The 57,671-nt window shown below is 42.1% G+C and carries 46 protein-coding genes and 1 pseudogene (1 of these 47 only partly in view); 30 read left to right on the forward strand and 17 right to left on the reverse strand.

The window, feature by feature from the left end; translation table 11 throughout:
* Positions 1 to 239 precede the first annotated feature (239 nt).
* On the reverse strand, positions 240 to 1,499 hold the full coding sequence (locus tag RMY64_RS02315; RefSeq protein WP_322699193.1) for a hypothetical protein: 1,260 nt from the start codon (positions 1,497 to 1,499) through the stop codon (positions 240 to 242).
* A gap of 194 nt (positions 1,500 to 1,693) precedes the next feature.
* Between RMY64_RS02315 and RMY64_RS02320 the strand changes: the two genes are divergently transcribed.
* The 12 genes from RMY64_RS02320 (at position 1,694) to RMY64_RS02375 (ending at position 14,735) form a co-directional block, all read left to right on the forward strand.
* Positions 1,694 to 1,933 carry a hypothetical protein gene (locus RMY64_RS02320; RefSeq protein ID WP_322699194.1) on the forward strand — a complete coding sequence of 80 codons (240 nt, stop codon included), beginning with the start codon at positions 1,694 to 1,696 and terminating at the stop codon, positions 1,931 to 1,933.
* Complete coding sequence (locus tag RMY64_RS02325; RefSeq protein ID WP_292725611.1) at positions 1,933 to 2,457, forward strand: phage tail protein; 525 nt, start codon at positions 1,933 to 1,935, stop codon at positions 2,455 to 2,457. Before RMY64_RS02320 ends, RMY64_RS02325 begins: the two co-directional genes overlap by 1 nt.
* A gap of 23 nt (positions 2,458 to 2,480) precedes the next feature.
* Positions 2,481 to 5,603, forward strand: coding sequence for a hypothetical protein (locus RMY64_RS02330; protein WP_322699195.1), 3,123 nt, complete (start codon positions 2,481 to 2,483; stop codon positions 5,601 to 5,603).
* Positions 5,604 to 5,640: 37 nt separating this feature from the next.
* Entirely contained in the window at positions 5,641 to 6,219 is a 579-nt protein-coding gene (locus RMY64_RS02335; RefSeq protein ID WP_322699196.1) for a hypothetical protein, read from the forward strand.
* 101 nt (positions 6,220 to 6,320) lie between these two features.
* The gene (locus RMY64_RS02340; RefSeq protein ID WP_322699197.1) at positions 6,321 to 8,054 is read left to right on the forward strand and encodes a VgrG-related protein; all 1,734 of its coding nucleotides are present in this window, start codon (positions 6,321 to 6,323) and stop codon (positions 8,052 to 8,054) included.
* A gap of 48 nt (positions 8,055 to 8,102) precedes the next feature.
* A complete protein-coding gene (locus RMY64_RS02345; protein ID WP_322694060.1) occupies positions 8,103 to 8,600 on the forward strand; it encodes a PAAR domain-containing protein in 498 nt (165 codons plus the stop codon).
* Between the two features lie 265 nt (positions 8,601 to 8,865).
* On the forward strand, positions 8,866 to 9,114 hold the full coding sequence (locus tag RMY64_RS02350) for a UPF0175 family protein (RefSeq protein WP_322686899.1): 249 nt from the start codon (positions 8,866 to 8,868) through the stop codon (positions 9,112 to 9,114).
* The gene (locus RMY64_RS02355; RefSeq protein ID WP_322699198.1) at positions 9,111 to 9,605 is read left to right on the forward strand and encodes a DUF3368 domain-containing protein; all 495 of its coding nucleotides are present in this window, start codon (positions 9,111 to 9,113) and stop codon (positions 9,603 to 9,605) included. The genes RMY64_RS02350 and RMY64_RS02355 overlap by 4 nt, the downstream gene beginning before the upstream one ends.
* A 135-nt stretch (positions 9,606 to 9,740) precedes the next feature.
* The gene (locus RMY64_RS02360) at positions 9,741 to 10,154 is read left to right on the forward strand and encodes a GPW/gp25 family protein (protein ID WP_322671276.1); all 414 of its coding nucleotides are present in this window, start codon (positions 9,741 to 9,743) and stop codon (positions 10,152 to 10,154) included.
* Positions 10,151 to 12,349 (forward strand): putative baseplate assembly protein, encoded by a 2,199-nt coding sequence (locus RMY64_RS02365; protein ID WP_322671275.1) that lies wholly within the window; start codon positions 10,151 to 10,153, stop codon positions 12,347 to 12,349. The genes RMY64_RS02360 and RMY64_RS02365 overlap by 4 nt, the downstream gene beginning before the upstream one ends.
* A gap of 102 nt (positions 12,350 to 12,451) precedes the next feature.
* Entirely contained in the window at positions 12,452 to 13,483 is a 1,032-nt protein-coding gene (locus RMY64_RS02370; protein WP_322699199.1) for a phage tail protein, read from the forward strand.
* Between the two features lie 52 nt (positions 13,484 to 13,535).
* The gene (locus RMY64_RS02375; RefSeq protein WP_322671273.1) at positions 13,536 to 14,735 is read left to right on the forward strand and encodes a DUF4159 domain-containing protein; all 1,200 of its coding nucleotides are present in this window, start codon (positions 13,536 to 13,538) and stop codon (positions 14,733 to 14,735) included.
* A gap of 17 nt (positions 14,736 to 14,752) precedes the next feature.
* Here RMY64_RS02375 and RMY64_RS02380 read toward each other — a convergent pair whose 3' ends face one another.
* The 3 genes from RMY64_RS02380 to serA form a co-directional block, all read right to left on the reverse strand.
* On the reverse strand, positions 14,753 to 16,030 hold the full coding sequence (locus RMY64_RS02380) for a hypothetical protein (RefSeq protein ID WP_322699200.1): 1,278 nt from the start codon (positions 16,028 to 16,030) through the stop codon (positions 14,753 to 14,755).
* A gap of 130 nt (positions 16,031 to 16,160) precedes the next feature.
* On the reverse strand, positions 16,161 to 17,081 hold the full coding sequence (gene prmA / locus RMY64_RS02385) for a 50S ribosomal protein L11 methyltransferase (RefSeq protein WP_322671270.1): 921 nt from the start codon (positions 17,079 to 17,081) through the stop codon (positions 16,161 to 16,163).
* Positions 17,082 to 17,205: 124 nt separating this feature from the next.
* On the reverse strand, positions 17,206 to 18,786 hold the full coding sequence (gene serA, locus RMY64_RS02390; protein ID WP_322699201.1) for a phosphoglycerate dehydrogenase: 1,581 nt from the start codon (positions 18,784 to 18,786) through the stop codon (positions 17,206 to 17,208).
* An 888-nt stretch (positions 18,787 to 19,674) separates the two neighbouring features.
* On the opposite strand from serA, the gene RMY64_RS02395 reads away from it, so the two are divergent.
* Entirely contained in the window at positions 19,675 to 20,415 is a 741-nt protein-coding gene (locus tag RMY64_RS02395) for a Uma2 family endonuclease (protein WP_322699202.1), read from the forward strand.
* Positions 20,416 to 20,453: 38 nt separating this feature from the next.
* Here RMY64_RS02395 and RMY64_RS02400 read toward each other — a convergent pair whose 3' ends face one another.
* From RMY64_RS02400 to RMY64_RS02410, 3 genes are all read right to left on the reverse strand, one after another.
* Positions 20,454 to 20,582, reverse strand: a complete 129-nt coding sequence (locus RMY64_RS02400) for a hypothetical protein (RefSeq protein ID WP_322699203.1) — start codon at positions 20,580 to 20,582, stop codon at positions 20,454 to 20,456.
* 201 nt (positions 20,583 to 20,783) lie between these two features.
* Positions 20,784 to 21,638, reverse strand: a complete 855-nt coding sequence (locus RMY64_RS02405) for a bifunctional class I SAM-dependent methyltransferase/HIT family protein (protein WP_322699204.1) — start codon at positions 21,636 to 21,638, stop codon at positions 20,784 to 20,786.
* A 98-nt stretch (positions 21,639 to 21,736) separates the two neighbouring features.
* The gene (locus RMY64_RS02410; RefSeq protein WP_322671265.1) at positions 21,737 to 22,510 is read right to left on the reverse strand and encodes a Uma2 family endonuclease; all 774 of its coding nucleotides are present in this window, start codon (positions 22,508 to 22,510) and stop codon (positions 21,737 to 21,739) included.
* Positions 22,511 to 22,716: 206 nt separating this feature from the next.
* On the opposite strand from RMY64_RS02410, the gene RMY64_RS02415 reads away from it, so the two are divergent.
* Genes RMY64_RS02415 through RMY64_RS02425 form a run of 3 tightly spaced genes read left to right on the forward strand, consistent with a single transcriptional unit; the run spans position 22,717 to position 24,587 of the window.
* Positions 22,717 to 24,129: a HEAT repeat domain-containing protein gene (locus tag RMY64_RS02415; protein ID WP_322699205.1), complete on the forward strand. Its 1,413-nt coding sequence runs from the start codon at positions 22,717 to 22,719 to the stop codon at positions 24,127 to 24,129.
* Between the two features lie 15 nt (positions 24,130 to 24,144).
* Positions 24,145 to 24,372, forward strand: coding sequence for a type II toxin-antitoxin system HicA family toxin (locus tag RMY64_RS02420; protein ID WP_322699206.1), 228 nt, complete (start codon positions 24,145 to 24,147; stop codon positions 24,370 to 24,372).
* A complete protein-coding gene (locus tag RMY64_RS02425; RefSeq protein ID WP_322699207.1) occupies positions 24,369 to 24,587 on the forward strand; it encodes a type II toxin-antitoxin system HicB family antitoxin in 219 nt (72 codons plus the stop codon). The genes RMY64_RS02420 and RMY64_RS02425 overlap by 4 nt, the downstream gene beginning before the upstream one ends.
* 95 nt (positions 24,588 to 24,682) lie before the next feature.
* Here the strand turns inward: RMY64_RS02425 and RMY64_RS02430 are convergent, their stop codons facing one another.
* Both RMY64_RS02430 and RMY64_RS02435 read right to left on the reverse strand, forming a co-directional pair.
* Entirely contained in the window at positions 24,683 to 26,839 is a 2,157-nt protein-coding gene (locus RMY64_RS02430; protein ID WP_322699208.1) for a polyribonucleotide nucleotidyltransferase, read from the reverse strand.
* A gap of 101 nt (positions 26,840 to 26,940) precedes the next feature.
* Positions 26,941 to 27,481: pseudogene (locus RMY64_RS02435) on the reverse strand (GNAT family N-acetyltransferase).
* Between the two features lie 143 nt (positions 27,482 to 27,624).
* Here RMY64_RS02435 and RMY64_RS02440 point away from each other — a divergent pair.
* The 3 genes from RMY64_RS02440 (at position 27,625) to RMY64_RS02450 (ending at position 34,062) form a co-directional block, all read left to right on the forward strand.
* Complete coding sequence (locus RMY64_RS02440; protein ID WP_322699209.1) at positions 27,625 to 32,286, forward strand: SNF2-related protein; 4,662 nt, start codon at positions 27,625 to 27,627, stop codon at positions 32,284 to 32,286.
* The gene (locus tag RMY64_RS02445) at positions 32,283 to 33,122 is read left to right on the forward strand and encodes a nucleotidyltransferase domain-containing protein (RefSeq protein ID WP_322699210.1); all 840 of its coding nucleotides are present in this window, start codon (positions 32,283 to 32,285) and stop codon (positions 33,120 to 33,122) included. The genes RMY64_RS02440 and RMY64_RS02445 overlap by 4 nt, the downstream gene beginning before the upstream one ends.
* A gap of 103 nt (positions 33,123 to 33,225) precedes the next feature.
* The gene (locus tag RMY64_RS02450; protein WP_322671258.1) at positions 33,226 to 34,062 is read left to right on the forward strand and encodes an SWIM zinc finger family protein; all 837 of its coding nucleotides are present in this window, start codon (positions 33,226 to 33,228) and stop codon (positions 34,060 to 34,062) included.
* A gap of 125 nt (positions 34,063 to 34,187) precedes the next feature.
* Here RMY64_RS02450 and RMY64_RS02455 read toward each other — a convergent pair whose 3' ends face one another.
* The 3 genes from RMY64_RS02455 to psbD form a co-directional block, all read right to left on the reverse strand.
* Positions 34,188 to 34,373 carry a PCP reductase family protein gene (locus RMY64_RS02455; protein WP_322671257.1) on the reverse strand — a complete coding sequence of 62 codons (186 nt, stop codon included), beginning with the start codon at positions 34,371 to 34,373 and terminating at the stop codon, positions 34,188 to 34,190.
* Between the two features lie 126 nt (positions 34,374 to 34,499).
* Entirely contained in the window at positions 34,500 to 35,891 is a 1,392-nt protein-coding gene (gene psbC, locus RMY64_RS02460; RefSeq protein ID WP_322671256.1) for a photosystem II reaction center protein CP43, read from the reverse strand.
* A complete protein-coding gene (gene psbD, locus RMY64_RS02465) occupies positions 35,875 to 36,930 on the reverse strand; it encodes a photosystem II D2 protein (photosystem q(a) protein) (RefSeq protein WP_322694081.1) in 1,056 nt (351 codons plus the stop codon). Before psbD ends, psbC begins: the two co-directional genes overlap by 17 nt.
* A gap of 918 nt (positions 36,931 to 37,848) precedes the next feature.
* Here psbD and RMY64_RS02470 point away from each other — a divergent pair.
* The 4 genes from RMY64_RS02470 (at position 37,849) to RMY64_RS02485 (ending at position 42,088) form a co-directional block, all read left to right on the forward strand.
* The gene (locus RMY64_RS02470; protein WP_322667183.1) at positions 37,849 to 38,418 is read left to right on the forward strand and encodes a photosystem I assembly protein Ycf4; all 570 of its coding nucleotides are present in this window, start codon (positions 37,849 to 37,851) and stop codon (positions 38,416 to 38,418) included.
* A gap of 121 nt (positions 38,419 to 38,539) precedes the next feature.
* A complete protein-coding gene (locus RMY64_RS02475) occupies positions 38,540 to 39,340 on the forward strand; it encodes a peptidylprolyl isomerase (RefSeq protein ID WP_322691721.1) in 801 nt (266 codons plus the stop codon).
* A gap of 88 nt (positions 39,341 to 39,428) precedes the next feature.
* A complete protein-coding gene (locus RMY64_RS02480; RefSeq protein WP_322699211.1) occupies positions 39,429 to 40,571 on the forward strand; it encodes a beta-ketoacyl-ACP synthase in 1,143 nt (380 codons plus the stop codon).
* A gap of 227 nt (positions 40,572 to 40,798) precedes the next feature.
* Complete coding sequence (locus RMY64_RS02485; RefSeq protein ID WP_322699212.1) at positions 40,799 to 42,088, forward strand: Glu/Leu/Phe/Val dehydrogenase; 1,290 nt, start codon at positions 40,799 to 40,801, stop codon at positions 42,086 to 42,088.
* Positions 42,089 to 42,225: 137 nt separating this feature from the next.
* Here RMY64_RS02485 and RMY64_RS02490 read toward each other — a convergent pair whose 3' ends face one another.
* A complete protein-coding gene (locus tag RMY64_RS02490; protein ID WP_322699213.1) occupies positions 42,226 to 43,347 on the reverse strand; it encodes a Gfo/Idh/MocA family oxidoreductase in 1,122 nt (373 codons plus the stop codon).
* Between the two features lie 102 nt (positions 43,348 to 43,449).
* Complete coding sequence (locus RMY64_RS02495) at positions 43,450 to 43,929, reverse strand: hemerythrin domain-containing protein (RefSeq protein WP_322699214.1); 480 nt, start codon at positions 43,927 to 43,929, stop codon at positions 43,450 to 43,452.
* A 774-nt stretch (positions 43,930 to 44,703) separates the two neighbouring features.
* Between RMY64_RS02495 and RMY64_RS02500 the strand changes: the two genes are divergently transcribed.
* The 6 genes from RMY64_RS02500 (at position 44,704) to minE (ending at position 49,905) form a co-directional block, all read left to right on the forward strand.
* Positions 44,704 to 45,201, forward strand: coding sequence for a DUF29 domain-containing protein (locus tag RMY64_RS02500; protein ID WP_322699215.1), 498 nt, complete (start codon positions 44,704 to 44,706; stop codon positions 45,199 to 45,201).
* A gap of 40 nt (positions 45,202 to 45,241) precedes the next feature.
* Entirely contained in the window at positions 45,242 to 45,904 is a 663-nt protein-coding gene (locus RMY64_RS02505; RefSeq protein WP_322674877.1) for a hypothetical protein, read from the forward strand.
* A gap of 160 nt (positions 45,905 to 46,064) precedes the next feature.
* Positions 46,065 to 47,387, forward strand: a complete 1,323-nt coding sequence (locus RMY64_RS02510) for a four-carbon acid sugar kinase family protein (RefSeq protein ID WP_322699216.1) — start codon at positions 46,065 to 46,067, stop codon at positions 47,385 to 47,387.
* A gap of 165 nt (positions 47,388 to 47,552) precedes the next feature.
* Entirely contained in the window at positions 47,553 to 48,584 is a 1,032-nt protein-coding gene (gene minC, locus RMY64_RS02515; RefSeq protein WP_322691725.1) for a septum site-determining protein MinC, read from the forward strand.
* Between the two features lie 181 nt (positions 48,585 to 48,765).
* Positions 48,766 to 49,572: a septum site-determining protein MinD gene (minD, locus tag RMY64_RS02520; protein ID WP_109012001.1), complete on the forward strand. Its 807-nt coding sequence runs from the start codon at positions 48,766 to 48,768 to the stop codon at positions 49,570 to 49,572.
* A 36-nt stretch (positions 49,573 to 49,608) separates the two neighbouring features.
* Positions 49,609 to 49,905, forward strand: coding sequence for a cell division topological specificity factor MinE (gene minE / locus RMY64_RS02525; RefSeq protein ID WP_322674880.1), 297 nt, complete (start codon positions 49,609 to 49,611; stop codon positions 49,903 to 49,905).
* Positions 49,906 to 50,050: 145 nt separating this feature from the next.
* Here minE and RMY64_RS02530 read toward each other — a convergent pair whose 3' ends face one another.
* A complete protein-coding gene (locus RMY64_RS02530; RefSeq protein ID WP_322699217.1) occupies positions 50,051 to 53,314 on the reverse strand; it encodes a DUF4347 domain-containing protein in 3,264 nt (1,087 codons plus the stop codon).
* 777 nt (positions 53,315 to 54,091) lie between these two features.
* Complete coding sequence (locus RMY64_RS02535; protein ID WP_322699218.1) at positions 54,092 to 55,426, reverse strand: hypothetical protein; 1,335 nt, start codon at positions 55,424 to 55,426, stop codon at positions 54,092 to 54,094.
* A 1,085-nt stretch (positions 55,427 to 56,511) separates the two neighbouring features.
* On the opposite strand from RMY64_RS02535, the gene fmt reads away from it, so the two are divergent.
* Positions 56,512 to 57,543, forward strand: a complete 1,032-nt coding sequence (fmt, locus tag RMY64_RS02540) for a methionyl-tRNA formyltransferase (RefSeq protein ID WP_322699219.1) — start codon at positions 56,512 to 56,514, stop codon at positions 57,541 to 57,543.
* A gap of 59 nt (positions 57,544 to 57,602) precedes the next feature.
* Here the strand turns inward: fmt and RMY64_RS02545 are convergent, their stop codons facing one another.
* Positions 57,603 to 57,671, reverse strand: the end of a protein-coding gene (locus RMY64_RS02545; RefSeq protein WP_322674884.1) for a DUF6464 family protein. Its footprint extends 300 nt past the window's final position; only the last 69 of its 369 coding nucleotides appear in the window; its start codon lies off the right edge, out of view; it ends in the stop codon at positions 57,603 to 57,605.

Below are 57,671 nucleotides of genomic sequence, written 5' to 3' on the forward strand. Positions count from 1 at the left end.
GAATTAACTTCTGCCAAGGCGTTTCGGTGTTTCGCGCAGTCTGTCGCAACTTCTGCTTTCCCTGCGTTAAATTGTGAATTTCAATCATGCCGAATTAATATCTCTTGTAGGCTGCGTTAGGCGTTCGTGTTTGGATATTTTGACAGGCGATTTGGTTGTTTACGCCGTAACGCACCAAATTATTGGTTCGGTGCGTTACTTCGTTAACGCACCCTACAAGATCGGGCGATCGCACATATTCAAGTTGAAGCTTCAGCAGGCGCATTATCTATCAGCCATGCTTCACCTGCTTTTTCACTGCTGCTATATCCCGTTGTATAGCCCCAAGGTGCTGCCGATACGCCCATAGCAATTAAGATACTTGGCACCAGCTTTTCATCTAATTCAGCAATCTGGAATTCCTTCTTTATTTTCTCCAAGATAAATTGTCGTGGATATTCTGGCATCATACTTAAGGTCTCCCGACTCTTCTTCATTTCTTTCCAAATCTGATTGAAAGCAAACTTTTGACCAAGCTGCTTCCATTGCCCTTTACGTTTTCCATACTCTGCCTGAGCAACAGCCAATCTTGTTTTGAGATCCGCTTCGCTTATTCCGCCTTTATTGTCTTTATTTTGTTGCATGAAGGCTAAAGTGCCAAGATCGAGAGAAGGATAGGTAACTTCTGCAAAATTGCTAACTTTTAAAGACCAATTATCCTTCGTGTAAATATGGTCAACACTATCTGAGGCTGTTAGGTCTAGCCATGCAATATAGTTGCTTCCTTTTTTTAACCGCAAAACTAAATCAGGACGGGTTCCACCCACCGTTACCTGTGTATCCACTGAATACTCTCCAGAGATTTTGGGGTGAAACTCCGAGTTTGAGTCACTCACTAACGATTCGATCGCATATCCAAAGGCTGCTGCCATCAACTTCGGGCGCTTTTGCGATAAATGTTCATTCCACTTTTGAACCCAAAGTTTGGTGTAACCGTTCAATTCCCCATAAGCTCCTAAACTAGGTACGGTGATTGCATAGTTATATGCCTTTTGAACAGTTTCATTATAGGCTGTGAAGAAAGCCCTAGATGCCTCGGCGCTTGTTGGATCGTATCTGTCATAGGTAGCATTTTCGATATCTCGCTGGATTACAGGTTCTCTTGTTTCGCTACCTATCATTAACATCGGCGATCGCTTCAGCATCGGCTTCATCTGTAATTCTTCCTCATTCTCTGGCGCTTGTTGTCGTTGTATGTCCAGAGATTTCATCTGCTGTGCGACGCTATCGGCTTCCTGTTCGTATTTGTCTCCAGGCTGGCTAATTGAGAGTTTTGCTTGGGTATGAAGTGGTATGCGACTGATATCGTGAGTCAGTGGTTTATGGAGTGGTTGTATTTTTGGAACCGCTTGGCGTGAAATTGCCGACGACTCCAAACCAAAGCCACGTGTTGGGTGTTTCAGGGATGGAATTGAGAAGTCTGTAGTAGTTTTTTTCTGCCGACTGACGTGTTCTCTCATTTTCTTTTCCTGGTTGCCCAAGCAGTAGCTAGAGAAATTATTTTACTATTAATCACAATTTAGAGTACTGCGATCGCGCTTGTAACACAATTGCTCAAAAATCTGAATCCAGGCAAAGGGCAAGTTCGACTTTTGGCTACTTTTGATTCTGATGCACTACCTTTAGCCTGGATTTAGGGAGAGTTTTTTTATTTATGGACTCAAAACAGCAACAAAATTTTTTCACCTTCGATGGAGATGTTGGCGGGACTGCTGGCTACGCTGGGGTTTCGGCGGCATCTGATGCAAGCAACGCGGCTAAAACGGCAAGTAAATATCTCAACGACTCACGGCTGATGAACCAGCTGACAGAACACGTGTATAAACTTTTGCTAGAAGATTTGCGATCGCAGCGCGAAAGGGTAGGTAGTTATGATTCTCAAAGGTGGTTGTGATGGCTACAGGCGCTAATAATGGCAACATTACTCATGAATTAAATTATGTCACTACTAATCGTTTCTATGTAGAAATAGACAGTTCTATTGCTGCATCTTTTGCGGAATGTTCAGGATTAAGTATTCAAATTAAGAAAAATGTTTTTCAGGAAGGTGGTGTTAACGACCAGCAAAGAATTTATTTAGGTCATACAGAATTTGCAGACATCACTCTTAAACGTGGAGTTACCGATCATCCAGGTTTTTGGAACTGGATGAATGCAGTTTTTGATGAACAGAAGAAAACATCTCGACGCAATGTCAATATTTTGATTTTTAATCAAGCCGGTGAAACGATGATGAGTTGGACTTTGATTGGTGCTATTCCTATAACCTGGAAAACACCTGCACTCCAAGCAGATGGTAAGGCAGTTGCCATTGAAGAATTAACTTTAGCGTATGAGGGTTTACAAGTTGCAAGGTCTACAGGAGGAGGCACTTCTGTACAACGGAATCAAAAAAGTGGATATTTCGTTTCTAGCTAATTGGCTATTTTTCAATCATAACTATGCAAATTATTCAATCTCCACTAGGAAACAATATTCATCCCCTTGGGGTAATATCATCTTTATCTAGTCCTGAAAGAATGGGATTGAGCAAACAGTCTCATTCTTTGCATTCACGAAGTAATTTTATTAGTCCTATACAAACTAAGCTACCATTAGTTACATCCTCTAAATTTTTATTATCTCGTGAAAATGAACCACCGATACAACCATTGATAGGTTGGGATAGTTGGGATAATCAAGATATAAATAGTGATTTACCATTATTTGAATCTGATTTTTTTGATTCAATACCTCTACCCGAAAATAGTCATATTAATACTGATGAAATAGTAAAAAACAGTATTCCAGATATACTGCCAAATCAAATTGATAAAAAAACAAGTGATGATACCTCGCAACAATTAAATATTAAAGGTAAATCTCAATCAAAAAAAGCGAATAAATCTCAAAAACCACTTGAGAAAAAATCCAAATCCAGGAAAGCAGCCAAACCATCTGTGGCTAAGAAGAGTGTTCACAACAATGTTAATATTAATGGTAATGAAAAGAGCTTATTAACATCAGATGAGCCTCTGTCTATTGAGACTAATTTGGAAATACCTACATTGCAACTGGATAATGCTGTCGTTGATAACTCTCTAGGTTTGCCGTCAGCACTAACCTCACCTAAACTTGATGATGCACCTACTTTGCTTCATCCTTTGGCGAATGATGAAAATACTGTAGTAGAGCATATTGTTGTACCTAATTCTGAGTCTTCAGTTGCAAAAAAAACTATTGCAATACAACAAGAAATTGATTCCAGTGTTTCAAGTGAGTCTCTAGCGAGTATACCTGTTCAACTAACATCTACCTCAGCCGAGATTGAAGACACACCTAATTTATTCAGAAACTCTGATAATCATGAACCGTTAGTAATTTCAGAGTCACAGTCTGCTATGGAGGTTAATGTCTCAGATGATTCAGCAAATCTGACTTCACTGCAACGTGACAGCTATCTTGAGAGTACTAATAACGAGTTTACAGAAAGTCAGCCCATTTTAGTACCACCTGAGATTGTTGAAATACCAATAATTAGCGCCACATCATCTGAAATTGGTGAAACTGCGATCGCACCACTTCTTACCACATCACCTGATATTGCTGAAACACCAACAATTAATCCTACATCGCCTAAGATAGGTGAAACTGCGATCGCACCACTTTCCGCGACATCGCCTGAAATTGGTGAAACACCAATAATTAGCGCCATATCACCTGAAATTGGTGAAACTGCGATCGCACCACTAATCGCGACATCGCCTGAAATTGGTGAAACTGCGATCGCGCCACTTACCGCCACATCACCTGAGATTTCTGGAACACCAATAATTACTCCTACATCACCTGAGATTGGTGAAACACCAACAATTACCGCCACATCATCTGAGATTGGTGAAATTGCGATCGCGCCACTTACCGCCACATCACCTGAGATTTCTGGAACACCAATAATTACTCCTACATCACCTGAGATTGGTGAAACACCAACAATTACCGCCACATCATCTGAGATTGGTGGAATTGCGATCGCACCACTTACCGCCACATCGCCTGAGATTTCTGAAACACCAACAATTACCGCTATATCGCCTGAAATTGGTGAAACTGCGATCGCACCAATTACCACCACATCAACTGAGATTTCTGAAACGCCAGTAGTTAGCGCCATATCGCCTGAGATTGGTGAAACTGCGATCGCACCAATTACCACCACATCAACTGAGATTTCTGAAACGCCAGTAGTTAGCGCCATATCGCCTGAGATTGGTGAAACTGCGATCGCACCACTTTCCGTCACATCGCCAGAGATTTCTGAAATACCAATAATTACTCCTACATCATCAGAAATTGGTGAAACTGCGATCGCACCACTTTTCGCCACATTACCTGAGATTTCTGAAACACCAATAATTACTCCTACATCATCAGAAATTGGTGAAACTGCGATCGCACCAATTACCGCCACATCGCCTGAGATTGGTGAAACTGCGAGTATTTTCAGGGAAATTATTGACAATGAACAAATAGTAGAATCAGAATTTACCTCTGCGGTAACAAATGAAGAAAATCCTGAAATATTAACCTTTGTTGATACCTCAGATAATCCCATCTCCCCACAAAATGAGGTAAACACACTACCTCAAGTTGAGCAAAATGCGATCGCAGAAAATTTGCCAGCACCTAAAGGTTATGCTACTGGTGGCCACGTAACAGATTCCCGCGTTGAAAATCGCCAGCAAATAGCAGCCTCGGATACAGTACCTGCAATGCTTACGCCTGGGGAGTTTGTGATTAATACTAGAGATGCACAGAAGCATTTACCTTTACTACATCACATCAACACGGGTGGAACACCGCAGGATATTATTCTTCCAAGTTTACAGACACCCAATTCCACAGAACCAGAAGAAACAATTTCTCCAGAGACTCCGACTAAAGTCGATTCTTTTTCAGACACTTCATTACAGCTAAAAAGTACTGAGACTGATTCATCTGAGATATCCAATTCTTTAATTCCTTCTTCCTTGGGGTTAAATATTAGTAAACAGAGACTTTCGATCCTCAATTCTCCAGAGATTCATACCCTTCATAATGAAACAATTGATGTAGGTGAATCCTCACCTCAATACTCGTCGCCTCCCCTGATTTTCCGAAAAGCAAATTCTCCCACTAAGACATCTTCTCAATGGTCAAATACACCTTCTCAATGGTCGAGTGTGGAAGATTTACTAAATGGAAATGATGATGAATTCACTAGTTTTAATTTTAATGATGGAGAATTTAATAGCCAAAATTATGAACTTTCTCATGTTTCAGAATCACCACAAGTTTTTGCTAAACATCTTCCTTCAGCTAGAGGCTTTGCTGATGGTGGAGAAGTTACTCCACCCGACATATCTAGAGAAATAGCACCAGTAACTGAGACGATAGAGAGCGCATCCTCCATTTTTCAAGAAGATGATAAAGATGATACCACCGATATTGAAGCTCTAGCTCGTGAAGTTTATAGCAGATTACGACAACGAATAGAAATTGAGCGAGAACGTCATGGTGGTTCCTCTGGTAGATTACCTTGGTAAATTCGTATTCAATAATTAATTTTAGGAGAATACTCAAATGGCAAGTCCAGCAATTATTGTTATTCAAAAACGTCAACCGCAACTTGAGAAAGCTAAACTTGTAGCTTATAACGGTGAAGCGCCAGATATTGAATTAATGTTTAATCCTACAGATATTAGTTTCTCTCGGACTGTTAAGTGGGAAAGTAAGGATGGTAATAGAGGAACTACTCTACTTCCGAAAGTAAACTTTTCTGGCGTTGAACCTTACAAATTCACGCTCAAGCAGTTACTTTATGATACTTATGAAACAAAAGAGTCGGTGATGACAAAATATATAGATAAAATTAAGAAAGGAGTAGAAACTATCAGTAAAGCAACTGATAAACGACCACCTGTTTATATATTTACATGGGGAAACGAGTATTTTTATTGTGTAATCACGAGTTTAACCTACACTTTAAATATGTTTTTGAGTGATGGTACACCAGTAAGGGCACTAGTAGATATAGCCTTGCAAGAAGTAGATAAGAATAACCTTCCTGGAGGCCGTCAATCTGCTTCTACAGGCAATGCTCGTGCGGGAGATCCAAAAGGACAAACACTGAGTAAAACAAAACAAGTAATACCAATTTGAAAAAAGAATGCGACAAATAGACCATTTGTAGAGACGCGATTCATCGCGTCTTTAGCCAAAGAGGTGTTACTGAACATTCCATAAGTTATAAATTAATAATTATGCCTGCAAAAAAAAGCCTTTATTTAAGCGAACCTAAAATACAAATAGACGGAAAACAGGCTTCTCCTGAATTAATGAAGGATTTGTTGCAAATCACAATCGAAGAAAGCCTTCATTTACCAGCAATGTTTACGCTAGTAATCCATAACAGCTATATTCCCGCATCTGACCGACCAGAAAACAAGGCTTGGCGACATGAGCCTTTATTTAAAATTGGAAAAAAAGTGAAATTGGGTTTTACTTCTAGTACGACTCTAGATAATAACTTCCAAGAGGAGGTAGGAGAATTCCTCATTGAAGGCGAAATTACAGCGATGGAAGTTAACTTCAATGAAAAATCTGAAGCTGATATCATTGTTCGCGGTTATGATATTTCTCATCGTCTGCACAGAGGTCGTTATAATCGTTCTTTTTTAAATAAAACTGATAGCGATATAGTCAAGCAAATAGTTAAAGAAGTAGGCATAAAGCTTGGCAATATAGAAGCAACTGGTGAAGTTCATAAGTATGTATTTCAAGAAAATCAAACCAATATGGAGTTTTTGCGAGAAAGGGCTGCCCGCATTGGTTTTGAATTATTTATTACAGAAGAAAAGCTCAATTTTTGCAAACCAAAAACTCAGGGATCTTTATCATTAAAATGGCTAGTTGATATTAATAAATTTAGTACCCGCGTTACCAGTGCTGAACAGATAAGTTCTGTAGAAGTACGCGCCTGGGACTATACCCAGAAAAAATTGATTAGTGGAACAGCCAAGAAAGAAAAGCAAATAACCGAGACAGGTAATCGGCTAGGAAGTAGTACTAGTAATGCATTTTCTAATCTTAAGTCTCCCAAAATGATTGTTGTAGATAAACCTGTTGCCAGCAAAAAACAAGCAGACACGATGGCTCAGGCTTTGTGTGATGAACTAGGGGGAGAATTTGTTTATGCAGATGCCAAAGCAGAAGGGAATCCTGAGATTCGACCGGGACGGGTTATTAATCTTCAGGGTATGGGCGATCGCTATAGTGGTAAGTATTATGTTACAGAAACCCGCCATTTCTTCAGTCAACGCGTTTATGAAACTTATTTCAGCGTGCGGGGACTACGTTCTGGTAGCTTATTCACAACTCTATCCCCAGAAAAACGCTTACAGCCATCTGAGACTTTATTAGTGGGAATTGTCACTGATAATAAAGACCCAGAGGCATGGGGTAGGGTGAAGGTTAAGTTTCCCACGCTCACAGAAGAACATACAAGTGACTGGGCGAGAGTTGTAGCTGTGGGAGCAGGTCAAAATAGAGGTTTTGACTGTTTACCAGAGGTAAACGATGAAGTTTTAGTAGGTTTTGAACATGGCGATATCCATCGTCCCTACGTTATTGGCGGGGTATGGAATGGCAAAGATGCACCACCGGAAAAGGTAAGGGATTCAGTTACAAGTGGTGTAAGATTACGCACCATTAAAACTCGTGTAGGTCATACTTTACAGTTTGTTGAAGAAGATAAAGGAACTAGTAAAAAAGGTATTCGCGTAGAAACTGAATACGGTCACAAAATATATCTTAATGACAGTCAAAAGTGTATAGAGATTGAAACCAAAGGTGGTCATAGAATCAAAATGGACGATATGGCTAAATCTGTTTCAGTGAAATCAACAGGTAATATGTCATTAGATGCTGCCGGAAATATCGATATTTCAGCCAACGGTACGATTACAGTTAAAGGTGCGTTGATTCGACTTAATTAATTCGTAATTCGTAATTCGTAATTCTAATTAACACAATAGGAGGTTGTCGTGGGTAGACCAGCAGCAAGAATTACTGACAATGTGGCGCATCCTTTACCCCCAGTGTTAACAGGAGGGCCGGGTAGTCCCAATGTGTTGATTGGGTCTTTACCTGCGTGGCGAGGTGTGCTTGCTGCCGCAGTACCAGGTTTGCAGTCTGCCAAAACCGCTTCTGATACAGCTATTCAAGCCGCTGAGGCTGCTACTTTAGCGGCAGCTGGTACACCAGGGGCACCTGCTGCCTTAGCTGCGGAACAAACTACAAAGGCAACATCAGCAGCTACTATGGGTAGTGCGATCGCTGCTGCTGCTGCTGGTGCTGATATTCATAATTGCGCCACACCCTTGCCCGTCCCTCCCCACGGCCCTGGAGTTGTGATTGACGGTAGTCAGACAGTGCTGATTAACAATTTGCCTGCTTCTCGCATGGGCGACACCGTTTTAGAAGCATTGGGGCCACCAAATAAAATTATCAAAGGTAATCCCACTGTTTTGATTGGCGGCTGAGTGAAGATGTTAGAGTCGTAATGCCTAAAATCTCCGTCATTAGACCTCTTGCATAAATAAAAAATAAAGAACCCCACCCTGCATCTGCTAACGCAAACGCTCCCCTCCCCGCTAGCGGGGAGGGGTTGGGGGTGGGGTGTTAGGGACTTTTGCAAGAGGTCTATTCATGCGTTGTGCTGCGAAATTTTTGGTGGGAGTAATACACAGACATTGTTTAAAGGTTTTTGGGTTACTCTGAAAGTATAGTCAGTAAGGTAGTCCTGCTATGAGTATTGTCATTTCAGACGAAATCTTGCAAGCATCTAAGCTTACACCAAGCGAGTTTCGGCAAGAAATCGCATTGTACCTGTTCCAAACAGGCCATCTAACGTTGGGCTATGCCAGCAAATTAGCAGATATGCCCCTTAATGCTTTTCGTCATCTTCTCAAGCAACAAAATATTCCGCTTTACTCTTATGATGTTGAGGATTTTGAACTGGATTTGAAGAATTTACGAGATTTAGGGCGGTTGTGATCGTCATTAGCGATACATCGGCAATCACAAGTCTGGCAGCAATCAACCACTTAAAACTGCTACCTCAACTCTACAATCAAGTCACGATTCCTGAAGCGGTATATCGTGAACTCGCAGATATCGATCTCCCTGTTCCGGGAACCATCGAAGTTCAAACGGCTTCCTGGTTAGAGGTTAGACAAGTCATTAACCGCGAGGTTGTTGAGCGTCTTCAAAATGAAGTGACGCTAGATCCTGGAGAGTCTGAGGCGATCGCTCTTGCCCTAGAACTTGATGCAGATTTGCTATTGATTGATGAGCGTCGTGGCAGAGCGGAAGCTAATCGTTTAGGAGTCAAGATTACTGGATTGCTAGATATATTGGTTGAGGCAAAGCGAAAAAAATTGATTGTTGCTGTAAAACCCTTGATCGATGCACTAATTGCCACATCAGAGTTTAGAGTATCTTCAGCCTTGTACAATCAGATTTTGGATATAGCGGACGAAACTTAATTCAAAGGGGAAGGCAATCAGTCTTGAATTACGAATTACGAATCGGTAATTATCTCGACCTTTGGCGAATAGGCTTAAACCTTCTGTGCCGATATCTTTGAAGATATCCATGTAACAGCTGTCTAAGTGCCAGATATGGTTTATGGTCGCGATCGAGCCTATTTGGGAACAGGTTGGGCTTATCCATTGCATTTAAACGTGCAAGGTGGGATACAACTTAGCCGTGAAGATCAAAAAGTTAAAGAATCTATTTGGATTATCCTCCGCACAGGTGTAGGTGAGCGAGTTTATCGACCTACCTTTGGTTCGCGCTTATCGGAACTGGCGTTTGCACCTTTAAATAGCGATACCCTACTGCGAATCCGCCTTTATGTCTTGGAAGCTTTAGAAGTTTGGGAACCACGCATTACTATCGATGAAGTTATCACCGATCCCGATCCAGTGCGTGGCAGAGTGGACATCATCATCAATTATCGGCTCAAAGACAGTCCCGATATTTATAGTTTTGTTTATCCTTATTATTTGGTGTCAGCTGGGGAGGAATCGTGAACTTTGATTTTTTACCGAAATTACCTTCTTCCAACTTAGACGATCGCGCCTTTGATGATTTGGTGCAAGAATGTATCATGCGTATTCCTCGCTATTGTCCAGAATGGACTGACCACAACCTCAGCGACCCAGGAATTACGCTTATTGAGTTATTTGCTTGGTTAACTGACCAAATGTTGCTCAGATTCAACCAAGTACCTCGAAAAAATTATGTTGCTTTTTTAGAATTACTAGGTATTCGTCTCCAGCCTCCCGCCCCAGCCCGCACAGAATTAACTTTTTATTTAAGCGCTGCATTACCTGAAGCCTACACGATTCCGGCAGGATTAGAAGCTTCAACTATCCGCACTGAAACTACAGAAGCAATTACCTTCAGCACAGATTCTCCTCTAATTATCGGCAAACCCCGCATCCAACATTTCTTAACTGCCCAAACTACCGAAGATATTCCCCAATCTCTGCGCGAAAGAGTCACAACTTCCTGGACTCGTCAATCTAACGGTTACTGGACAGGTAACGAACAACCGATATTTGAAGAAGAACCCCAGCCTGGTAATTGCTTTTATTTAGCAATAAATTCTGACGATCCTTTAGACGCTAATGTTTTAGAAATTATTTTCCAAGGGGCTGCGGCTACCCCTGCGGGAATTAACCCCAATCAACCACCCCGGAGATGGGAAGCTTGGGATGGGGAAAATTGGCAATCAGTTTTATTGCAAGAATCAGATGATAAAACTCGCGGTTTCAGTTTTTATGAAATCGCCCAAGAAGGTGAAAACCCGTCTCAAGGTGCAGAGGTACGTCTGCATTTACCGCAAATTTGGCCTGTGGCTAATTTTACCTCTTATCGAGGTCGCTGGTTGCGCTGTAGCTTTGTAAGCACAGAAGCGAATGAAACTGGTTACAATCGTCCGCCACGAATTATTGGTTTAGCAGTGCGTTCAATTGGCGGTACTGTTAGGGCTAGCCATAGTACGCTGATTCAAGATGAGCGATTGGGAATTAGTGATGGTACACCCGGTCAAAGTTTCCAGTTACAAACAGCACCAATTTTAGAACGCCGAGAAGATGAGTATATTTTAGTTACTCCGGCTGGTGGTTTGCCGCAAAAGTGGACTGAAGTGAGAGATTTTGCTGATTCTGGACCGCATAACTTTCATTACACCATCGATTCCATCACTGGTACAATCCAGTTTGGGCCGCTGATTCGGGAACCTAGTCAACTTAAACAGCATACTCAGGTAAGATCAAGAATTCAGCAACCATCACTAGATGACACATCTGTACAAGTTCTCGAAAATAACCAGTCGGAACACCAATATGGGGCGATTCCTCCCCGTGGTGCAGAGATTAGGATGGTTACTTATCGTACAGGCGGCGGTAGAGAAGGCAATGTTCAAACTGGGGCAATTCAGTTTTTGAAGTCTGCATATCCATACATTGCTAGTGTGGTCAATCGCGTACCAGCAATCAATGGGGCGGATGCCGAATCGCTGGAACAAGCTGTAATGAAGGCTCCCCGCATCCTCCGCACGCGCGATCGCGCCGTCACTGCTGAAGATTTTGAAGTTTTAACTCAACAGGCGGGTGCTGGTGCGATCGCTCGCGTCCGGTGTTTGCCAGCAAATTCTCGCAGACAAGCTGGTATAGTTAGTTTACTGGTAGTTCCTTATGCAAATACAGATGCGATCGCCCAAGGCAATGGGATGACACCAGAAGATTTTGCTCTCAGTAATGCCCTCCAAGAGCAAATTTTGAGTTATTTAGATGAAAGACGCTTATTAGGGGTACAAGTAGAGTTACAAGAGCCGAATTACGTAGGCGTTTCGGTACAGACAGAAATTGCTCTAGAGCCAGCATACAATAATCCTTTTGCCAGCGAAGAAATTCGCCGGAATTTAAGGCGATCGTTGTATAAATATTTAAATCCCTTAACTGGAGGAATCGACGGCAAAGGTTGGCTATTTGGGCGACCAGTTTATACATCAGATATTGTCGCATTACTGCAACAAACCCCAGGCGTGCGTCATTTAGGCCCCGTCTTGCTATTTCCCATCCGCAAGCAAGGAGAAAATTGGCGACGACAACCATCACCAGAACAATTGATCGATCCGGGATCGGAAGGTTTGATATGTTCTTGGGCTGATACAAATCTGCGTTCCAATCACGACATCCAAATAATTCGTAATTCGTAATTCGTAATTCGTAATTTGTCATTTGTCATTTGTCATTAGTTATTTTATTATTCTCCCTTGCTCCCCTGCTCCCCTGCTCCCCTGCCCCCAATCCCCAATCTTATGGTTCAAAGTCGCTCTAGTCCAGCTGTAAGCATTCAATTAACGCCAATGCAAATTCCTGAAGCTTTACCTGTAGCAGGTTTAGCATTTGCAAATGCAGAAAACATCGATGTAGCTGGACGTAGTTTACTCTTGCATCCTGGACATCCCAGCGAGATGATTGTGCAAGTACAAAACTTGGAACAACGTCCTTTGCGGGTAAGCTTAAGCGTTGAGGGAAACTTTCCAACTGAGTGGTGTCAGATTGGTACAGAAGGCAGTGAGATACCGCCTCGTGGACAAATGGATGCTGTTCTCTACTTCTCAATTCCCGACACATTTTTTGAAGACCAAGAAGCGATTTCTCGTGGAAAAAAAGACAAACTAACACTCAATTTTCGTAGCCTAATTACTCTACACATAGACTCAGGCACAGACAACGAACAAATCGAGAGAAGCGAGTATTTCGATTTATACATCCGTCCCTACACTGCCTACATGGAATTCTTGCCAATTTTGTATCGGGAAGTAGACTTCATTGGTCGCTTCATGAAAATATTTGAGCAAGCTTTTCAACCAATAGTTGATAGTTACAACGTCATGTGGGCAAACCTCGATCCCTTGACAGCACCGCAAGCACTACTACCTTTTATGGCTCATTGGGTTGCTTGGCAAGTAGATTCTGTTTGGGATCTCCAGCAACAACGGCGTTTAATTCGCCGAGCCGTAGAACTCTATCGCTGGCGAGGAACTCGTAAAGGATTGCGTCTTTACTTGCATCTTTATACTGGTTTACCGCTAGACGAACATTTATCCAATGAAGCTGATAAACATATTAGTATTACAGAACCTTTTGGGCCAAGTTTTATTATCGGAGATGCACAACTAGGAAATGCAGTTTTAGCCGGTGGACAACCATATCATTTTATAGTGCGTTTGCGTTCAAATATTTCTAGTGGCATCATCAACGAGCAACTTATTGAAAGAATCATAGAACAAGAAAAACCTGCTTTTTGCACATACGAATTATCTATCGAAAATCCATCTAATTAAATAATTCGTAATTAAGTAAAATTTAATCCAAAATCTAAAATCCAAAATTGCTATGTCCCATCCTTTCCCACCTCCACCAATTAAATCCTTAGAACGCCTGCAAGCCGCAGATGGCTTACTAATCAATGCGGAACGTTGGCGCACAGCCCATGAATATCACCGTAATCGGCAAAATGCTCAATATCAAAGTTTAAATCAACCAGGAATTGTCTGCGGTTTAGGCGTGCGAGATGTGACCGCCCCAAGCCAAGTAGAAGCTAGATATCGAGATGGACGTTGGGTACAAATTCAACCTGGGATTGCAATTGATTTAGCAGGTAATCTAATTGTTGTACCAACTTCTTATGATTTTCCCATCGATCTAGAAGTAGTAAGTTCTGAAACGCTCATGATTTACTTAGTAGTTAGCTATGTAGACCCTGATGAATTGCGGCGCGGACAGCAAAGAGATATTGTTCAAGAAACTTATCGAATTGACCAAATAAACTCTACACCAGCTAGTTCAGAAATAGAAATATGTCGAATACTCCTACAACCAGGACATACTGACATTACCCAACCTGCGGATGCTTTCTTTCCTGGATATAACAATATTGATTTGCGTTATCGTCGTCAGGCACAAATGCGTCCTCAAGCACTTGTATGTATGGCGCAGGCGACTCATAGCGATCCTGAATGTGCGCGTAATTTTTTCAGCCTTTCATATTTATTACAAGCAGTAGAACCCCTGTATCCAAGTTTGCGAGGGGCTGATGAACCAGGTCAGGTTTCTTTAGCAGAAAACATCCAAGACTATGACATCCTTTATCTCACAGGTGGACAAGCTATATCTTTAAATAGTCTCGAATTTGAATCTCTAAAAAATTACTTAAATTTAGGTGGTGTGCTTCTAGTTGATGCACCAACAAATGGTAATGCTTTGATTGAAAGTACTCAAGCATTGGCACAACAGTTAGAGAGTCCTTTAAGACCTTTAGAAGAATTGCAACGGAGTCATCCTTTAAGGACAAAACCTTTCTTATTTGCCGCCTTGCCAATGGTTAATCAACAGCAGATTAAACTGTTAATCGGTGGAGGAATTATTTTAGTAATTGGTGATTTAGCAACGGCTTGGGGACTGGATAGAGATTTGAGTTTACCCAGATTGACCATTCGTACAGCTCAGGAATTAGGGATTAATATTCTTCACTATGCTTGGAAACGGCGACAGTTAATTGGGTTGCAACAGGAAGATAATTCCGGGCAGTGGTGAAAGCCAAGTTAGTAAGATTATTGAGTTTGGTTGTTTGCGATCGCACTATTATTTTTGTCGTGTTCCAGTTCTCTCATTAGAGAATCCAAACCACTGGTATTGTTTCCACTTTGGGCAAATAAAGACCGAATTTTATTAATTATCGTACTCATACTATTGGAGAAAAACCGACCGAGATTATTAACAAAGTTTTTCAGTTTCTCAAAAACCGTAACCTCTACAGTGGAATACTTATTAACAATTGGATATACAATTTTTCCTTTTTCTGTTTGATAGTATTCTTGTTCAGGCATCAACATTGATGTGAGTGGTTGCACCTGTTTTGCCATATCAGCTTCGGTTCGTTTATTGCTGAGGAATAAAACATCATAAATTTTTCCATTCCAGCTAGCCCAATAATGGTTTTGAAAAAACCATCGTTTCCCGTCATCACAATTGGGCTTTTTACCTTGATATGGCGTAGCTCCAGCTTCACTCAAAAAAGGTTTGGCGATACTTTCAATTGTAATTTTTTCAATGCCAAAATACTCTTCTGCAACTTTTTTAAAAGCACGGGCTAATGTCTGACAATCTCCTTCTGGAGAGCCTTTTAATAGAGTTTCTGGACTCTTACTCACCATTGTGTATTGAAATTGGATATTTACAAAGTTTTTGAAAAGTTGTTCCAGTATTTTATCTTGTGGTAATGTGTCATCTATACCATTTACTAGAGTTTTGGCTAGCGAATATTCTTGTAAAAATTTTTGTTTTTTATCTGCTGAGTTATTTACTGCTAATATTTCTTCAGACTTTGCTTGTTCGTTCTTATTAGCTGGTATCGTCTGCTGTGCGTCCTGGTTTTGCAGAGGAGAACGATTAATTTGGTTGACTACAGAAGTAGCAACACTATCTGCCTCTTGCTCATATCGATCTCCTGATTGACCAATAGTCAGTTTTGGCTGTATTTCTCCTATTGACAGACTATCAGCACGTTTTATGGCCATTTTGCTCAGGTTATGACCAAACTGCGAAGAGTGTTCCTTGCCTTGCTGCAAAGACTCATTCATCTTTGTTTGCAAGACAGTGAGTCGCTCTTGTCCCTCTGGCGTGATAGTGCCATGCTTGGCTTGTATTTGGAGTTTCGTTGCCTCAAACTGATATTGTTGAAATTTCTGATTTTCTACCTTTGCCTGTACTATAGGCTTGTTGGAGCCAAGTTGAGAGCGAGTAGTGAATAAATACGATTGCAACTGACTTTGCTCTGACGAATAAGCGGATGAGTCAGCTTTTTTGTGGATTTGTAGCCGTTCTTTCATCGCTAGTTTCAAAAGTCAATAGTGGTTAATCTATATATTATGTCACTTACTTAAAGCTCCCCGGCTTATTTAAGAAGTTGGGCATCTAATTGTTTACGAATGATTTAGGATTGCAATAATTTCTATCGAATTAAGAACGCCGTACATTTAAGCAACACCATTCTTTGCGTTTCCACAGGGTAGCGACAACCCAGCCATTTTCTTCTAAAGCGTCAGCAACAGCTTTAGATTGTTCTAGTAAAATACCACTGAAGATCGCCCAAGTTTCAGGTTTAGCGATCGCACTCATTTCTGGAATTAATTCAATAATTACATGAGCCAAAATATTGCAAACGATACCATCTACTGGATTTTCGACTAGTTTTGTCAAAACGTCTACACTTCCCAGTGCAGGTAGTAAACGTTCTGGGTTAATATCATTCAGCGCACCATTACTGATAGTTGATTGCACCGCCAAAGGGTCATTATCTACTGCATAGACTTTCTCAGCACCCAGTAGCAGTGCCCCAATGGAAAGGATACCAGAACCACAGCCAATATCCGCAATTACCAAATGTTTATGTTTGCCACTATTACCCACAAAGGACTGCGGAACTCCACTTAGCCGCATTTCCAGGGATTCCAAACATAGCTGAGTAGTGGCATGGTTGCCTGTACCAAATGCTACACCAGGATCGAGACGAATTACTAACCGTTCCGTTGTTTCAGGTAATGGTAGCCAAGCGGGGTTAATTAAAAAGCGATCGCCTATTTCTTGTGGATGCCAATATTGTTTCCAGCTAGTCGCCCAATCTTCCTCATCAATTAACTGCCATTGCAGTGAAGGAGATGAAAGCCCTACACAGAGGGCATCTTGACGCAGCCATAGCGATAGCGCTGCCAAATCTAAAAGCTGTGTTTGAATTGTCGGCAGATAAGCCCTGACTAAAGATGAATTTCCTTTGTTTTCACTAGCCGTACCACGACAGCCAAAATCTTCCAGTCGCCAAAAGATCGTATCTTCTAGGTCTGGTTCGCATAAAATCTGTATTTCCCACCAGGTGTTTGCCATCTTTGAGTGCTGAGTGCTGAGTGGTGAGTACTGAGTTATAAGTTTGAGAGTTAGGAATTAGGAGTTTTTAACTTTTAACTCCTCACTATTCACTCCTAACTTTTCTTTACTCAGCACTCAGCACTCATAGTGTTACTGTATACGCGTCCCGAATACCAGGGACTTTTATAATCTCATCCAAAATGCCCTCTGGTAAAGGGTCATCTATACTCAGAGCCATTACGGCATCACCACGGACGATTTTACGACCTACTTGCATACTGGCAATATTCACATTAAAACTGCCGAGTAGGGAACCAAGTTTGCCGATAATCCCTGGCATATCGCGGTGCAGGGTAAACAACATATATTTGCTGGGTGGGACGTTAATCGGGAAACCGTCAACGTCGGTGAGGTGGATTTCCCGCTCACCCAACAAAGCACCTGTGACAGAATGAGTACCTAAAGTACCCGTGGCTTCTAGATGCAGTGTGCCGGCATAGTCTCGAATGGAAGCATCGCGAGTTTCAATTACCCGAATTCCGCGTTCTTTGGCTTCTATGTTGGCATTTACGTAATTTACTCGTTCCCGCAAAGCTTGGTAAAGTAGTCCTTTGAGGGCAGCGACGATCAAAGGCTGACTTTTGTTGGTTGCGAGTTCCCCTTGCAGTCGAATATTGAGTACTTCCACCCTTCCACCAGCTAGCTGTCCTACCAGATTACCTAGAGTTTCTGCTAGTTGCATATAGGGTTTGAGTTCTTCCAACACATCGGGGCCGAGTCCAGGAATGTTGACGGCTGAACGTGCTGGTAGTCCTAAAAGGACATCGCGAATTTGTTCGGCAACATCAATGGCCACATTCACTTGAGCTTCTGCGGTAGAGGCTCCCAAGTGGGGAGTGAGGATGATTTCTTTACCTAGCGATCGCAATTCAGATTCACCCAGTGGTTCTGACTCGAACACATCCAAGGCTGCACCACCGATTTTACCCGCTTTCAGAGCTGCTGCTAAAGCTACTTCATCAATGATCCCACCACGAGCGCAGTTGATAATCCGAGCTGTGGGTTTCATTTTTGCCAGAGTTGTGGCATTGATTAAGTGGGTAGTTTCTGGGGTTTTCGGGATGTGGAGGGTGATATAGTCTGCTTGCTGGAAGAGTAAATCTAACTCAACTAACTGACAACCAAGTTGTTCGGCTCGTTCTGTAGAAATAAAAGGGTCATAAGCTAGGAGTTTCATCCCCATTGTCTTAGCTACAGCCGCAACATGGGAGCCAATTTTTCCCAAACCGACAACGCCGAGAGTTTTTTTGTAGACTTCCGCACCGACAAAGCTATTGCGATCCCACGCACCACGTTTCACCGAAGCGTTAGCATCGGGGATGTGGCGAGACAAAGCCAAAATCATCGCTAGCGCGTGTTCGGCGGCGGCAATTGTGTTTCCCTCTGGAGAATTGACTACCACAATTCCTCGGCGTGTGGCAGCAGGAACATCCACATTATCCACACCCACACCAGCACGCCCGATGATTTTTAGCTGGGTGCCGGCATCAATGATTTCTTGAGTGACACGCGTACCAGAGCGAATCATCAGCGCGTCATACTCACCAATAATTGCGATCAGTTCCGCTGGTTTTAGACCTAGTTTGACATCAACAGTTGCAACTTGCGAAAGAATGTCAATTCCAGCTTGGTCAATCGAATCAGAGACAAGAACCTTAGACATGATTACTTCATTTAAAGCTACAGGTTTTGCTGCACAAGACTTTTTAGTTTAGTCTTTATCCGTCGCAATTCAGCAAAAATTATTAGTTTGAATATCAACTTAACCTTTACTTACACTACGTGCTGATAGTATCAAAGCGTGAATTGCTCCTGATGGGCACTGCCTTCTAAGTTTTGGAACATAAGTTAGCTGTTTGCACCACCCTGTCGCTAAATATAAAGCATGAATAGCACTAAGCACCGATATATTTATTAATAGTTAAGAGTTACCAAAATTTTATCGGCTGAAGCAACATCCTTGGTGGGGTATAAACGCTTGTATGCTTGACTGGGAAGCAACTTTAGCTAAAGCAATGCTATATACAACCAGGAAACGAGCTAGTAACTAATATATCTGTCGAATCTCGTCTGTTTCTCAATACCACAAGTGGTATCCCTTAGTCAAAGCAAAACATTGGATCGTCAAGATAATCGGATTATAACAGTTAGAATTTAAGCATCAAATAAATTTTATTGCTCATGATTCCGGCAGATTTAAGATTGTTTAGTAGTTAAAAACTATCAATTAGTGTCAGTCGAGTACTTAATATACAGTAGTCAACTAGTAATTTGTCAAGCTAATTTCGAGAGTTTGTAGTAAGCACTTTAGTGCTTAAAAAACTAGAGCTAAAGTTCTGACTACGAACTCGTTTATGTCTCGTGATTAATGAGACAGACTACTAACGTCCAGATATTGCTATGTCAATGGCTTAGTTTTTAGGCAGTCGGCGCGCTCCGCACGTCATTGCTTATGTCAGTTGCGTAAGTCCTGTACTAATGACATTGCAAGGGGAGAAATCGCTATAATTCTGTTGAGCCAAATATCCTTTGAGTTTTGGGAAAACCAGCCATGTTAGAGTACAGCTTACCAAGGTACTTGCCCTCAGCCGAGGAACTACCAGACTCTGATGAAACGCCTGTGGATAATGAACTGCAAGAATTGATACCAGGCTTGTTAAAGGCGATCTTGTTGATGCTTTGGTCAGAGCGCATGGACTGGTTATTTGCGATAGATATGGGTATTTATTATCACCCTGATAAACCGCCAATTGTGCCAGATGGGTTTTTGAGCTTAGGAGTAGAGCGGTTTTATGATGAGGAACTGCGTCCTAGTTATGTGCTGTGGGATGAAAACGTTGTACCGATTTTCATCCTAGAAGTAGTTTCCCAAAATTATCGCAAGGAATACACTACTAAATTGGATGAATATGAGGCTTTAGGTGTACTTTATTACGTGATTTATTCCTCTCGCCGCCGCCGCAAACCGCATCTGGAAGTACATAAGTTAGTTAATGGTAAGTATGAATTGCAAGAGGGAAACCCCGTTTGGCTACCAGAAATTGGACTGGGAATTGGGTGCGAAAGGGGAAATTATTGCGGCGTAACGCGGGAATGGATGTATTGGTATGATGAGCAAGGACAACGGTATCTCACGCCCGCAGAACAAGTAAAACAAGAAACACTACGCGCTCAACAAGAAGCGCAACGCGCCCAACAAGAAGCGCAACGCGCCGATGTTGCAGAACAACGGGTTCAACAGTTGGCGGAACAATTAAGAGCGCTGGGAATAGATCCAGATAATCTGGCCTAACTGAAATATTTTGCAATATTTTCAACAAAACCTAATTTTTAGGTTTTAATAATTTCTGCTGCTTCCATTGCTGCAACTGTAGCGTATCCTGCGATCGCTAGCATCATCGAAATGAAAGGCTTCCTAGCCAAAGAAATTGAGCGACGCTGCCATAGCTGTAAACGCAACAGTAGTTGAGATGATTACAGTAATGCTCAGAATAACAAAGTAGAGGTTGTATTGAAAAAGCATGTGACAAAGGATTTAAGAGATGATCTCAACCTTATGGGATAAGTTTGAGGAAGTCATGATGTTTCAGGAATTTTTATAATCACTTGAAAGCGGTTAAATTACAGCAGAATTTGAAATCCTGCATAATTACAGAAAAACTATTGTTTTTTAGGAATAACGTTCCTGATTCCACTTTTAGCAGAGACAGTATCACCTTTGTAGCGAGGGATGATATGAATACTGGCGTGCATAATATTTTGACCAGCAGCACGATTGATGTTCATTCCTACATTAAAACCATCAGGTTCAAATTCTGCTTTGATAATTTCTTGGACTTTGTTCGCCATAAACCAGCAAGCATATTGCTCTTTTAATGGAAGTTCAAAATAATTGTTAACATGACGTTTGGGAATAACTAAAACATGACCTTTACTTATTGGATAGCCATCAAAAATAGCATAAGCAGTTGCTGATTCCGTTAATAATTTTAGATTTTTGTGAGGATTACAAAATATACAATAATTAGATGAATTTCGCTGATGATTATAATGAACATATTCATATAGCTCCCGATGCTCATCTAAGCAAATTGAAGTAAAGGGAAGTTTTACAAGACATTGATAGGTAGGCTTTTTGTGGACATAATGTTCTCTAAACCCTTCTCTTTTGATATCCCTTCTCACAGCATAATAAGCTTTACCTCCTGGTTTTAATAAGTGTGATACTTCCATAAGAACATTAGTTTGTTCTTCAGTGAATAAAACATTTAAAACATAGAAACAAATTATTAGATCAAATTTAGTATCAGGATATTCGGGAAAATAATAAGGATCATAGCCTGTAATATCACAACCTTTTTGGCGCAATATTTTAACATCATTACCAAAGCCACAACCAAAGTCTAGTATTTTGCCTTGGAGAAGATTTTGATTTAATAAAAACTGTGCCGGAAATGATAGATAACTTCTTTCGATCGCAGTAAGATGGCTGAATTGATTTTTTTGCTGTTTCATAGAATTTTGGTGCTGATGTCCCAAAATTATTATTCCCAGCATTTGTTGATGTTATGCGATGTCTACGATGGGCTATGACGCTCGCAGACTCGCTACCGCTACGCTATCGGCGTCGCATCAGGGTCAATACCTAGCTCACGTAACTTAGCAGCTAATATATCAGCACGTTGGCGTTCCTGTTCAGCACGTTGGCGTTCTTGTTCAGCACGTTGGCGTTCCTGTTGGGCTTGTTCGCTGCTCCACAACAGCAAATTTCCTTCTCTATCCCACCAGCGCAGCCAATTCATGGTTTGACATAATCTTTCACCTTGCCAAATTCCGAGAAATAACTCTAACTCAGGAATCCAAAAGCGTCCATTCGTGTCTGCTTGCTGCAAAGTATATTGTCCATTTTGCAAGCACCGTAGTTCTATGCTTGGTTCGTAAGGGTCGTAGGTTACGTAAGTTGGAACTTGGAGAATCTTTTCGTAATAATAGAGTTTACCGTAGGGCGGAGTTGAGCGGACTGATAATTCTCCGCCTTCTGTGTCTGAGAGAAATTCCATCACTACAGCTACAGCAGCGCCTTCTAAATTTGGGGTATAGCTGCGACGAACTACATTTGTTCCCACAGACTGCACTTGAGGTACATAAAACCAGTCTGGGGCTTTGACAACGATTTTTTTGTTGACTGTGGCTACAAGTCCAAAATTAGAGCCAATCAGCATCTGGGGTTGGATGCGTCCTGTGCTTCCCAAGGCATCGGTAAGCGCAGCAGCGATCGCAGGTTGTTGAATATTTTCCACTGGATCGTCTGGTAAAATGAAGTCGGCTGGAAGTGCTTCCCAAGTAACAATTGGTTCTTTTTGGATGGGGTTAACTTGTAGAACCATAAAATTACTCCTAATATCCATGCACAGTATATAGTTATTTTTAACAAATCTTCAGGTAGCATAGAGGTGCGATCGCAGCATATAAATTCAGATAATCTTAAGTTTTGGATGAATAGACTCGCACTGCCTAAAAACCCAGAAATCTAGAAAGATTTCTCAGACTGGTGTATATACTCGTAGTCAAGCACTTAGCAGACGTGAGTATTATGCTGGAATGGTTTATTGGCTGGATAGCAAGCAATGCCTTTCTGCATCGGAAATTTTTAGAATATTTCTGTGCTTGGGAGTTTGTCTGGCAGTTTGAGAAGGAAGGCAGTATTTCAATTGAGGATCTCAAAACTGAAGTTTTTGGCAAACATTGGCAAGATGAAACTTGGCATGAGGTATTGCTGCTAATTGCAGGAATGATTGATGCGAAATTTGTTGGTGAAATTATTAATCACTTAATGGTGCAAGATTGTGAGGAGAAAAAATTTATCAACTTGTTTTTAGCGGCTAAGTGTCTTGCAGAGGTGAGAAATCGGTCGATAATTGTGTCAGTGGCTAATAAATTATTTGGCAAGGTAAAAGACTTAACAAAATATGACCTCTGGTATTATTACACCTATGACAAAGCAGAAGAAACTAAGCTAGTTCAGGAAGTTCGCATTCAAGCAGTTGTAACAATCGCCGCAATTTGGAAAGATAACCGTGATGCCTTACACTGCCTTAAAGACCTCATTACTGCTGATAATAAAAACTATGTCAGATGTGCAGCCATCGAAGCATTAGCCAGCAATTTCAAAGATCGCCCAGACACCCGCTCGTTTCTCAAAGACCTCACTACTGCTGATAATAAAAACTATGTCAGATGTGCAGCCATCGAAGCATTAGCCAGCAATTTCAAAGATGACCCAGACACCCGCTCATTCCTCAAAGACCTCACCACTGCTAATGATGGAAATGTGCGGCGTGCAGCGAATAAAGCATTACTCAGCAATTTCAAAGATGACCCGGACACCCACTCGTTTCTCAAAGACCTCACCACTGCTGCTAATGAAAATGTGCGGTGTGCAGCCATCGAAGTATTAGCCAGCAATTTTAAAGATGACCCGGAAACCCTCTCGTTTCTCAAAGAACTCACCACTGCTGATAATCAATGGTATGTGCGACGTGCAGCCATCGAAGCATTAGCCAGTAATTTCCCAGATCACCCGGACACCCACTCGATTCTCAAAGACCACGCCACTGCTGATAATCAATGGTATGTGCGACGTGCAGCCATCGAAGCATTAGCCAGTAATTTCCCAGATCACCCGGACACCCACTCGATTCTCAAAGACCACGCCACTGCTGATAATCAATGGAATATGCGAAGTGCAGCAATCCAAGCATTAGCCAAACACTTCAGATATCAGCCTGAGTTGTTTGAAATTTACTACAACTGCGCTGTTAATGATCCCTTTAAGCGTAAGCGAGACTATGAAACCAATCCTCGACGGGTTGCACTAGAGATAATTATCAAGCAATTTCCTCAGTATTCTCAGACTTTACTACTGTTGCGTGACAAAGCAGAGAATGACCCAGATGAGCAAGTGCGAAAGTTTGCTCAAGAGAACTTAAAGCAGTGGAGAGAGTAAATGTAAGCTGAGTATATGCCCAAGAAAATCAAAGAATTAAAAAGCTTGTTGCTAAAAGCAGGGTTTACATACCGTCCTGGAAAAGGTAGCCACACTAATTGGTATCATCCCCTGCTATCTGGGAGAGTTACTATATCAGGTAAAGACGGGAATGATGCTAAAGCTTACCAGGAGAAAGACGTTAATAATGCACTCCAAAGGTTAGAAGAAATTAAAAAGGCTCAAGAGGAAGAACAAGAATGAATTCTCACTACACAATAATTATTCAGTGGTCTGATGAAGATGAGTGTTTTGTTGTGAGTCTTCCTGAATGGGGAGAGTTTTGTCATACTCACGGAGATACTTACGAAGAAGCTTTCAAAAATGCTCAAGAAGTTTTAGAAATGCTGATTGAATCATCTTTGGCTGACGGTCAACCTCTACCAGAGCCAAAAACACTAGAAAAGTCGTTAAAATAATTTGTAATTTGTCAAATTAGAAAAGCATACGGCGATGCCTTCACGATAGGCATCGCGGATTTTAGATTTAATCTAATCTAAAATCCCAAATCGAGTTACCGATTCACCGCCGCTGCTTCTCTTGCTGCTGCTGCTTGATCTGGGTGGATACCCAAACGAGTGAGATTAATGCGACCTTTGTTATCAATTTCGCGCACTTTGATAATCACTTCATCGCCCACCGCTACTTCATCCTCAACTTTGCCAACGCGGTAGTCAGCTAGTTGAGAAATGTGGATCATGCCTTCTTTTCCTGGCAAGAATTCCACAAATGCACCTATCGGTATAATCCTAGTAATGCGTCCTGCATAGACATCCCCTTCGTGCAACTTGCGGGTCATGCCTTGGATGATATTTCTGGCTCTCTTGGCCTTATTCTCATCCACAGCGGAAATTGTCACGGTGCCATCATCTTCGATGTCAATTTTTGCACCAGTTTCCTCTGTGATTCCCTTAATAGTCTTGCCTCCAGGCCCGATGACCAAACCAATCATGTCTGAATCAATCTTGATTGTTAACAGACGTGGGGCATAAGGTGAGGTTTCAGTCCGTGGTGTGTCGATGCAGGCGAGCATTTTCTCTAGAATGTGCAACCGGGCTGCTTTCGCTTGGTGGACAGCTTGGGCTATAACCTCCAAAGACAAACCGGAGATTTTCATATCCATCTGCAAGGCGGTAATCCCGGTATCCGTCCCGGCAACTTTGAAGTCCATGTCGCCCAAAAAGTCTTCAATGCCTTGGATATCGGTCAGGACTCGTACTTCGTCCCCTTCCTTAATCAGACCCATTGCCGCGCCACTGACGGGTTTGATAATTGGTACACCAGCATCCATCAGGGCGAGGGTAGAACCGCAGACTGAACCCATTGAGGTGGAACCGTTGGAAGAAAGTACTTCCGATACGATGCGAATCACGTAGGGAAATTGTTCTTTTGACGGTATCACAGGTATTAGCGCTCGTTCTGCCAATGCCCCGTGACCAATTTCGCGCCTTCCTGGGGCCCGCATTGGCTTGGTTTCACCGACTGAGAAGGGGGGGAAGTTGTAATGATGCAGATAACGCTTGTGCTGATCTAACTGCATGTCATCGTTGAGGTTTTGAGCATCCCCAGGTGTACCCAAGGTACAAGTGGATAATACCTGAGTTAGTTCTCGGTTAAATAAACCGCTGCCGTGGACTCGCTTTGGTAAGACATCAACTAAACAAGAAACCTGACGCACTTGATCGAGTTTACGACCATCAACGCGGACGTTATCTTCGATGATTTGTCGCCGCATGAAGTGTTTGGTAATATCTTTAAAAGTGTTACCAAGTGCCTTCTTATTTGCAGTTGCAGCAACTCGAATTGGGTCTTCTTCTGGCAGTTCGCTAATCGTCGCGGCAATTTCATCCTTGACGACATCTAAAGCTGCATCGCGTTGGGGTTTGGTGAAACTAAATTGAGACAGGATTTTCTTAATTTCGCCGCTGGCGCGATCGCGGATATAATTTTCTAGGGTTTGGTCTACTTCTGGTGGTGCTTCTTGCACTATTACTAGACCCAGTTCTGCAATTAAATCTTGCTGCGCTTTAATTAAGTCCCGCACTGCTTCATAACCAAAGTCAATCGCTTCGAGAATATCTCGCTCTGGCAACTGATTGGCTCCCGCTTCCACCATGATCACGCCATCTGGTGAACCTGCTACTACCAGATCCAAATCTCCAGCTTCAGTTTCTGCATAAGTGGGGTTAATAATGAAATCATCTCCCACTAAACCAACCCGCACTGCTGCCATTGGCCCATTAAAAGGAATCTGGGCAATCAGGGTAGCGATAGAAGCGCCTGTAACTGCTAACACATCGGGTGGAACTAACTCGTCCATCGATAGCGTTAAGGCAATAATTTGCAGGTCATCCCGTAACCATGAGGGGAACAAGGGACGCATGGGACGGTCTATAAGACGGCTGGTGAGAATTGTTTTTTCTGGTGGACGACCTTCGCGCCGCATGATCCCGCCGGGAATCCTACCTGCGGCATATAGCCTTTCTTCATAATCTACAGTAAGGGGAAGAAAATCAATGCCTTCTCTGGCTTGCGATCGCGTAGCCGTCACTAAAACGGACGTGTCCCCTGATTCTATCAAAACCGACCCACCAGCTTGGGGAGCTAATAGGCCTACTTTCAGTCGAATATCCCTTCCATCGAAGGATATTGACTTATCAACTTCTGCCATTCAGTTTTTTTTCCTTCTCTTTCGCTATTCTCTTTCTGTGGCAATCCTAACATTTATGCCTTATGGCTGACTTGGGTTACATACAAAGATAAACAAGTCGTTCAACACGTGTGATACAAGATTAGCGCGTCTACTACCTGCCCATTCTCTAGCTTCGCCGCGCCCGGAATTCGCCCAATAATCTCAAATCCTAACGACTGCCAAAGTGTAATTGAAGGTATATTAGTCTCAAAGACCAAATTAAACATTACTGCTTCGTAGCCCAGGTTTGTTGCGATCGAAAGCATAGCCTCTCCCATGAACCGTCCTAAACCCTGACCGCGTAACTCAGGTTGTACAATAAAACCAGCGTTGCAAATATGGCTACACCGACCGGGAAAGTTTGGCTTTAAATAAAACGCCCCTAATATTTCTTTTGGCTTGTGTGTAGGATCTATAACAGATGTCCTGACAACAAAGGCATCCTTGCTTAACCAGTAAGCTGAAAATTCTGTAGGAGAGAGGTTGCTTTTGAGGATAGGTTTTACCTTCAAAAATTACAACATTGAGTAATGCTCTTACAACCTCGTGTTCTTGAGGATGCATATAATCCAGTTCCACTAACATCCCATTTTTTAAGACTTTAATTAGGGGAAAATTCATTATTAACAGTGTTTATGTGGAATAATTACTGAAATATTTATTATATGAGAATTTTAGACAATAAATCTTCTTGAGAAGATGCAAAAAGTAGAATAATTGTGATTTTAATTCTAGAGTTTTGGGAAAATCTGAGTAGTTAGCAAATGGCGATTTTACACTGTAATTGGTTACTAAAAAATCAAAATGGTTGTTTATTTATTTGGGGGGAAACTTGGCGATCGCCACGAGTGAATTTCGAGTCTAATGGATCTGGAGATATCCCAGTACATCCATTGGCAATGACATCAGTTGAGTTGAGTGAGTGGTTGCGTTCCCAGAACATGGCAATTACCAACTTCATTCAAAAACCTCAAGTTGGGATGCCTGCGACGGGCAAAGCGATCGCAACTACTGGGCGATCGCGCAAAGCCGCCAGTGCGCCTGAGATCGGTTTACCAACACACTCTCAAATCATTGCCCTACCAACTTATATAGAAGGTAGTGATAAAGGAACAACAGCAATTTTCCCTGTACATTCTGCTAGCTTAGGGGAAAATACAGACTCCCCGCAATATTTGCAACCGTGGCGAGTTGAAGGTTTTTGTCTCAACGCCAGCGAAGCAGTAAAATTTCTCGCCGCGATTCCCTTAAATGCTGCTAAAGGGGAAGATGCTTTTTTGGGTGGAGATTTACGCTTTTGGTCGCAGGTTGCCCGATGGAGTTTAGATTTAATCTCCCGATGTAAGTTTTTACCAACAATTGACCGACAATTAGCTGGTGCATTTTCTGCCAAATGGCGAGTACTTCTAGATAGTGCTGTAGATGGAACCCGCCTAGAAAGATTTTCTGGAAATATACCGTTGGTTTGTCGCACTTATCAAGAGGAGGTGGGGACTGGGGAGGAGTTTTCCCAATCTCGACTTTATGTAGACTTTCCCACAGAACCTCAAGAATTACTTTTGGGATTTCTCAACAGTACGATAGATGCCCAAGTGAGAGAAATGGTAGGTTCTCAACCTCCAATTGAAGCTAAAGCGAGCGCATCTTTACCGTCTGGGGTGCGACAGTGGTTGCCAGCCTTAACTAGTGGATCTCATATAGTTAATGCAGATGCCATTGAAGTGGAAAGGCTGGAAGCGGCACTGAAGGCTTGGACTATGCCGCTACAATACCAATTAACTCTTAAAAGTCTATTTCGTACCTGTTTTCAACTGCGTTCTCCAGAGTCTGGCGAAACAGATTGGACATTGGCGTATTTTTTGCAAGCGGCTGACGATCCAGAGTTTTTAGTGGATGCAGCAACTATTTGGAACAATCCAGTTGAAAGATTGGTTTATGAAAATCGGATAATTGACCAACCACAAGAAACATTTTTGCGAGGTTTGGGGGTAGCTTCCCGTTTATATCCAGCGATCGCACCCAGTTTTGAAACCGAATATCCCCAATCTTCTCGCCTCACCCCCATCCAAGCTTATGAGTTTATTAAAGCTGTAGCCTGGAGGTTGGAAGACAGTGGTTTGGGAGTAATTTTGCCTCCTAGTTTAGCGAATCGTGAAGGATGGGCAAATCGTTTAGGTTTGAAAATTACTGCTGAAACTCCAAAGACAAAGCAGGGACGTTTAGGGTTGCAGAGTCTACTAAATTTCCAATGGCAATTGGCAATTGGCGGACAGACTATTTCCAAAGCCGAGTTTGATAAACTTGTGGCTTTAAATAGTCCGCTAGTAGAAATTAACGGCGAGTGGGTGGAATTGCGCCCCCAGGACATCAAAACAGCCCAAACATTTTTTACCACTCGCAAAGACCAAATGGCACTTTCCCTGGAAGATGCCTTGCGTTTCAGTACAGGCGATACTCAAGTAATTGAAAAATTACCAGTGGTCAGCTTTGATGCATCAGGGGCATTGCAAGAGTTGATTGGAGCGTTAACAAATAATCAAGCGATCGCACCTTTGCCCACACCAGCAGCCTTTAAAGGGCAATTGCGGCCTTATCAAGAACGTGGTGCTGCTTGGCTGTCCTTCTTGGAACGTTGGGGTTTGGGGGCATGTCTCGCAGACGATATGGGATTGGGCAAATGTGTAGCAAATAATACATTAATTGATGTAAATGGACTGTTACACACAGCCGAGACAATCTGGACAACTCACGCTGGAGAAACTGAGTTTGACGGTGAGGGATTTTGGGCTAACCCCACAGAGCAATTACTAGTTAATTCCATAGATGAAAAAACTGGCAAAATTGTCCAGGCTAATGTTAGGCGGTTGTATCGGCAGCAAGTCCGCGAGAAATTACGAAAAGTCACACTAGAAGACGGTAGCAATATCACTATCACTCATCGTCACAAGCTTCTAACAAGTAAAGGTTGGACAAATAACTTACAGGTAGGTGATTACGTTTGTGTCCCAGGTAAAACGCTCTGGAATGGAAAACCACAAGACCCTGATTTAGTCAAGTTTCTTGCTTGGCAGATTGCTGAAGGGCATGAACTACCCGATGTGGGAAGAGTCACAATATCCCAAAAAGATACCAGAGTATTAGACGATTTACTCCAGACTTGCCAACGCATTCAAAAGCGCTATAACCTCAAAATTAATAGCCCTAGTATCTCTATCTTCCCTAACAGAGTTTCTGCTCTTCGAGTTAATAGCCAAGCCTATCGGCGATTCTTAGAAGCTAAAGGTTATGTTTGGGGTAAACTATCGGCAGAAAAATCTATTCCGCCATTCATTATGCAGGCAGACTTAGATAGTGTGCGGATATTTTTACAAAATTATTTTGATGCTGAATCTGCTGTTGTTTTGAGTATGGGGAGTATTGAAATTGCTACAGCTTCAGCTTTACTAATTCAGCAACTTTCGGCACTACTGCGTCGTTTCGGTATTTGGTTGCGAATATCGCCCAAACTGAAGTGTGCCACTAATGGAACTCGTACTTTACGCACTTACTATATTGGTGTAATTGGAGGGAATTCTGCCCGCAGATTTATCCAAGAAATTGGTTTTAATAACTCAGAAAAAAAGAGCAAATTAGAACGAATTTGTCAACTAGTCAGCAACACAAATATTGAAGGAATTCCTGCTTCTGATATGGTTGCCCAAACAGTCATAGCAACGGGACTTCCATTGCGGCATTTTGGGATGCACAACACTGTTTATATTAATGGTTCACAGCAATTTTCTAGAGATAGTTTACAGCGAGTAATAGCTGGGATGAGCCGTATGATTAGTGGAGAAGCCCAAGAACAATATCAGCTATTAAAACCTTCCAAGTGGACAACTCAAACTTTGTCAGCATATAGCAACCTAGATGTAGAACAGTTGAGCTTAACAAGACAGTCTTTGCAATGTCTTCTCGACCAAGAGGTATTTTATTGCAGGATAGAATCAATAGAGGACATAGATTATGATGGATGGGTTTATGACTTTGAAGTTAGCGAACACCATAATTTTGTCGCTAACAATATTATTTGCCATAACACTGTCCAATTCATTGCTTTTCTGCTGCACTTGAAAGAACAAGATGCACTAGAAAATCCAACACTGCTAGTTTGTCCAACTTCGGTTTTAGGCAACTGGGAAAGAGAAGTCAATAAATTTGCACCAAGCCTGAAAATTTTGCAATATCACGGTGACAAACGTCCAAAAGGAAAAGCGTTTTTAGAAGCCGTAAAAAAACATGATTTAATCGTTACCAGCTACTCACTTCTGTATCGAGATATCAAGTCATTGCAAAGTGTATCTTGGCAGATAATTGTTTTAGATGAAGCCCAGAATGTGAAAAACCCAGAGGCGAAGCAGTCAAAAGCAGTGCGGGAATTAGAAGCGACATTTCGTATTGCATTAACGGGGACACCGGTAGAAAATAGACTGCAAGAACTATGGTCTATTTTAGATTTTCTCAATCCTGGGTATTTAGGCAATAAGCAATTTTTCCAGAGGCGGTTTGCCATGCCAATTGAAAAGTATGGTGATACCGCTTCTTTGACTCAGTTACGTTCATTAGTTCAACCATTTATCCTACGGCGATTGAAAAGCGATCGCGACATCATTCAAGATTTACCAGATAAGCAAGAAATGACCGTATTTTGCGGTCTGACTGGTGAGCAAGCCGCACTTTATCAACAAATTGTCGAACAATCTTTAGTAGAGATTGAATCTGCTGAAGGATTGCAACGTCGGGGGATGATTTTGGCTTTACTAATCAAACTCAAACAAATCTGCAATCACCCAGCCCAATATTTGAAAGAAGCGACATTAGAGCAACATAATTCAGCCAAACTTCTGCGCCTAGAAGAAATGTTAGAAGAAGTTTTAGCAGAAGGCGACAGAGCTTTAATCTTCACACAATTTGCTGAGTGGGGTAAATTACTTAAACCCTATTTAGAAAAACAGGTAGGACGAGAAATATTCTTTTTATATGGCAGCACTAGCAAAAAACAACGGGAGGAAATGATCGACCGTTTCCAACACGATCCTCAAGGGCCACCGATTATGATTCTTTCTCTGAAAGCGGGTGGAGTAGGACTGAATTTAACACGAGCAAATCATGTATTCCACTTTGATAGATGGTGGAACCCAGCCGTAGAAAATCAAGCCACAGATAGAGTATTTCGGATTGGTCAAACCCGGAATGTACAAGTACATAAATTTGTCTGCACAGGCACTTTAGAAGAAAAAATTCATGACATGATCGAAAGTAAGAAACAACTAGCTGAACAAGTTGTTGGTGCTGGTGAAGAATGGTTAACTGAACTGGATACAGACCAACTTCGCAACTTACTAATACTCGATCGCAGCGCAGTAATTGACGAGGATGAAGGATGAAACTTAATGCAGACGAGTTAAATTCAGCACGTCAACATTTACTTAAAAAAGTCATTGATTATTTTATAGTGAAGAAAGGTGTTGAGGCTTTATTCGTTCAAGGATCTATAGCATCAGGGACAACGGATGAATTCTCTGATATTGATTTTAGAGTTGTTGTTCAACCAGAATTATACGAGCAATTTCTTGATGAGCGTTTTTCTGCTCCTAAATATTGGGGAGAATGGCTATACAACGAGTGGCCAGCAGGAGTTCGATGGGTTTGCGTCTCTCACTTCCATCCATTCAATAAAATCGATGTCCTTTACTATCAGCCAGAGAATCTTCAGCCCTCCCCTTGGTACTTACAACCTGTTGAAGTTATTTATGATCCTAAAAAGTTAATACACCAAGTTATTGAAGCTTCTTCTGGCTTAGAGTTTACACTAGATGCTGATGAGGTTAATCGACTGATCAGCAAAGGGCTAGCACAAGCCGAGGAAGTATATCGTCGAGTCATGCGTGGAGAACTTTTCTATGCACAATCACTGCTGGACAATTTTCGCGGAAGCATGATGCAAATTGACGATTATTTCTTCAAAAATCCTTCTTCTTCCATGTCTCCATCTGCTCACTTTGAACAGCGCGGTAGTCAGATGTTAATTGAGGTTCTAAAACACTCCTACCCTTCCCTAGATCAGACATCTATTCTTAATGCATTGAATGCTTTACTCAATAGATATCAATACCAAGTAATGAACCTTCACGACATGCTGCGGTTAAATCGAGATGCAAAAACTGATTTGCATTGGATTGATACACTCATTAATTTATCTGGGGGTACTTTTAAGCTTTGAAGGACACTTGTAGCGGTATAGTCTTATTTATATTATTTGCATTTATAAATTCAAAATTAATTACTGAATTTCAAGATTGTCCAATAATCTCAAAGGTAAAATCATGACTAATTACACATTACAAGCGAGTCGAGAATGGTGGTCACAACAATGGCTAGATTTACTAGATTCCTATCGTTTTAAAAAGCGTTTAGAACGTGCTAGAAACTATGCTCGTCAAGGAAATGTTCTGAGCATCGAATTTAAAGGTGCAAAAGTATTGGCTAAGGTGCAAGGCAGTGAAGTAGAACCCTATAAAGTTTCCCTTTCCCTTGAACCATTTACCGATGAACAGTGGGGTTATGTAATTGAAACCATGTCACAAAGGGCAATTTTTGCTGCCAAGCTACTAGCAGGAGAAATGCCACAAAATATAGAAGAAGTCTTCACAGCTAATGGTCTTTCGATATTTCCATTTACCCTAGGTGACGTTCATAGTAAATGCTCTTGTCCTGATAAAGCAAATCCTTGTAAACACATTGGTGCGATATACTATCAGTTAGGCGATCGCTTCAGTGAAGACCCCTTTGTACTATTTCAATTACGCGGACGTTCCAAAGAGCAAATTATCAGCGATTTGCGTAAATTACGTAGTGCCAAGATTGAACCCAATACTACAGAAACGCCTGATGTTCAACAGTCAATTACTAATAACAAATATTCAGTAAAAATTGACTCTTTCTGGCAATACAACGAGCCACTAGAGTCATCTTTAGTAGTGATTGTACCGTCTAGCAGCGAGACGATATTAGATGTCTTGGGAGCGATTCCCCTAGCAAAGGAAGAGGAAAACGCAGTAAATTCAACTTCGAGTGATGTGGTAATGAAATATTTAAATACCGTTTACAGAGATGTAAGTCAGAAAGCTGTTTTAGCAGCAATGAATGTAGGAGGAAGTTGATAATAATTCGTAATTCGTAATTATGAATTAAATTGACTGGAATATTCTCGCCTTAAAACTCTATCCCTTTATTGGTAGAGTATTTACCAATTCTGAATTCTGACTCCTGACTCCTGACTCCTGATTTATTGTCCAAACTCAAGCCTAGCCTGTTCTACCAAATCAGCAGTCACAACATCTTGGCCGGCTTCACGAGCCAGCTGTTCAATTCTGGCTTTAGCTTGAGAGCGGACAAAAAAGGGAATATTTTGTAACTTTTCTTTAGCTTCAGATGTCCATCGCAAAGCATCAATAAAATTGGAATCGTTCATAGATTAGTTACCTTGGCAAGTCGCTCACTTGTAATTAATAGATTACTAATTTTCCTATAAAAAAAGCCCTTGCTTTTATGCAAGAGCTTTTAAATTAATTGTCAGTGATGAAATAAACTTTACAACCTAATCTAGGTCGTCCATAAACATCACTGGCTCAGTATCACGGTTAATTCCTTTCTCAAAACCACCAGCCGCAGCCCGTGCGCGACCAGCGTGCCACAAGTGACCAACTAGGAAGAAGAATGCTAGTACGAAGTGAGAAGTCGCCAACCAAGCGCGAGGAGATACGTAGTTGAAGGAGTTAATTTCGGTAGCAACACCACCTACGGAGTTCAAAGAACCCAGAGGAGCGTGTGTCATGTATTCAGCAGCGCGACGAGCTTGCCAAGGCTGAATATCATTCTTGATTTTTTCCAAGTCAAGACCGTTGGGACCACGTAGAGGCTCCAACCAAGGGCCGCGGAAATCCCAGAAACGCATGGTTTCACCACCAAAGATGATTTCACCAGTTGGAGAGCGCATCAGGTATTTACCTAGACCAGTAGGACCTTGGGCAGAACCGACGTTAGCACCCAAACGTTGGTCACGAATCAAGAAGGTCAAAGCCTGAGCTTGAGAAGCTTCTGGACCGGTAGGACCAAAGAATTCGCTTGGATAAACGGTGTTGTTAAACCAAACAAAGATTGAGGCAATGAAGCCCATCAGAGAAAGAGCGCCCAAGCTGTAGGAGAGGTAAGCCTCACCAGACCAGATGGATGCACGACGCGACCAAGCAAAAGGCTTGGTAAGAATGTGGAAAATACCACCAGAAATTAAGATAAAGGCAACCCAGATGTGACCACCGACCACATCTTCTAAGTTATTGACGCTGACAATCCAGCCTTCGCCGCCAAAGGGAGACTTGATTACATAGCCGAAGATAACTGCTGGGTTCAATGTCGGATTGGTAATAATCCGAACATCACCACCACCTGGTGCCCAGGTATCATACAACCCACCAAAGAACATTGCCTTTAACACTAAAAGCAATGCACCGAATCCCAAAATAATCAAATGGAATCCGATGATGTTGGTCATCTTGTTCTTGTCTTTCCAGTCGTAACCAAAGAAAGAAGAATATTCTTCTAAGGTTTCTGGACCGCGAACGGCATGATAGATACCGCCAAAGCCAAGGACGGCTGAGGAAATTAGGTGGAGTACACCGACAACAAAGTAGGGGAAAGTATCGATAACTTCACCACCAGCACCAACACCCCAGCCCTGAGTGGCGAGGTGAGGTAACAGGATCAAGCCCTGCTCGTACATGGGCTTTTCAGGAATGAAGTGAGCGACTTCAAACAAAGTCATCGCTCCAGCCCAAAATACAATCAAACCAGAATGGGCAACGTGAGCACCCAGTAGTTTGCCAGATAGATTGATTAAACGCGCGTTACCAGACCACCAGGCAAACCCGGTGGATTCTTGGTCGCGTCCAGCGCCGCCTAAGATATTTGGTCTATTAGAGAGCGTTACCACGTGGTAATACCTCCTCAGGGAATACAAATTGTTCGTGGGGTTGATCTTGAGGAGCCATCCAAGCGCGGATACCCTCGTTGAGCAAAATGTTTTTGGTATAGAAGGTTTCAAACTCCGGGTCTTCCGCCGCCCGTAATTCTTGGGAGACGAAATCGTAAGCCCGCAGGTTGAGTGCTAAACCGACGATGCCGACGGCACTCATCCACAAGCCTGTAACTGGCACGAACAACATAAAGAAGTGCAACCAGCGCTTGTTAGAGAAAGCAATCCCGAAAATCTGTGACCAGAAACGGTTTGCTGTCACCATTGAGTAGGTTTCTTCCGACTGGGTTGGATTGAAGGCGCGGAAGGTGTTAGCACCATCACCGTCTTCAAACAAGGTATTTTCGACTGTGGCACCGTGAATGGCGCACAGTAGCGCACCACCCAATACACCCGCAACACCCATCATGTGGAAGGGGTTGAGTGTCCAGTTGTGGAACCCTTGCAGGAATAGTAGGAACCGGAAAATTGCAGCCACCCCAAAGCTGGGTGCAAAGAACCAGCTAGATTGTCCCAAGGGGTACATCAGAAATACGCTGACGAATACTGCAATCGGAGCTGAGAAAGCCAGAGCGTTGTAAGGACGTATTCCTACTAAACGGGCAATTTCAAATTGCCGCAACATGAAGCCGATCAAACCGAAGGCTCCGTGTAGGGCAACGAATGGCCACAACCCACCCAGTTGGAACCAACGGGTGAGGTCGCCTTGGGCTTCTGGACCCCACAACAGCAGTAGGGAATGTCCCATGCTGTCGGCGGGGGTGGATACTGCTACTGTTAGGAAATTACAGCCTTCTAAGTAGGAAGAGGCTAATCCGTGGGTGTACCAAGAGGTGACGAAGGTGGTGCCGGTCAGCCAACCGCCTAGTGCTAGGAAGGCGCAGGGGAATAATAGTATCCCTGACCAACCTACGAATACGAAGCGATCGCGCTTGAGCCAGTCGTCTAGAACGTCAAACCACCCTCTACTGGGGGCGCGTCCAACTGCGATGGTCATCGGACTTAAATCCTCTTTTTTTACTAAAATTGCAACGTTTCTAAGGTAGTACGGAAAGCCAATGTAACCGACTGCCGTGAGAAATTAACGTTTTTTTTGACAATCTCAACTGCTTTTAAGTAACTGAGATTCTGAGAGCTTACTGACTAGTTAAGTCATTATTTCTCAGGGTTATGACATTACACGTACCATCGGCTAGTAATCTAGCTTGTGGTAACTTAATGATTCTTAACTTATCACACTACTCAGGGTTTTTGCCTGATACGCAAAAGGAAATGAGCTATGAAACACGAACCTTATAAATAATATGAATATCAGAAATTTTACAATTTGACACAACTTTTCTCAGAAATCTAAAAAAATTTAATGTAGATGGAGGTAGGTAGATCGCTCATTTCAAGAGGTCAAAAAGAGGCAGGGAGAGGGTGGCAGGGAATAAGGGGGGCTGAAGGACAGGGAGAAAGAATTTTGATCGGCCATTGAGTAAAAAAATAGTACAACACTCCCTAAAAAATTATATCGGTAGCAGGAACATAGAAGGGCGCAGTTGAGTTTTTGTCAACGATGTTTGGTAAAATGCGGATAGTCACTTCGCTGCCACGGTCGTTGATACACCTCTGGAAAACCTATGTGAAACGTTAGACAAGGAGAAAGGAAGTTGGCATATCTTGACTAATACAAATAGCCTAAGTGGTTTGTCCCGTAGTACAAGTAAGCCGGCATTATCCGGGACAGTAAAATTTGTAAGGTACAAAGTGAAAAATTTATAGTCTGCGGCAGGGTTCCCGTGGACTTAAAACATAGCTCTCCGTGCCTCCTAAGCAATAGCCGGATTGGCAAAGGAACCCACCACTCTATGCAAGAGCATTCAGTGTGCGAGTATGTGACAGCGAGTATCTCACAGGCAATGGTAGTTCAATGACGACATCAACAACGATTAACAAAGGCGATCGCCTCCTGCACCAAAATGTTCTCGGTTCTCGTCGGTTCAGTAACTACTGGTGGGCAACTATCGTTACCTTGGGAGCAAGCGGCTTTCTATTGGCTGGAATATCCAGTTATTTAAAAGTTAATTTACTCATAGTTTCCGATCCCACTCAACTGGTATTTGTCCCCCAAGGATTAGTAATGGGGTTATATGGTACCGCTGGCTTGCTATTAGCTACATACCTGTGGTTAGTGATTTTATTGGATGTTGGAGGCGGTTACAACGAATTCGATCGGGAAACTGGCGCAATCAAAATCTTCCGCTGGGGGTTTCCTGGTAAAAACCGCCGAATCCAGATTGATAGCCGCATAGAAGATGTCCAATCTGTATTAATAGACATAAAAGAAGGTCTTAACCCCCGTCGCGCCCTCTATCTACGCATTAAAGGACGGCGAGATATACCCTTAACACGGGTTGGACAACCGGTATCTTTAACAGAGTTGGAAACAGAAGGCGCAAAGTTAGCCCGCTTTTTGGGAGTATCACTAGAAGGACTTTAAGAAATTAGGGTAGAGGGTAGAGGTAACAGGGTACAGATTATTCCCTATTACCTGTCGCCTCTCCCCTAATCCCAATGCTCCTCAAAACGATAAGATACTTTGGTTAAATCGGTAACAGGCAATGCGGTTAAAAATTTCACAATTTTTGCTTTCTCTTGTGATTATCAGTGCCTTGATGTTGGGAGGATGTTCAACACAGCAAGTCGCTTCTAATAGCTCTTCTCCAAACTCGACTGCTACCTCGGCTACAACCGAGGCAAGCACCAAGACAACTACTGAAGCAACATCTGTATCTCAAACTATTAGTGAGAGTATTCCTGGAATAACAGATTTACCAAGACTAGAAGGCAAGGCTACTGTGGTAATCACGGTTAAAGGTTCGCCGATTACTATCGAAGTAGATGGCACTGATGCCCCTATTACAGCCGGCAACTTTGTAGATTTAGTGCAAAAGGGTGTGTACGATGGTTTAGCTTTCCATCGAGTTGTACGCGAACCCCAACCCTTTGTAGTTCAAGGGGGCGATCCCAAAAGCAAAGACCCGAAAGTTCCAGCAGATCAACTAGGAACTGGTAGCTATATTGACCCAAAAACGGGAAATGCTCGTTATATACCTTTAGAAGTTAAGCCAAAAGGTTCAGATACTCCGATTTACAATAAACCATTTGATGCTACTGCTCAACCCGTCGTATTGCCCCATAAACAGGGTGCAGTAGCAATGGCGCGATCGCAATCACCAGATTCAGCTTCTGCCCAGTTTTACTTTGCTTTAGCGGATCTAGCTTTTTTAGATGGTAACTACGCCGTGTTTGGCAATGTCACTCAAGGCTTTAATGTAGTAAACAAAATTCAGCAAGGCGATCGCATTGACTCTGCTAAAGTCACTCAAGGTGCTGAAAACTTAAAAACGCCTGGACAGTAGGAGAAAGAGGCAGGGGAGCAGGGGAGCAGGGGGGCAAGGGAAAAACTCTTAACTCTTAACTCCTCACTTTTAACTCCTAACTCCTAAATTGGTCAAAATTGTTGTTACTGGTATTGGTTTAGTTTCTGCCTTGGGTGGAAGCTTAGAAGATAGCTGGCGAAATTTAATCGCTGGTAAATCTGGAATTCGGTTACATCAACCATTTCCAGAACTTACGCCACTTCCTCTAGGTTTGATTAATCAACAACCATCTGAGTTGACAAGGTTAACTCGGATGGTTGTTGCTTCTGCTTTACAAGATTCTGGGTTAGTTACACCTTTAGCTGATTGTGCTGTAGTCATTGGATCGAGTCGCTCTTATCAAGCGTCTTGGGAAATGCTGGCGCGGCAAATGTATAACGCGAATCATTTCCCGATTTCCTCTTTTGGAAATTGGCTAGATACATTACCTCATTTAAATGCGATCGCAGCAGCGCGACAAATTGGTGCATCTGGTATAGTTTTGGCACCAATGACAGCTTGTGCTACTGGAATTTGGTCTATTGCCCAAGCAGCTATGCTTATCCAAACTGGGCAATGTCAACAAGCGATCGCAGGTGCAGTGGAAGCACCGATTACACCTTTAACTTTAGCTGGGTTTCAGCAGATGGGTGCTTTGGCAAAAACTGGGGCTTATCCCTTTGATTTGCACAGAGAAGGCTTAGTCTTGGGCGAAGGCGCAGCTGTGTTTGTCTTAGAATCAGCAGAGTTTGCCAAGCAGCGTCAAGCAAAAGTGTATGGTGAAATTCTCGGTTTCGGCTTAACCAACGACGCATATCATAGTAATTCACCAGAACCCGAAGGGAAAAGTGCGATCGCTGCTATCAAACAATGTCTAGAACGTAGTTGTCTATTACCAGGCGATATCGATTACATTCATGCTCATGGTACAGCTACCCAGCTAAATGACCAGATGGAGAGCATGGTAATCCAATGTTTGTTTCCCCAAGGCGTGGCGGTTAGTTCCACCAAGGGAAGCACAGGTCATACACTAGGCGCATCTGGAGCTTTAGGTGTAGCTTTTTCTCTCATGGCGCTAAAGCATCAAATATTACCGCCTTGTTTAGGATTGCAGCAGCCAGAATTTGATTTAGATATTGTTACAGCCGCACGTCTAAGTAAAATTCGACAGGTATTATGTTTGAGTTTTGGCTTTGGGGGACAGAATGCCGCGATCGCATTAGCCAAGTGAAAACTTGTGGATTTAACTATCTGACCAACATAATATATTAATTTTTATTAAGACTTACACAGTGCGCGCCTTTAAAAAAGGTGATTTTTGAATATTTTTATATATCAGAATATAAAATATAAAACTGTAACAAAAACTACAAAATATTTGTTTTCCCTAAAAAAAAGGATAAGCTTAAGTACAGATGATATCCGGTTCGTAAAGATACCGTGATTAGGAGAAAATTTATGATTTCAAAATCTTCGTTGCTGTCAGAACCTGCTTCTCCAGCGCATATATGCCCCTTTGACCAAGCCTGTAGTTACCTAGAAGCGGCAGCTAAAGAATTAAATTTAAATCAGGGTTTGCTAGAAATTCTCAGCCACCCGCGTAAGGTTGTCACAGTTTCCATTCCCGTGAAGCTAGATGATGGGGAAATCCAAGTTCTCGCGGGACATCGGGTACAGCACTCTGATGTTTTAGGCCCCTACAAGGGCGGAATTCGTTACCATCCGGCTGTGACACTGCGGGAAGTATCTGCTTTAGCAATGCTGATGACCTGGAAATGTGCCTTATTAGGTATTCCTTACGGTGGTGGAAAGGGTGGCATTGCTATAGATCCCAAACGCTACAGTGTTGGCGAATTAGAGCGAATCAGCCGCCGTTATATCAGCGAGTTGATTAAAGATATTGGGCCTTCCGTAGATATTCCTGCGCCAGATATGGGTACTTCTGCCCGTGAGATGGCTTGGATGATGGATACTTACTCGGTAAATGTTGGTCATGCTGTACCAGGAGTTGTAACTGGAAAACCCCTTTCGATTGGTGGTTCTCTGGGACGAGAAATGGCAACCGGACGTGGCACGATGATTATTGTCCGTGAGGCGCTAGCAGATCGAGGTAAATCCTTAGCAGGAGTGCGGGTAGCTATTCAGGGTTTCGGTAACGTCGGCTGTGCCGCAGCAGAATTACTATATGAAGCAGGCGCGAAAATTATCGCCGTTTCAACTGGTGCTGGGGGAATATTCTCTGAAGCTGGTCTTGATATTCCCAAATTAAAAGTCTACGCTGCTGAAAATCGCAAGAGTATTGTGGGTTTCCCGCAATCTGTACCAATTAGCAATGCAGATTTATTAACTTTACCCTGTGATGTCTTAATACCAGCAGCTTTGGAGAACCAAATCACTGAAGAAAATGTCAATCAGGTGCAGGCGCAAATTGTCGCAGAAGCAGCTAACGGCCCGGTTACTCTTGAGGCTAACTTGGCCTTAGAGGCGCGGGGTGTGACAGTGTTACCAGATATTTTGGCGAATGCTGGCGGTGTAGTAGTCAGTTATTTAGAGTGGGTACAGGGTCTTTCTTACGTATTTTGGGATGAGGAGCGCGTCAACCGCGAAATGGAACATTTGATGGTGCAAGCCTATCGCAAGGTGATTCATCAGTCGGAGGTACGGCAAATTTCTTTAAGATTAGCAGCTTACACGCTGGGGGTAGGTAGAGTGGCTCAGGCGTTGACTGACAGAGGTCTTTATCCTTAATATTTGGGTATAGACAGCAGTTTTTAATTGAATAGATAACATATAAGGGCACAACTATAATATTGTGCCCTTATATGTTATGAATAGCCGATGTTTTTGTTAAGCGATCGCTACAACATAACTAGTGGTCTATCGCATTATGACTCGCCAGAAGGTGCAGCAGCGTGGATTAAGTCTGGCTTCTCGTCATTAGGAGGACGCTCAATAGTTTGATCCGATGTGGGATGTTGATGGCGATTGCTAGTTTGGATCTGCACAGGTTTACCCGTCTCAATTGACTGGTAAAGTGCTTGAATAATCGAAACATCAATCAACCCTTCCGTACCTGATGGTTCTGGATCTTTATCTTCGAGAATACAATCAGAGAAGTAGGTAAATTCAGCTGCTAATTGGTCGCGATCCTCAAAGGTACGCTCTTGAGTTTCACCATTAATTGTTAAGTAATGCTTGATTTCGCCCTGCCAAGGATATGCAGGTTCTACTCGTAAATCGCCTTGAGTCCCTACAATCTGATAGGTTGAAACACTTGCTCCTCCAAAGCTACAGGTAAATGTTGCCAAACGCTCATTTGGGAAGCGCAAGATAACGCTAGCCATTTCTTCCACTTCGCTGAAGCGTTGTTCTCCGTTATTGGCAGCTACAGCCAATACTTCAATTGGTTCATCTTGAAAGAGGTAACGTGCAGCATTAATGCAGTAGATGCCAATATCATAGAGCGTGCCACCACCTGTAACATCTCGTAAACGAATATTGCCTTCTTCTACTTGCTGAGTAAAAACTGAGTTGAAAATTCGTGGTTCACCAATTTGCTTTGTACGCAAAATTTCAACTGCTTGTAAATTAGCTTCTTCTAAATGTAAGCGATAGGCAATCATCAGCTTCACATTATTATCATTAGCAGCTTTAATCATTGCCTCACACTCTTCTTCTGTTACTGCCATTGGCTTTTCACATAACACATGAATTGCCTGATTAGCAGCTCGCACAGTGTAGTCGCAATGCAAGTGATTAGGTAACGCAATATAAACTGCATCAATCTCGCCGCTTGCCAAACAGTCCTCATACTCTTCGTAGGAGTAAGTATGCTCAAGACTATACTTTTTACTCAATTCTTCGTTTTTAGTGGGGTCATCTGAAACTAGTGCCACTAATTCTGAGTTTTCAGCCTGGGCAAAGGAAGGTAAGGCAGCTTGTTGGGCAAACCAACCTAAACCAACAACGGCATAACGAATTTTGTTCTTACCATTTGTAGCAGTCATTTTTCTACTCTTTTATGAAGGAAAATTTTGGTAATTTTAATGCCCTAATTACGTGGAAATTATGGCTAACTATTTATGCAAACATTTGAAACAAGTGTATTCCTACATTGCTAATGCAGCTTCTACATTTGATGTCAACTTAGCTTTAATTTCTTGAAACTCTTGTCCCAATTCAGTTAGCTCTCGATCGCTCATACATTCGCGCACAGCATGAAAAATTTCGTTTTCTTCTTCCTTTACATGATGCTCAAGTGTTTCCTTCAATTCACTGATTTTTTCTCTAAATTCAGGGTTATTAGGCTTAAACGACTTAATTTCTTCTAAAATAACTGAAATTTCTTCATGTTCTTCTTCAGCTTTTTCAACATATTTTTCAGTTTCTTCGTATTCTCGCAAAGCTGGGTAGAAGACTAATTCTTCTGTTCTTGCATGTAAGATCAATTCTATATAGATTTGATTGAATTGCTCAACCAACTTTGCACCTTTAGCTTTTTCTGCTTCTGCAAAAAGTTTCTCAACTTGGCGATGTTCTGCTTCAATTAATGAAAGAATGTCTGTTGATTTAGCTTTAGTTTTAGCCATTTTTACCTCAGTAATAATCGATTTATCAGACTGATATTTGGAGGTTAATGAATGGGAACTCGTATATTTTCAATGACTTGGGAAATGAAAACCTCATTCTTTGAGTAAGCTTTAATTTAGACTTAAGGAATATTTTCGGTATTGCACCTTGACTGAAATTCATAACCTCAGCATGATGGATCTTAAGTATGTAGCGTTAGCAACTCAAGGCTACAGCCCAAACCTCAAACACCAGTTGAAGATTCCCACACGGTACACTACTAAACTGCTCCTGCACCTTAGCTAGACTTTTTCGATTTTTGTTGAAACACCAAAGCTGACAGTGAAACTGTTAGTGGTATAAGTCTTGAACACAACTAAGTACAGCTTTGCGTAAAAGCGTAGCGTTTTTAATGCAAGCCGATGCATTAACAAGGCCGCTGATGTATTAACAATGCAAGCCGATGCATTAGCATTGTCGTGTATTAACAATGCAAGCCGATGCATTAGCATTGTTGTGTATTGCCAAATTTAATTCGCTACGAATTAATGAAATGCTGTACTAAGTCTTGCTTGTCTTTGATGTTACAACAGAAGTGACAATCAGTTACTTCTGTTAACTTTGCCTAATGGAGGGGTGCGAGTCACGCTGAGTTGGCGTTTACCCTCAGTCTATCTGACTAAAGAAATTCATCCACACCAAAACCGATTAAAATAAATACGCAACTTGGGCTTCCAATTGCATAGAAGCTCAATTGAAGCTCAATAAAAAAATAGTAGGAGTTTGGCTATTGTATGGTAAAACCAATAATCCAATCAGTAACTCAAAGTTTATACGACCAAGATTATTACCTGTGGCTGAGGACAACTATAAACCAACTTCGCGCTGGACAGTTTTCTGCTGTTGATTTAGATAATTTGTTAGAAGAATTAGAAACTATGGGTAGAAGGGAGAAGCGAACAATTGAAAGTTTATTAATTAAGCTTCTTGAACATTTACTAAAACTCAAGTGTTGGGATAAAGAACGAGAACGTAATCAAGGACATTGGAAAGGAGAAATCAGGACTTTTCGCAGAGAGATTAAAAAAGCTCTGAAAGATAGTCCTAGTCTTAAACCTTACATTTTAGAAATATTTGATGAATGTTATCAGGATGCAAGGATAGAAGCAAGCGATCGCTCTCAACTTGCCATTGACATATTTCCCTCTATACCCATTGGTTCTTTAGAACAAATCTTAGATGAAAACTGGTTTCCTGAATATAACCACAATCATCACGGTAAACCCGATTAAAATGAATACGCAACTTGGGTTTCCATAGGAGTATGCAGACGTGCAGCCGGATTTAATAGGCTTGGAAATTAGTAAGGGTGAACTAAGACGTTTGACTGGGTTCGATCCAGAAGACGTTTTTCGACCCTCTGTTCTGCGAGATGGCAAAAAGCGATTAGGGTTTTTTATCAGTGAAATGCTGGTGACGCTAGCGCTAACGCCAATAATTGTGGGCTTTGTTTACGCGTTTATTATTCTGCCAACTATTGGTTCTTCAGTTCGACTAGGAATTCTTTTACTAATTTTAGTGCCAATGCCGATATTAGTGGGACGATGGCTATGGCGACAATTAACCTGTCCTGAAGGACTGACAATACTTTTAGATGAAGTTGATAAATATCATGACCTGGTTGCTGCCATCGATATTAATGACCAATTGGCAGCATCAGGAAACGTAGAAAGCAGCATCCATGACCGAGATAAAGTAACCTCCGCCTTGCAACTAATTAGAGAAGATTTAGTCCGCGCTCTGAAAACGGAACGAATTTTGCGAGATAATAAAAAATTGCTTGCTAATAACCAAGAGTTATTTGTGAATAATTTAGCGAGTCTGCGAGCTTTACAAGTTAGTAGTCAAGCAGGCGAATACGCTCAACTGTTAAATCAATCATTGCAAATTGCGATCGATGTGCAAGCAGAAATCAGAAAATTGCAGAAAGGCTAATGAGAATGTTTGTAAAAGCGGTTACACGAGAATTTACCTGCCTCCACAGGTTAGAAAACCCTTGATTTTAGATTAGTTCACGGAGGTGGACTTTGCTTATGTAGTAGCGACTTCTAGTCGCCCAAAACTTTCCCAGAAAACAATCGCCCCGTTGACTGAAATGAGCAACAAACCCAAAATAATTGTTCTGGATGATGACCCTACAGGTTCTCAAACAGTCCACAGCTGCTTGCTGCTGATGCATTGGGATGTGGAGACTTTACGCCGTGGGTTGCAGGATGATTCGCCGATTTTCTTTGTGCTGACTAATACTAGAGCGCTAACGCCAGAGTCAGCTGCATCTGTCACCAAAGAAGTTTGCCACAACCTGAAAATCGCTTTGAAGGCTGAAGGAATTGACGATTTTTTAGTTGTCAGCCGTTCTGATTCTACTTTGCGGGGACATTATCCGATTGAAACAGATGCGATCGCCCAAGAACTCGGGCCCTTTGATGCTCATTTTCTCGTACCAGCTTTTTTTGAAGGTGGACGCATCACCCGTGACAGTGTGCATTACTTGATGATTGCTGGCGTACCCACTCCAGTCCATGAAACCGAATTTGCCCGTGATTCAGTCTTCAGCTACCATCACAGTTACTTACCCAAGTACGTCGAAGAAAAGACTCAAGGACGAATTAGGGCCGAAGTTGTAGAAAGGTTTCTCCTCGCCGATATTCGCGCTGGTAGTTTGGAACGATTGTTACAACTTCATGGTAATCAGTGCGCTGTCGTCGATGGTGAAACTCAAGACGATCTCAACCGCTTTGCAGTAGACATATTAGCAGCAGCAAGTCAAGGAAAACGCTTTTTATTTCGCAGTGCAGCAAGTATTTTAACGGCAATAGCCGCTTTACCTCCCCAACCCATTGCCGCCGAAAACATGGCTCAGTACGTGCGCCAAGGCAAACCAGGCGCGGTGATTGTAGGTTCCCATGTGAAAAAGACTACCCAGCAATTAGAGGCGCTGTTGCAACTAGAAGGAACTGTCGGAATCGAAGTGAATGTAGCGCGATTACTTGATGATGCAAATCAATCTGCGGCATTGCTAACTGAAATTCAAGAAAGTACACAAGCGGCAAACAAAGCTGGCAAAACACCAGTGGTTTATACTAGCCGTCAGGAACTGAATTTTAAAGATGTCAAGACACGATTGGAGTTTGGGGAAAAAGTTTCAGGTTTATTGATGGATATTGTACGGAGTTTACCATCTGATATAGGATTTTTAATCAGCAAGGGTGGTATTACATCTAATGATGTTTTGAGTACTGGACTAGCTTTAACTTCAGCCCGTTTACTGGGTCAAATTTTAGCTGGTTGTTCAATGGTGTTAACGCCATCCGATCATCCTCAGTTTCCTGATTTACCTGTGGTGCTGTTTCCAGGTAACGTTGGCGATGCTGATGCCTTGGGGACAGTTTATCAGAGGTTGACCGTGCAAATTTGAGATTTGAGATTTTAGATTAAAGAGTCTTTTGGTTAATGTCGGACTAATATCCCGCTACGCCAACACCCCTTTTCCGTGACACAAATCCAAAATCCAAGTTGCGCTATCAGCGCACCAAAGGTGCGACCCAAAATTTAAAATCTGTTGTCTTTTGGCTAGTACTGCATGACTTCTGATTCTGCGATTCCCAATCTAAAGTCAAATTCTGCACTTCCTAATGCAGAATCAAACTCTATACTTTCCGAGGTAGAGGTAAATTCTACTGTTTCTGATGTAGAGTCAGATTCTATCCTCCCGGATGCTGAGTTAAAATCTGTCCTCCTTTATTTAAAATCAGATACTGTTCTTGGGGATGTAGAGTCAAATCCTGCTGACCCAGATGTAGAGTCAAATACTGATGCCGGATCGGATTTTATCCTAACTGATTTAAATCCCAATGAGTTAGCATTACCAGGGCATCGTGCAAATGATAATACTCAAGTCCAGTTAAGAAGTAAGGAGGGACGACTTTTATTAATTTTGCCCTCGGAATCTCAAGTATCTGCCTCAGAACTCACTTGGTCAGATATTTGGCAACAAATCAGGCAACGTCTGAGTGCAGGCGATCGCTTCCGTGTCTCTAATACACCTGTGCATTTAATGGCACAAGACCGTTTGGTAGATACCAGACAACTCCAAGAACTCGCCGAAGCTTTGAACGATGTCCAACTGCGGCTCATATCTGTCTCGACCAGTCGGCGGCAAACTGCGATCGCTGCCGTGACTTCTGGGTATTCAGTAGAACAATTACAGCCCGTAACTTCCCTGAGTTCCGAGCCAACAGCTACAGCGATCCCCCAAGAAGATGCCCTCTATTTAGAAATGACAGTCCGCTCTGGAGTAGAAATTCGTCATCGTGGGACAGTAATTCTCTTGGGAGATTTAAATCCAGGTGGTATTGTAATTGCAGATGGAGATATTATTATCTGGGGTCGTCTGCGTGGAATCGCTCATGCTGGGGCTGGAGGCAATAGTGAGTGTCTGATTATGGCCTTGCAAATGGAACCAACCCAACTGCGGATCGCAGATGCTGTAGCTAGAGCACCAGAAAAACCGCCAATGCAGTTTTTTCCAGAGGTGGCACATATTACGCCCCAAGGAATTCGTATCGCTAGGGCAACTGATTTTTCCAGAAACCAATTCACCAAGAGCAATTAAGAACCATAAATATTTACTTAAAGAATGAAGTATATAAGTAAAGATGAAATAAAACAAATATTCATGCCTCACCCAGATCGGGGAGAACAGATATTTCTTCATACTTGATACGATACTTCATACTTTATACTGCAATTTACTGTTTTATATTTCCTGAACCCTCATTGACCGCATTTCTATCATGACTCGCATTATTGTGATTACCTCCGGTAAAGGAGGAGTGGGTAAAACCACAGTTTCAGCAAATTTGGGTATGGCTTTAGCCAAAATGGGGCGTCAAGTTGCTTTGGTTGATGCGGATTTTGGTCTGAGAAATTTGGATTTGCTGTTAGGGCTGGAAAACCGCATTGTTTATACTGCGGTAGAAGTCTTAGCCAGAGAATGCCGTTTAGAACAAGCCTTGGTGAAAGATAAGCGCCAACCCAATCTCGTACTCCTGCCGGCAGCCCAAAATCGCTCCAAAGATGCAGTCACACCCGAACAGATGAAGTTATTGGTGAATGCACTAGCGCAAAAATATCAGTATGTGATTATTGATAGCCCTGCCGGGATTGAAAATGGGTTTAAAAATGCGATCGGCCCAGCCAAAGAAGCGTTAATTGTTAGCACACCAGAAATTTCCTCAGTTCGCGATGCGGATCGGGTAGTAGGGTTACTAGAAGCACAAGGTATCAAGCGTGTTCATTTAATAATTAACCGCATCAGACCCGCAATGGTGCAGGCAAATGATATGATGTCAGTGCAAGATGTTCAGGAACTTCTCGCCATTCCCCTCATCGGGGTAATCCCTGACGACGAGCGTGTTATTGTATCTACCAATCGCGGCGAACCCTTAGTGTTAGCAGAAAATCCCTCTTTAGCTGCCACAGCCTTTGAGAACATTGCTCGTAGATTAGAAGGGGAAAGTGTCGAATTTCTGGAGATCGACTCGTCCCAAGACAGCATCTTCGCCCGGATACGAAGGTTGTTCAGGACAAAGATTGTCTAACTTACTTTTCCAGTTTCCGCGCCAGACCTATTCGTAATGATTGAACTTCTAGAAAAACTTTTTTTTCGCGGCCCTGATAGCAGTCGAACTCAAGTTAAACGTCGCCTGCAATTGGTGATTGCTCACGATCGCGCTGATATAGACCCTCAAACGTTGGAAAAAATGCGGAAAGAAATCCTAGATGTAGTCTGTCGCTATGTTGAAGTTGAGACAGAGGGCTTGGAGTTCTCCTTAGAAAGCAACCAACGAACCACAGCTTTAATTGCTAATTTGCCCATCCGCCGAGTCAAAGGTGCGATACCTGAATGGGAAAGAGGTGACAAGTCTCTGTAGTTATAATTTTAAGTATTTTTATTTAGGTTAATAGTTGTAGAGAGATTGCCCAGCCGGAGAGTGGCAGAAGAGCGATATTGTATGATAACAAAACCCCGCTTTATTTTTTTAAAAAGCGTGGTTTTAAATTAATACCGATCTTTACTTAAGCGATGTTATGAGTCAAATTAATCTTGACAATGACATCGTTGTAATCCTTGTCGCCGCCACCAGAGAGATCCTCAAAACCAAAGATATTATCACCTAACATCTTGACATGCTGAGTCTTGTCAGCATTGGCACCCAAGAAAGTGAAGTAAACTGTTGGGTCATTGCTAGAATTGCTGTCTAACAAAGCATTAACTCCACTATCGACAATCAAAAATGGCACATAAATACTGCCGCCTTGAAAGTTGCCATTGTAGTTTCCCGTACCTTGATTACCTACCGATAAGGCAATATCACTCACCCTTTCGTTAATTGCAGCTTGTACATAACCCGCTTGTCCAGGGAGAATGTCTGCTGTGCCATCACCATTAGTATCAATGCCACCATCAGTATCAGTGACTTTATAAAAACCAACAAAGTTGTTGTAAGATGCTTCGCGGTTAACAATGAAAGTCCCACTAATCAAGCTGTCAGTGGCGAAATTCCGCAAATCCAGGGCTTCGCCTTCTGATTTTCCTTGCAAAGATGTACCGATGGGTAATTGTTCATCAGTTTGTTGAATATTCACTTGCAAGTCATCAAAAACGGAATCGCCACGGGAACCATCTTTCCACCCTAAAGTGAAGCCACCTTCGTTTTCGGAAGTGATTTTTTGGGTAGTTGTGTCCGAGAAGATAATGTTACCTTGAGACTTCAAATAAAAGCGTAGTTGTGTACCACCCTGCAAATCGAGGATGCGGCTGAGGTCTTCTGGATTAAAGCCTGTGGGGTTGTTGGCGAGAACTGAGAAGATGATTTTGGCTCTAGAGAGGGCTTTTTCTTGATAACCTGCGGCATCTGGTGCAATGCCGTCAATAGTGCCAAGGCTGTCATCAACACTGAAGACACCGATTTCGTTGACTAATTTGGAACTGTGTCCTTTAATTTTGATTTTAATATTGACTTTGGTGAACTCGCTGGCATCGATTTCAAAGATATCATTGATGCTATTAATTAACTTGATATCAACTACGGGAGTGAGAGGTGTTTCATTAACATCAGTAATCTTGATGGTGAAAGCTTTTTCGTAGGATAAATTAGTTTGATCTGTGATGCGGACACGGATGCTGTAACTAGACTTAGCTTCAAAGTCTGGGGAAGCATTAATTAGCAGTTGATTGCCGTTAATCGTGAAGGAATCATTATCAGTGCTGCCAGTCCCAGAGACTAAGCTGTAGGTAATGGTGTCCTCTGGGTCTGGGTCAACGCCGCTGAAAGTGCCAATGGCGGTATTAGTTGGACTATTTTCTGCAACGATTAGTCCAATGGTGTCAAAGGGAGAGGAAATGTTGATTACACCAGAAGCAAGTTGACTACTGACTAAACTGCTATCTCCTCCATACTCACTATTGCCCCAAGTGACGACAGAACCATCTGATTTCAACGCCGCAAAGCCAAAATCTGTTGAAAAGATACTGGTGACACCAGAGGTAAGTTGACTACTGACTGAACTGCTATCTCCTCCATAGTAATTCTCGCCCCAAGTAACGACAGAACCATCTGATTTCAACGCCGCAAAGGCAGTACGTGTAGAAAAGATATTGGTAACACCAGAGGCAAGTTGACTACTGACTGTACTGCTATCTCCTCCTTTAGTGTTATAGCCCCAAGTAACGACAGAACCATCTGATTTCAACGCTGCAAAGGCAGAATCTGTCGAAAAGATATTGATGACACCAGAGGCAAGTTGACTACTGACTGTACTGCTATCTCCTCCATTGGAAGGAAAACCCCAAGTGACGACAGAACCATCTGATTTCAACGCCGCAAAGGCAGTATCTGTCGAAAAGATATTGGTGACACCAGAGGCAAGTTGACTACTGACTGTACTGCTATCTCCTCCATTGGTACTATAGCCCCAAGTGACGACAGAACCATCTTTTTTCAACGCCGCAAAGGCAGAATCTGCCGAAAAGATATTGGTGACACCAGAAGCAAGTTGTTGGCTACTGACTGGAATGTTAGCTTCTCCATAGTCAATAAGGCCCCAAGTGATGACAGAACCATCTGATTTCAACGCTGCAAAGGCAGAATCTGTCGAAAAGATATTGATGACACCAGAGGCAAGTTGACTACTGACTGTACTGCTATCTCCTCCATTGGAAGGAAAACCCCAAGTGACGACAGAACCATCTGATTTCAACGCCGCAAAGGCAGTATCTGTCGAAAAGATATTGGTGACACCAGAGGCAAGTTGACTACTGACTGTACTGCTATCTCCTCCATTGGTACTATAGCCCCAAGTGACGACAGAACCATCTGATTTCAATGCTGCAAAGGCAATATGTGTAGAAAAGATATTGGTGACACCAGAGGTAAGTTGGCTGCTGACTGCACTGCTATTTCCTCCAAAGCCACTATCGCCCCAAGTGACGACAGAACCATCTTCTTTCAATGCTGCAAAGGCATAATATGTAGAAGAAATGTTGGTGACACCAGAGGCAAGTGGGCCAGTGACTGAACTGCTATCTCCTCCATAAGTACTATTACCCCAAGTAACGACAGAACCATCTTCTTTCAATGCCGCAAAGGCAAAAAGCTGTTTATAGGTATGACCATCTGTGATCCCACTTCTTTGTCCGCTTGGTTCTCGTAATAACTGCGTGTTACTGGTGGAGTTGAGATTAAGGGCTATTGGGGAAGCTAACACACCTGGATATTTTGCTAACCCATTTGCTGTCAAAGGCGGCTTCATTTTCCCTCGGTCTGATTGAATATCCAGTTGCCAGCTTCCGCCTTGAGTTGGTGCGCCAACTTTACCAGCAGGGGCAAATATTTCTGCTTTCGTCAACTGCGCCAATTCGCTAATAAACTCGGCATCTTTGCCGACTTGGCAACTGTAGAGGGCAATTTCGGCAACGTTCCACTGCTGCAATAATTGGGCTTGTTTTTTGATTTCTTGGCGATTGATTGGCAATGCCCCAATTTGCAAGACTCCGGGGGTTCCGTGGGCGACAATGGCTAACCGTTTTGCTTTTGTTTGTGCTATTAAGTTTGTAATCACTACCAGTGCATCGTCTTCGAGTGTGAGAGTATAACCCAAAGCTTTAGGTGACAAGGCAGCATAAAGAATCTCAAGATCCTCAACACGGCTGTCAAAGATTACCAATGCTTCACACTCAATCAATCTTAGTTGTAGCTGTTGATACTTGTAAATTCGATCTAAATTAGAATTATACCCAATACTGAAGTTAGGTTGAGGAGCTAATGATACTGTTGTCATAGTTTGTTTCTATTCCTATAAATTACTGACCAGCTAAAAGCTTGCTTAATTCGATATTTTTGAATGGGGCGCACCAGGTATTTCTATCTTGTTGTTATGAACAATAATTGCAGTTTATTTCTGCCTTCAATTCACTGTATAATTGATAACTCTTTCTCTTAATGGATATCAAATATTATATTATTTATTGAAAGAATAAAGCAAAAGTAAAAAGTTAAAAAGCACTCATAAAAAACTATCAAAAATGGTTACAAGTCCCTAAATTTATGGAACAAAATAAAAACATTTATTTGGAGATGGGTTGTAAAATAAATAATCTGTCCGTGATTATTTTCCCTAAATTTATTTATAAGGATTAAGTAGGTGGGCGTAAATATTTGTTGTTGGGATAAGGCAGGAGGCAGTAGAGAAGAGAATTTTTGCCTCGTTCATTTTTGTTAATATATAGCAATCTGATTTGATTTCTGAATTGATCGTAGGGACTAGGGACTGGGGACTGGGGACTGGGGACTGGGAAGAAGGAATAAAGCTGTACTGAGTTTTTTTCAAAAATCAAATATGAGTCCTATAGTTTGGTTTTATTCTGCCGACCTACTTATCTATTTACTTTTTACTTCTTAAAAAGAGTATTCCGCTAACTTTACTTTTGAAAGTCAGGTTTTGATTCGGTGAAATCGAATAATACCAAATCCACTTTTCTAGAACCTATTTGGAATATATAAAAAAATCCCGTTGTCGTCACTGCTGACAACGGGAGTATGTAGGATTTTTTATAACCTATCGGTAGGCAACTTGTGGGCCAGCCCAAATTTCTGTTACCTTTTTACCAAAAGTAATCGGGCGATCGCTGTCTGTTGTAGTGATAGTCTTACCATCATTAGCAACTTGCATTAGTGGCCAGTTTTCCTCGCCCAGTTCACCTGCACGGAATAATACGCGATCTGGTTGGCTTTTACTCCAGCCTAACAATACGGCAATTTTTTCATGTTCTTCGTCACTCACAGGAGCAACTGTGTTAGCGTGATTTTTTTGCCGATCCCAAATCACTGCACTATCTGTAGAATCACCTGTGTTAAATATACCATCAAACTTGCGTGCTAAGAAGCGATCGCCTTTTTCTGACCAGCTAACTGGAACTAATACCCCAATTTTACCGCTCGGATCGGTTTCTTCTGAAGACTCCGCTTTTGCAGCCTTTACCTTTAATAAAGGATCGCTAACTGGAGTCGTTGAAGCCATCACCCACAATTTCTTAGTGTGCATATCTTGGACAAACATCACGCTGGTGACACGGCTGTTGTACATTTGGGGTTTTACCTCCAGTTGCACCCGACTATAAACAGCATATTTACCATCTGGAGAAATCACAGGTACGCTGCGATAGTGACGCACTCCAGAACCACCATTAGCAGCAACAGCTTCTTGAGTTGCTGTAATCCATTTCCAAGGAATCGGATGAGGACTACCGATGGGATCTATTTGTTCTGCTTGGGACTCATTAGCTGGTTCCACAACAGGTATTTCCGTCATTGTGGTTGATTGAGATTCTCTAATAGCTGGTGCTACTTGAGTTGCTGTCAATGATTCAGTAAAAGATTTTTCTCTAGAGAGATAATTTTCTTGTCTTCTCAAAGACTTGACATTAGCAGCTTTAAGTTTGCGGATTAAATTAAGTTGACTAACAGGAACATCTGTTGATGGTGCGAGTTCAACTGCTGCCAAAGAATCGGGAACAGTTACATCACTTACATCTAAATCGCTGCTTGAGAGATAATTATCTACTTCAGTTGAAGACTCAATTTTATTTGCTGGTAATACTTGCGGTTCCTGAACAGCAGTACTTTGTGTTGGTACAGAGTCAAATTCTTCTGTTATCGATTCGATTTGATCTGTTTTTAATGTTTCAGCTATCTCAGGTTCCCCAACTACAGCTATTTCCTTTGATCCAGAGTCAGATTCTTCAGTTATCGAAGTTAGTTTATGTACTTCGGATCTTACTGGGATCGTGTGAGCCGATGCTCCTAATAAAGGTGCAATCAGTATCACAACGATAACGTAATTGAGAAATGGTTGGGTGCGGAACCATCCTGACAGCAAAAGGGGTTTAAGCATTTGTAGACTCTCTAGAGGGGGCAATTGCTATGTGAGAAGCAATACATCAACAGCAACGAGCAGGTGGTAGTTATATGTATAACAAGAAACTAAAACTAATGACGAAATAATATCTTCAAAGTTTGCAGAGGTTTACAAAAATTAAGTATCATTGTCTACACCTTTTCTTGCTTAGATACGGAATATTTTTTGGCAAAAATATGCGAGTATAGTAAATATGCTGAGAACTCAGTAATTACTACACGATATATAATGTTGCTATACCCAAACACACCAAAAATAAGTCTTGGTTAAAAATATTGAGGATATAGTTTTAGGAATGAGGCTGGCGAACAAGAGTTAGATAACTCAGCTATCGGGGATCGTACTAGCGATCGCTAGTACACAGCAAATAAGCTAGGTTACACACTAAATATAACAGCGCAAACCCTCATGATAGTAAACGTGAGGCGTTAATTAAAAACCTGGGAAAGCGGACGCATAATACATCATACTCAGAATATATTGCTATCAGCAACCCAAAGTTATAAATTGCTATCTAAACTACAGAAGTAGTTAGAAGACGCAATAGTTTTTCGGAAATGTAACTACATTTAAAGTTAATTTCAAGCAGAGGATCGGGAACACAACAAAATTCACTCGGTAGATGCTCTAGCGACTCGCAAAGAAAAACCACTAAGTGATTAGTTTCACTAGAGGCAAATGCGGCTGATACTAGCTGTTACGCTTGTCAACTTAACTATTAAATTAATCAAGCAGCCTTTGGTTTCATGAATACGAAGATATTGTACCACCAAACAGCCAATATTATTTACAGCTAACAACTGTATTTTGCAACTGCGTCCCGAATACAGAAACCTGCTAGATGCAGGCTTAGTGAATTCTGTTTCAACATGCAACTTAAATAGACCTCTTGCAAAAATATATTTTTGCACTCTTAGGGAAAAGGGAAAAGGGTAAAGGGAAAGGATTTTGAGTTTCTTTACCTTTTACCCCGACAAATGCCAAGAAGTCTAATGTTGTCAGTTATGAAGGGCGCACTTACGATTAACTAATGACTCACGACTAAAAACTACTAATTATTAATGAAGATTGTATTTTTTGGTACACCTCAGTTTGCTGTACCCACCTTGGAAAAATTATTGAATCATTCAGAATTTGAGGTGCTGGCGGTTGTCACCCAACCAGACAAACGCCGAGAACGCAGAAATAAACTTACGCCAACACCTGTAAAAGCGATCGCTATTGCTCACAACTTACCAGTATGGCAACCCGAACGGGTGAAAAAAGACAAAGAAACTTTAACTAAACTCAAACAATTAGATGCAGATGTGTTTGTTGTTGTCGCTTATGGACAGATTTTATCGGCAAAAATCTTGAATATGCCAAAATTAGCTTGCATTAATGTGCATGGCTCGATTTTACCCAAATATCGCGGTGCGGCACCGATTCAGTGGTGTTTGTATAACGGAGAGAAAGAAACGGGGATCACCACCATGTTGATGGATGTGGGGATGGATACCGGCGCAATGCTCCAAATAGCCACTACACCGATTGGATTACTGGATAATGCCCAAGATTTAGCCGACAGACTAGCAGAGATTGGTGGGGATTTGTTGATAGAAACTCTGTTAAAGTTGGAACGTAAAGAAATTCAACCAATTCCCCAAGATAATTTAGCAGCTACTTATGCGCCTCTAATTCAAAAACAAGATTATGCTTTGGATTGGTCAAAAAGCGCGCTCCAATTACACAATCAAATCAGAGGCTTTTTCCCTAACTGCACCGCTACCTTTCGTAACAACCTGTTGAAAATCACTGCTTCTGCTCCTCTTGGTTCTGTGAGGGATGTCTCGCGACAAGCCGCTTTGCGTCTACGCGATCTCCCACCAGAATTACAAGAATTAGTGCATAAATTGCCTGATTTGTCAAACGTATCAGATCGACCGGGAGTTGTAGTCAGCATTGTCAAAGGAATTGGTGCGATTATCCAGACTGGGGAAGGTTTATTACTGTTGCGAGAAGTTCAGCTAGCTGGTAAACGTCCCCAGTCTGGATGGGATTTTGTTAATGGTACCCGCTTAACTGTAGGAGAAGTTTTTGGTACGGGAAGCTGACGGGGATGGAAGAGATGGAGGAGAATAACTTTTAACTCCTCACTTTTGTACAGACGCGATTAATCGCGTCTCTCCGAAGACTTTTCATAAAAACGGCAAGATTCGCAAGGGCCATCGGGGTTGACTGC

This window comes from Nostoc sp. DedQUE08 (assembly GCF_034530895.1).
Classification (GTDB): Bacteria; Cyanobacteriota; Cyanobacteriia; order Cyanobacteriales; family Nostocaceae; genus Nostoc.

Bases quoted from the DNA above. Each gene is read 5' to 3' on its own strand.
- RMY64_RS02315 (WP_322699193.1), bottom strand. From the start codon at position 1,499: ATGAGAGAACACGTCAGTCGGCAGAAAAAAACTACTACAGACTTCTCA.
- RMY64_RS02320 (WP_322699194.1), top strand. From the start codon at position 1,694: ATGGACTCAAAACAGCAACAAAATTTTTTCACCTTCGATGGAGATGTT.
- RMY64_RS02325 (WP_292725611.1), top strand. From the start codon at position 1,933: ATGGCTACAGGCGCTAATAATGGCAACATTACTCATGAATTAAATTAT.
- RMY64_RS02330 (WP_322699195.1), top strand. From the start codon at position 2,481: ATGCAAATTATTCAATCTCCACTAGGAAACAATATTCATCCCCTTGGG.
- RMY64_RS02335 (WP_322699196.1), top strand. From the start codon at position 5,641: ATGGCAAGTCCAGCAATTATTGTTATTCAAAAACGTCAACCGCAACTT.
- RMY64_RS02340 (WP_322699197.1), top strand. From the start codon at position 6,321: ATGCCTGCAAAAAAAAGCCTTTATTTAAGCGAACCTAAAATACAAATA.
- RMY64_RS02350 (WP_322686899.1), top strand. From the start codon at position 8,866: ATGAGTATTGTCATTTCAGACGAAATCTTGCAAGCATCTAAGCTTACA.
- RMY64_RS02360 (WP_322671276.1), top strand. From the start codon at position 9,741: ATGGTTTATGGTCGCGATCGAGCCTATTTGGGAACAGGTTGGGCTTAT.
- RMY64_RS02370 (WP_322699199.1), top strand. From the start codon at position 12,452: ATGGTTCAAAGTCGCTCTAGTCCAGCTGTAAGCATTCAATTAACGCCA.
- RMY64_RS02375 (WP_322671273.1), top strand. From the start codon at position 13,536: ATGTCCCATCCTTTCCCACCTCCACCAATTAAATCCTTAGAACGCCTG.
- RMY64_RS02380 (WP_322699200.1), bottom strand. From the start codon at position 16,030: ATGAAAGAACGGCTACAAATCCACAAAAAAGCTGACTCATCCGCTTAT.
- prmA (WP_322671270.1), bottom strand. From the start codon at position 17,081: ATGGCAAACACCTGGTGGGAAATACAGATTTTATGCGAACCAGACCTA.
- serA (WP_322699201.1), bottom strand. From the start codon at position 18,786: ATGTCTAAGGTTCTTGTCTCTGATTCGATTGACCAAGCTGGAATTGAC.
- RMY64_RS02395 (WP_322699202.1), top strand. From the start codon at position 19,675: ATGTTAGAGTACAGCTTACCAAGGTACTTGCCCTCAGCCGAGGAACTA.
- RMY64_RS02405 (WP_322699204.1), bottom strand. From the start codon at position 21,638: ATGAAACAGCAAAAAAATCAATTCAGCCATCTTACTGCGATCGAAAGA.
- RMY64_RS02410 (WP_322671265.1), bottom strand. From the start codon at position 22,510: ATGGTTCTACAAGTTAACCCCATCCAAAAAGAACCAATTGTTACTTGG.
- RMY64_RS02415 (WP_322699205.1), top strand. From the start codon at position 22,717: ATGCTGGAATGGTTTATTGGCTGGATAGCAAGCAATGCCTTTCTGCAT.
- RMY64_RS02420 (WP_322699206.1), top strand. From the start codon at position 24,145: ATGCCCAAGAAAATCAAAGAATTAAAAAGCTTGTTGCTAAAAGCAGGG.
- RMY64_RS02425 (WP_322699207.1), top strand. From the start codon at position 24,369: ATGAATTCTCACTACACAATAATTATTCAGTGGTCTGATGAAGATGAG.
- RMY64_RS02430 (WP_322699208.1), bottom strand. From the start codon at position 26,839: ATGGCAGAAGTTGATAAGTCAATATCCTTCGATGGAAGGGATATTCGA.
- RMY64_RS02440 (WP_322699209.1), top strand. From the start codon at position 27,625: ATGGCGATTTTACACTGTAATTGGTTACTAAAAAATCAAAATGGTTGT.
- RMY64_RS02445 (WP_322699210.1), top strand. From the start codon at position 32,283: ATGAAACTTAATGCAGACGAGTTAAATTCAGCACGTCAACATTTACTT.
- RMY64_RS02450 (WP_322671258.1), top strand. From the start codon at position 33,226: ATGACTAATTACACATTACAAGCGAGTCGAGAATGGTGGTCACAACAA.
- RMY64_RS02455 (WP_322671257.1), bottom strand. From the start codon at position 34,373: ATGAACGATTCCAATTTTATTGATGCTTTGCGATGGACATCTGAAGCT.
- psbD (WP_322694081.1), bottom strand. From the start codon at position 36,930: ATGACCATCGCAGTTGGACGCGCCCCCAGTAGAGGGTGGTTTGACGTT.
- RMY64_RS02470 (WP_322667183.1), top strand. From the start codon at position 37,849: ATGACGACATCAACAACGATTAACAAAGGCGATCGCCTCCTGCACCAA.
- RMY64_RS02475 (WP_322691721.1), top strand. From the start codon at position 38,540: ATGCGGTTAAAAATTTCACAATTTTTGCTTTCTCTTGTGATTATCAGT.
- RMY64_RS02485 (WP_322699212.1), top strand. From the start codon at position 40,799: ATGATTTCAAAATCTTCGTTGCTGTCAGAACCTGCTTCTCCAGCGCAT.
- RMY64_RS02490 (WP_322699213.1), bottom strand. From the start codon at position 43,347: ATGACTGCTACAAATGGTAAGAACAAAATTCGTTATGCCGTTGTTGGT.
- RMY64_RS02495 (WP_322699214.1), bottom strand. From the start codon at position 43,929: ATGGCTAAAACTAAAGCTAAATCAACAGACATTCTTTCATTAATTGAA.
- RMY64_RS02500 (WP_322699215.1), top strand. From the start codon at position 44,704: ATGGTAAAACCAATAATCCAATCAGTAACTCAAAGTTTATACGACCAA.
- RMY64_RS02510 (WP_322699216.1), top strand. From the start codon at position 46,065: ATGAGCAACAAACCCAAAATAATTGTTCTGGATGATGACCCTACAGGT.
- minC (WP_322691725.1), top strand. From the start codon at position 47,553: ATGACTTCTGATTCTGCGATTCCCAATCTAAAGTCAAATTCTGCACTT.
- minD (WP_109012001.1), top strand. From the start codon at position 48,766: ATGACTCGCATTATTGTGATTACCTCCGGTAAAGGAGGAGTGGGTAAA.
- minE (WP_322674880.1), top strand. From the start codon at position 49,609: ATGATTGAACTTCTAGAAAAACTTTTTTTTCGCGGCCCTGATAGCAGT.
- RMY64_RS02530 (WP_322699217.1), bottom strand. From the start codon at position 53,314: ATGACAACAGTATCATTAGCTCCTCAACCTAACTTCAGTATTGGGTAT.
- RMY64_RS02535 (WP_322699218.1), bottom strand. From the start codon at position 55,426: ATGCTTAAACCCCTTTTGCTGTCAGGATGGTTCCGCACCCAACCATTT.
- fmt (WP_322699219.1), top strand. From the start codon at position 56,512: ATGAAGATTGTATTTTTTGGTACACCTCAGTTTGCTGTACCCACCTTG.